Raw genomic sequence first — 53,121 nt, forward strand, 5'->3', positions numbered from 1 at the left:
CCTACCTCGTTCAGCCCCTACTGCTGCCCCAGTGCGAGACTTTCGGGCTTTGGCTGCCCTTCCCATGTTTACTGCCGAATTAGGGTGCGTGCCCTCACTGCGGGCCGCGGCGCGTTGACAGTTCCCCAACGTGCTGCTGCGGGGCGCAGCATGGACAAAACAGCCTAAGGGCAGTCTCCGACTGGGGCGGCCAGCGTTGGATAATCGACTTTTTCATAAGCCACCCCCTTTTGGTTGTGGTCAGGGTGTCCAGTCCGGTGGTGGTGACGTCGTGAGCAGCCGGGGTTTGTAGTCGTCTGCGCGTTCGAGGAATCGGTGTTCGCGCTGGCAGTTTTTGAAGGGGCCGTGCTGGGAGAACAGGACGCGTGCGTGGCTGTCCCAGTGCTGTGTCCACCAGGCTGAGAGCGCGTGGTCCGTCTCTGCCTCGCTGTAGGCCTCGTGGAGGGCGCTGAGCCGGCTGACAGCTTCGGGGTGCTGCCACCATTCACGGCACCAGTAGCGGTGGGTGCTTTCGTCGGGGACGGACTCAAGATCGTGGATCATTACCTCGACCCACATTACGAAAGCCTGTGTAGCTTCGGTCGCGGTGAGTTCGGGTTCCTGCAGGTCCGCGCTTTCGGTGTCCTGACTCATACCTGGATCCGCCTGACAATTTCGGCCGCTGCGGCTTTGTCCGTGCGTATCTGGTCAGCGTCGGGACGTTCCCACCACGGCATGAGCTTCACCCTGGCGGGTGCGACGTTGCTGTAGTGCATGAAGGCCTCCCCCACGGGCAGCTGCTGGATCTCATTGCCGCGGATCACCGGGCGCTCTTCCTCGCTGGTGGTCCGGGATGATCCACCCCGGCCCTGGGACGTGGAAACCCGTTCCTTCCGGGTGGTCCCCGCTGCGCGTGCAATCTTGTCGAGTTCATCGAGTTCTTCCAGGCCGGGCAGAAACAACCGAATCGAGGACGTTCCACGGATTGCGGTTGCTGCCTCAGATCCCCAGCGTTGCCGGTTCTGCGCGAACGACTGGCTGAAACCGATGATCCGGATTCCGCGGCCGCCGGAGTCGGACAGCGCCCCGGCCATGTCCGGGATGGCCGCGACGTTCGGTGCCTCATCCAGGACCATCGTCAATACCGGCCATAACCGGCCCCCGGGCATTCCCTGGGAAATGCGCTGGGCCTTACGGAACATGAAGTCAGCGAACATGGCCACCAGTGGGGCCACCGGTGAGCGTTCGCCGTCGGTCAGCAGGTAGATCGTGTTCGGTTTGGCCAGGAACGTCTCCATATCGAATCCCTCGCCCTTGGCCGGGCTGAGCGTGTGCATGGCCTTGGGAGAAGACAGCGGCTCCAGCAACCCGGCCAGGGTCTCCTGGATCGAGTCAACTGTTTCCCCGGCCCTGGACGTCGTCAAGGCGCTCAAACGGGCCGAGAACGCCGCAGGTGCGTTGTGATCTTCGAGAATGTCCAAGGGCTCCTTGTCGGAGAAGTTGTTCGTCCAGCGCACGACGTCTTCAATGCTTTTCCCGGCCAGGGCGGCGGCGTGCAGGAACCGGCCCAGAACGGCCGAGGCTTTGGAGTTGAAGAAGTCCCCGTTCTTGACGTTCCCCATCGGCTGGGCTCCGGCCCATGCCTTGGCTCGGGCCAGTGCCTCGTCGGGATCTTCGCACCCGTCGATGACGTTCCACCTGATTTTGTTCGGCCACCCGGAAATGTCTTGGAGGTCGAACACTGTCACATCCCCCTTTCGCTGCCGCGCAACGGCGGTCAGCATCGGCAGATCATTCTTCGTGGAGGTGGCAATCACCGCACCTGGTGCGTCCAGGATGATGCCTACGGCCAGAAACAGTGTCTTACCCGAGCGCTGCGGGGCGAACACCCACATCGAATCCTCATGCTGGACGTAGAGGGTCTGCCCGTCGAGCTTGCACAGTGCCACGATCATTTCCTCTTCCGTGGCATCGGCGGGGAGTTCCAGAGACTGCTTGGCCTTGGCCAGGGCAGCTTTCTTGCCCATCCGCTTCTCCAGGTCCTTGTAGCGGGGCAGACCATCGTCACGGTGCTTCTTGGACCCGAACAGGGCGCTGAGCATCCCGGCGCCCACAACGGCGATCACAGCTAACACAATCAGGATCCACGTCGAGGCTCCCGGCCACAGGACCCCGCCGGCCTTGACCTTGGCCCAGAGTGCTTCAAAGTCTGTCCACGGCATCCCCGTGGGAGTGATCATTTCTCCCAGGAACGCCGATACCCAGGCAAGGACCACCAAGACGACGATGATGACGGTCAGGCCGATTTTCATGATGGTATCTGTTGAGGTTTTGGCGCTCATGCTGCTTCCTCCAGTGCTGATTGTTCGGCGGAGTCCATGGTGCCGGTGGACTTCATGGCCTTGTCCGTGTCCGTGAGTTCGACTTCGAGGGGGCTGCGGACGTGGATGGCCACGAACGGATCCAGGCTGCCGATTTTGAACATGCAGGTGCCCTTGACGAGTGCGGAGATGCTGGACGCGGACCCGTAGGGCAGGTTGAACATTTCTTCACAGGCCAGGGCGTCGGCGGATTTTTGCTGCTTGTAGAGCAGGACCGTTCCGCATTCTTTGAGCATGGCGATGGCCGGGCTGTCTTCGGGAATGTCGGAGATGTGATGGAACGCGAACATGCATGAGAGCGACAGGGCGCGGGAAAGCTTGGTGTTCCGGCGTGTGACCTTTGCGACCGAGCCCTGCACGGTGTGCCAGGCTTCCTCGATCACCAGCACCGTCGGCACCGGCTCTGTTTGGCGGTAGAGCGTGTTCGCCAACCAGGTGTTGATGATCGTCATGACGATCGCCAACGCCGGCCCGTCTTCCGGGAGCAGTGAGACGTCAAAGACCGTCAGGCCGGCGTTCAGTGCGATTTCCTCACTCGTGGGTCCGTCGATCAACCCGGCAAGGTCATCTTCAATCATTCGTTCGAGCTCGAACGCCGGATCCTGGCCCCACTGCCGCAGTTCCTCCACTGTCAGTCCCGACGCCGTGGCTGCGTCCTTGTCCGGCGCGTAAAGAGCGGTCAGGACGTGACGGACATGAGCGACTTCGCCTGCTGTGGCGGCTGCTCGCAGCGCTTGCTTGTGGGCCATCCGCACGGCTTTGCCCTCCTTGGGCTGCAGGGGCCGGCCGAGGGCTTCTTCCACGACGGCGCGGACCAGCATCGACTGCCCTGCCGGGGTGGAGAGGGCGGTATCGTCGTGGTTGTCCTCGTGAAGACGGGCTGCGATCCGGGGATCCAGGATGTTGATCCTTGCCCCACCGCCGCCGACCATGAACTTCACCGGAGTGATGCCCAGTTCCTGGGCCAGGGAGGTGTATTCGCCGCCGTTCTGGTCCAGCTGGTACTTCTTATCGATCACCACCACACGCCGGCCGAGGATGAGCTGACGCAGCACCGCCCAGGTTTTCATGGCCGAGGACTTGCCCTGGCCGAGGTCTCCGATGAAGCAGACGTTCGGGGATTCGAGCTCGTTTCCGTATGAGGTGAACGGGTCATGGACGACCATCCACCCGGACCCGGCATCGATGCCGAACACCAGGCCCCGGTGCGAGGTCGGTGGGGAGGCGATCGCCATGTGTGAAAATTCCATTTGCCGTGTCGAGGACAACACACCAGGGGCGGCCGGATCGTAGTATCCGAGCAGGGAGGCCTGCTTGGACTTCCGGTCATGGTTCCAGCGCGTCGCTGACGCGGCCTGTGCCTCTGCCCGGGCGCGGAGCTTGTCACCCTTCCGTGCGGCCCGCTTCACCGCTGCCTTGGACTGGGGCCGCTTGGTGGCCACCGCATCAGCGGTGGCCGCAGCGGCAGTGTTCTCGGTGGCAAGTTTCGTGGACCGGGCTGCCGAACGGCGGGCACGGCGGGACTTTTCTGTCAGTGCCCACGGCATCCGCAGGCCTTTGATCACTTTCTGGGTGTTCATCGGATTCCTCTCGTAAACGGCATGGTGGTGATCAGGGCCAGGTCCTGGCGCTGATCCATCCAGTCAATAAACTCAATCCCGGCGTCCGCTGCCGCTGATTCAATCACGTCGGCGGTGGACAGGATCTCGTCCTCCGATTCGACGGAGAACGAAATGTAAAGCGCGTAGGAGGCTCCGTGGTGTCCGGAACCGGGTTTCAGGTCCAGGAGCCGCTGCGTGGAGGCCCCCATCAGGACATCCTCTGAACCGTCTGTGACGACACCGGATTTGGCTACCTGCTTCTCCTTGGCACGGTCCATGGCCGCGTCCGTGCGGGCCTTCCCACGCGCCTTACGCGCATCCTCAAGTTCCATCACCATGGACACCGAATGCACCACCGCCGGCTGAATGCCGCTGATCAGTGACTGCAGAGCCGAGACCGGAATAGCTTCGGGACTGAACGCCGAAGCCGGGACGTAGCCGGTGCGGGTGTGCCAGTGATCATTGATGATGACGGACATGGGAGCATCCCCGTTCAGGTGCTGCCAGCAGTCCATCAGGTCAGCACCCTCGTAGTCATCAATATCAAAATCGGGATCCTGCAGGTGCCGCAGCAGAGCCGCCATCGGTGCGGGACCCAGCGGGCGGAAGTCCCGGATGGAACCCATCATCGAGGCCTGGGCCATCGCGGAGCGGACTTCCTGGAAGATCGCCTGGCCTATGCCTTCGTCTCCCCCGCCGAGCTGCTCAGCACGGCGACGCAGCGTCTCGGACCGGGGAACACGGAACGTCTCATACGTGCGGTGCTGCTCAGAACGGGACTGCACCGCTTCCACCAGATCCCCGTAGGACTCCAACAACACGCGGGGTACATTCGCGGCACGGCGCTTCTTAATCCAGATCAGGTGATCGGCCGAGTCCATCGGCACCGCCCGCGACAAAGACTGCACATGCGAAACGAGGGACTGCCGGCGGGCCAGGCGGGCCAATAGCTGGCCGCGTGCCACATATCCGGAGTCCTCCCGGTTTTCCTCCCGGATCCCGGAGGACGAGCCCATAATTTCCAGGGTCACCGTGTAGTAGGCCTCTTTGATCTTGCCCTGGTGACGGAACACCGTCATCGGCCCCGCAGGGGTCTGTGTCGTGAACGACCGGACATTGCCCACCATCAACGGGACGTTGTTCCTGTGCCGGACAGGGACCTCGATCATGCCTTTCTCGTCGGCCCGGGCGCGGTCAGCTTTCCCGGCCTTGACCACGCGGGTCTGGTCCCGGAACTTCACCGGCACGAACGTAATCGTCTTATTCTTCCGGCGGGTGCGCTTATGCCGGGACTCGACATACAACGCACCCAGGGAACGGTGCCCGGTCATCTTGTTCGGCGTCGTCAGTGCAACGCCGGCCAACAGGACAACAGCTGCGACGATCATGCCGACCAGCCGGTTGGACCCGGAAGCCAACAACGCTATACCGGCGATCAGGACAGCGACCGCGAGGGCCACCCACTCCGGGCCGGTCCGGTTCCCACCGAACAGGCCACGGCGTGAGACCTCACCACCGACAACGACCATTCTTCCCATAACGACTACTCCCCTATTCCTGCACTACTTACCGGCCACTGATGTGGCCGGTATCGGGAGCCATTGCATCGACTCCCTGACGGCCGCGCAGCGCGGCCTGCCGTGCACCTTCACGGCCAGCAAGCAGGAACGCAGTAGCGCCACCAGCTGCGATCTTCGCGGAACCCCGCGCAGCGGCGCCTGAACCGCGGCCCATGGCAGCTGCACCGCCGCGCACGGCCTGTGCAGCCTTCCCCGAAGGTGTGGCAGCCCTGTCATCACGCTGCATCTCCCCCAAAGTGCGCGTATCCGGTCCAGACTCCCCACCAGAACCCTGACCGCCGGATCCCTGGCGGGCCATGGCCCGAGACATCGGCTGACCAGCGCTCGTCCCCTGGCTCCCCCCGCCGGGACCTACCCCGGACATTGCAGCGCCGCCAGCCTGGGCCGCACCCCTTGCCGCACCACCGGAGGCACCAGCGCTGGACTGGTTCTGACTGATCCGACGATTACGGATCATCGAACCCACCGCCGCACCTGTGCCGGCTACCATCGCGGCCCCGGCAACCGAGGGACGACCGGCACCGTAGCTTGTGGCCGAGGACGGCAGGAGCGGGACGAACTTGAACAACAGCGCCGGCGAGAACGCCAGCACAAGCATTGCCGCCGCTGCCAGGAACACCGAGGACGCGTTGATCAGCGCATCATCGGTTCCCACGCCCTGGAACGCCGGACGTGAGCTGATGAAACTGAACAGCGCACCCATCAACAAAAGGATCAGCGGCTTGGACAGGGCAATCCCGAGCCACAGCGTTCCGGTCTTACTCACGCGTTCGCGGTACTGCGGGTGGATCATGAAACCGATCATCAGCGCCAGACCAACACCCAGCAGATACAGGGCGAACGGCTGCAGCGCGAACAACCCCAGCAACGCCCACGCACCAACGAACAACAACCCGAACAGCAGCACCGCCGCCAACGGGCCAAACACCCCGTTGGACTCATAGCCCGCGAACCGGGAAATCGCTGTCGCGAAGTCCATGATCTGGTTCGAGGTCCACGGAGTAAACGACTCGGTAATCTGTGTCAGCCACCCATTGATCACATATCCGATCGCCGGGCCAAACAACACCAGGACCATCGATAGCGGTCCGTACCAGAACAGCGATTGTCGGGCCGTGTCCAGGTCTATCTCCTCGTTGGAGACATCCTTGAAGAGCTTGAAATACATCAAGGCCATAATCACGATCCCCACCCCGGCAAAGATCGCCCAAAGATCCCGGAACGAGTCATCGACCTGGAACGCGGAGACCTTCATCAGATTGTTCAGAACCTCATTGGTAGCCTTCACACCCTCGTCCTTGACCGAGTTAGCGAACTTCTCAAACCCGTCCTTCGCATTGGCAATGAACGCCACCGTATCCACCGTGCCCAACACAGCCTGCCCACCAGGTGTCACCGACAAGGCCGTGCGAAGTACAACCCCGGCTAACGGAGCAAACTTCCGAAAAGCGGCTCCCCCGGCGCACCAGGTCGTGGCCGTGGGAGGTGCGCCCACACTGGCTAGCCCCGCGCAGAACGGCACGGTGTTCTTATCGTCGCTGTAGCCCAGGGACTTCTCCGGTGTCGTCAGGAACGTACCGAACGCCTTGGCAGCGACGTTCTCACAATCACTGCCGCCCATGGCCGCAAAGAACCATCCATCGCTGCAGGCCGTCTTGCCGAGCTCGCCGTTCAGCCGGTCCCGGATCCCGTTCCGCTGGTCCTCCGGCAACCCGGCGAGACGCTTCATCTGATCAGCGTTCAGCTTCTCGGTGGTGTTCACGTCATCCGCCGCGTGGGCAGTCCCCGCGAACACCACGCCGAAACCAAGGAACACAGCCAGCAGAGCGGCAACCAGCCGCAGCCTTTTACTGGCGCTTAGCGTTTGCATACTCAACCCACCCATCCCTGCTCTTGTCCTCGAAGAATGCGTTGACCAGTTCATTTCGCAGGACAGGCGTGGCTTCCTCATTCATGTCCATGAGTGTGCCGATGCTCATCGGGCCGCCGTCCTTGACCCGGTCGCCGAAGTCTTCGCCTTTCTGCACTACCGCGGCGTCAGAGATCTTCCAGTCACTGTCCCAAGAGAGTTCAAGGGTGAGCGTCTGGAAAAAGCCGCTGGGGGCCTCGTTTACTCTGGCCTCCACCCCTCCGGTGAAGACCTGGACGACGGCACGCTTCTTCTCTTCACAGCTGGCAACCCGGTACATGCCGCCGGCAGCCACATCGGAGCGGCCATACCATCCACCATCAAAAGGGGGTGCCGGAAACTCCTTGGTGTTGGCCACGACGTCGCCTTTGTAGGTTGCCTTTTCGAACCAGGGGCCGGGCTGGGATACCCCGGTGAGGGTCTTCTTCTGATCCGCCCAAGTCTTCACGTTGACGTCCATGATGAGGGGTACGTAGTTGGCGGCGGCCTGAACAGCGGAGTCGCAGGTGCCGTTGTAACCGGTGATGGTCTTGCCGTCACTTGCTTTCTTGGTCCCGCCTTCCCCGATGCTGATCTTGGAGACGGGGAACCCGAACTTGCCAGCGACGATGCTGCTGTCAGCGCCCGGTTCCCGCTGTGCGGCCTGGCCGGCCGGGCGCATGTTGATGATCACCACGGCAACAGCCGCGATGATCACCACCGCGGCGATAGCCACCAAGGCTTTCCAGTTCTTTTTCATGAGTCACAATCCATTCATTGTCGGAAGTTCGGCGCGGTCAGGAACCGCAGTCTTCGGGCCTCCAGGATCGGGGCTAGGCCCCTGCTGCGCCGGTCAGGGCGAGGATGCCGCCGATGATGACGCTGGCCCCTGCGACGGCGGCGAAGGCGACGCCGCTGCGCTTGGCGCCGTCTGCGCCGTCGGAAATGTCGTCGGAATGGCCGCGCTGGCGGGCGACGCCCCACTTGCCCAGGTTCCACAGGAACGCTGCAGTGACGAGAATCAGAACCAGTGCCCAAATACCGCCCAGGATCAGCTGAATGGCGCCTTTGAACTTCACGCCGAACACGTCGATGTTGGGCGTGACCCCATCCAGCGGGTTGTCGGCTGCTGCGGGAATGATGACTTCATTGAGGATCGTGCTGAACATGGCGTGACTTCCTATCGGTTGGAGTTGGTGGTGGGCCGATTGTCTACTTCGAGCAGGCCGGCGGCGATTTCTGCCGTGGCGCGTTCGAAGGCGCGGCGGGCCGGGTCCCCGACGAGCTGCCAGTCGATGATCGATCCGGTGTCCAAGGCCGCGTCATAAGGAATGTCGATGATCGTCCGGACGGCGGAGCCAAGCTTTTCGCGCAGGTCCGCCTGCTCAGCGGTCGAGACTTTCGCCCCGCCACCTTGGGTGACGATGACAACGGCGTTATCGACCAGGTTCTTATAGTGGGCATTCCCGGTGCGCTCACTCATGGATTCAAGCTGCTCGATCATCCGCAGCGCCGAGACAACAGCATTGCGTTTGAGCGTCGTGGGAATCACGAGCTGGTCCGTGACCTCAATCGAGGCCAGCCAGTTCGCGGAGCGGGTGTTGTTCCCCGTATCGACAATGATCGTGTCGTAGAACCGGCTGACCACCGTGTGGATCCGGTTGAACTCCTCAGCCCCGATGGACTTCATCCGGTCCGGGTCCTCATCGGAGGCCAGAACGGAGAACTGGTTCTTGCCCTGGTGGCGGGTGTAATAGGTGAAGTCGCCCTTGCGGGCTGAGATGGTCTCGAACTTCTCCAACACGTTCAGCAGGTCCCACACCGTGCGGGTGGACTCATTCGCGTTGGTTCGCACGCCGAGGGTGCCCATCATCTCGTTGATATCCCACACGATGGCGTGTTGGCCCGAGTGGATCCCGAACGTGGACCCGATGCCGACGCTGCAGGTGGTTTTCCCGACCCCGCCCAGGGGCTGGGCGACCATGATCTGCATCGGACGTGAATACACGCGTTGGATCGCGGACAGGTCCGTGCGCCGTGCCAGCTCGGCTGCGCCGACTTTGGGCTTGACCAGGCCAAAGGTAATGGCCCGCATGAATGCCTGCCATCCGGTGGCAGGCGGCAACTGATCGTTGACGTTTTCCTTCCGCAGCACCGACGCGCTGCGACGGCCGCTGACAAGAGGCCCATGCTCGCCCTCGGCGGAGGCCGCTCGCGCGGACTGGGCGGGCTCTCTGGGCGGCTGAGCCGGCACAGTCGCCTCCTGATCCGGGACCGCGCTGATGACCGGTGCTGGGGCATCCTGCCCGTTTTCCCCGGTCGTGGTCTCGTCGGGATCTGTGAGGCTGATAGGGGCGCGGGACTTACGTTCCACGCCTGACCAGTTGGTGCTCATGCGCTCTTCCTTACATTGTTGGTGTGCTCACTTCGGGAAATCTGTAATGGCCGCAGGTCTCGTGCGTCCTGGAACAGAACAGCGCCAGGGCCCCCATCGGCGGGAGACGGCGTGCTCACCGTCACCGGGGCGTCGGCCAGCGGATCCGTGAACAACGGCGCGGTGCCGAATTCATCAAGGCTCATGCTCTGGTGTCCGTTCACTGGGAGGCCTTGGAACTGATGGACGTGACCAGCCAGGGAGCGTCCTGGCCGGTGCGGTGCAGCATCATGTCCCAAGGGCCGTCGTTGGTGTAAAAAGATGCCGTGACGGTCATGGGGTTCTGTGCCTCGCGGGTGATCGATGGGCCATCAGTGATCGTGGTGATCGGCACCCGGGCAGGGTCGATGTACTTGGCATCCTCGGCGTACTCGGGCGCAAGCAACGGCGCCAGGTCGGAAAACCACTTCTTCTCTTCGACGTCTGGGCGGCCGAACAGCTTCATGGCTTTCGCTGCGGTCTCTTTGACCTTTGCCTCGGCGTTGGCGTCCCAGGTGACGTTAGGGCCGTCGTAGTGCTCTGTAGCATCGTGGCCGTCGTCGGCCGAGTGCTCACCGCTGGCCTGACCAGCGTCGGCAGTGGCCGTCTCTGACGCGGCAGGGGCCGTGCTGGCAAGGTTGGATGCTGGTTCGCCAGCGCAGCTAGCCAGCAGGAGTGTTCCAGCGATCAGGGCCGGAACGAGCGCGAGTTTACGCATCACAGGATGCCTTTCTCTTTGAGGATCGGTGTCGGGTCGATGGTGGCGTTGATCGGGATCATCGGATTAGGGAGCGCCCCGGCGTAGAACTCCATGTGCAGGTGCCGGCCGGAAACGTTGCCCGTCGCGCCCTCGGTCCCCAAAGGGGTCCCGGCGGCAACGGTGTCGCCTTCCTTGACCTTCAAGGAGCCAGCTGCCATGTGATACATGCCGATGGTGAGCTTGCCGTCCACGGTCTGGCCCGTGACACCGGTGCCGAATTGGCCCTCCAGGTTCCGGATCTTGACGATCTTCATATCCGCGACCGCCACGATCGTTCCGGCCTGCCCCGGAGTGGAGAAGTCGATGCCGTAGTGAAAGTTGGCCAGCACTCCCCCGGCCGTGCCGGGAGGAGCTGGACGCGGGCCGTAACCGCTGGTCATCACGGCATCAGGGAGGGGTTTGACCCAGTTGCCGGCAAGGTCTCCAACCACTGCGTTGCCCTCAGCCGGGCAGACACCGGACGGATCAACCTGGGCAGCTGCTTCGCCGCCCAGGGACTCGACGATTTCCGTGGCCTGGGCCCGGAACCGCGTGTAGTGGTTCGGGTCCGCGTTGCGCTGGGTCCGGTGGATCGCAATGGTTGGCTCCAGCGACTCCCAGCCCTCCACACGCTGGAGCGCCTTGAAGAAGTTCGTTGAACTGATGTGAGGATCCATCCGGTCCTCATAGGACCCCCACCCGGCCGCACGCTGCTGGAACAGCCCACGGGAATCCGGACCGGCGCCATCCCCAAAATCGATGACCCGCAACGTGGACTCGCCAATGGCTGCCTGCACACCGATCAGCTGAGCCGCGACAGGCATCCCAAGATCTGCAGCAGCTTTCATAATCGCTGCCGCGTTCTTCATCTGCTCACCATCGAACCCAGCCACTGTGCTGCCAGAGACCGGTGACGTTGCGGATACCGCTGAGGTACCAGGCGCCACACAGGCGGAAGCGGCCTGTGCCGGAGTCCCTCCGTCATCGAGGACCACGACAACAAAACCGAGTGCCAGGGCAGTTGTAGCGGCAACAGGAACGATGACTTTTCGAAACGCCTTTCCTGCAACGGCTTTTGCTGCCCCAGCTGCAGCGATACCCACTAGGAAGTCCGCCTGATCCCGTTGGTTCGAAACCAGGAATCTTTGAGGTTTATGGGGGGCCGTGTTGCGTGCTTGAGGGGAACTCCATGGAGCAGTGGATCTTCGGTCACGGGCCAGTTCCTGGAAAAGAGCAGCGTCTCCATGTGAAATCCCCTCGTTTCGGCTGGTGGCTTCGGCCGCCGCTCAATGCGGATCACGTGACTCCCCCTTCGATGCTCACGCGTCGGCTAGCTCAATCAACGATACACGCCTGTAGTGAACATGTACAACGCCTGTAGTGGGCATGCATTGTTCATATATCAGGGCTGAGGGGACGTTACGATGATTTGGCTTCGTTCCTCGCCCTGGAACGCGGCGGGAGGGTGAGACCTAATGCTGACGACACGGCGGGGCCTGGCCGGCCTGGCGTTCCTTCTGCCGGCTGCCGGGCTATCGGGGTTCGCGGTTGTCATGGCCCGCAAGATCGTCAAACGGGGACCAAAGGACTACCGTCGAGCTCAACTGACAGATGATGGCCGCAGAGTCCGCATCGATTTGGACGACTACACCAAAGCCCCGGGCGACTTTGGCGTGTTCGACCCCGCGACACAGAAGTACACGAGAGTCGGCGAGGTCACGCTGATCAATGAGGATCAAAAGTACGTAGAACGGCGGATTGATCCTCTTGGGTCCGCGCCGGGACGTCTGGGGCCAATCGTCGATTGGACTCCGGACGTGTTTTTCGAGCCCTCTACTGTCGGCGGACGGTTCGAAGAGGTGCACGTCCCCACCGCGTACGGTGCGGCGCCTGCATGGCTATTTGAAGCTGAGAACACGGACGTATGGGTGATCCATATCCATGGCAGCTGGACAGACCGCTCGATCATGTTTCGGGACGTCCACGCATTCAGTTCTTTAGGATTCACCTCCTTGGTCCCCACATTTCGCAGCGACCTGGAGGTCAGCCCACCACAGGCCGAATCGAGCCACCTAGGGCAAACGGAGTGGCGTGACGTGGAAAGCGCTGTGTCCTACGCCGTCGCTCGTGGAGCCAGGCGGATCATCCTCTCGGGCTGGTCAATGGGTGGGACCATTGCGCTGCTGACAGCGGAGCGCAGCGCCCATCGGGACCGGATCGTCGGAGTCGTCCTGGTAGGGCCGGTCACGAGTTGGCGCAAGACCATCACGGCGGGGGCGGTGCGGGCTGGCGTGCCGGCGATTGGTGCCGGCCTTGTCATGTGCCTGTTGCAGGCTCCCCCGTTCGCGAGGATGCTCGGGTTGGAGGAACCGATCGATTTCGATGCACTTGAATGGGTCGATTTACCTAACCGGGTGGCAGTCCCGACGCTGGTCCTACACTCCTACACAGATCAAGAGGTTCCATGGGAGATCTCAGCGGCGTTCCAACGCGCGAATCCTGACACCGTCACCCTGATTCCCCTACCTGAGGCGCATCATACCCAGGAGTGGAATGCCTCGCCCCGTACCTTCTCCAACGAACTGACGGCTTGGGTCAGCAAAACGATCTTGGCTGAGCAGGGCTAGGGCTGTGCGTCTAGCTTGGCCTCAATTTTGCTGATTCTGCCCTGAACAGACTCCGGGAACATCGTCATGTTCCCCCGCTGGTAGTTGTGCAGAACGATGAGGCTTTTGTAGACCCCGTTTTCGAGCGTTTCATTGAAAAGGTCCCACGCCGGACTGACTCGGGATTGATCTGCATTTACCCGGATCCTCAACGCAGAAAGCCAGAGTGCATCGATCATCCAGAACCGCAATTTCGGGAGCTGCTTCGACAGGAAAAGAATCAGCCACCCCGCCGCCGTCACCGAGAGTCCTACATAGAAAAGGCGGTCAAACCAGGATCCGATCGCTTGGGCGAAGGCGTCCCAGGGCGAGAAATGGAACAGCACCACGTACGTAATGTGGCACGAACAAGCCGCCGCAACCACGAGCAGGCCCGCTGAGAATGTTGCATACGGGCCCCGCGCCTTGTGCCGAAGCATGTAGATGATCCTGAGCAAGGTGAACAACAACGCGAGCATGTACGTGCCGCTGTACGTGGCAGTTGCGAGCTGGTCCATGCGGGTATCAATGAAGTCCGCAGCTGTTGGAGCTTTGTCCTTAATCAGGGCGAAGCTGACAATCATGATGGGAATGCTCAGCAACGGGGCGTAGTAGGTCCATCTGACAATGGGTACGTTCGCTAAACGCCGCACGCTGTCGTTGAAGAAAAAGATCGCCAGTAGCGCGAAGATGGCTTGAAGCAGATTCGTCACGTTGATGCCACCGAGGTAGCTGTCGATGACCTCCAGCGGTGTAACCGTTCCCAGGACATAGAGCGCCGTCAGGCCGAACATCGAAGCCAGCCACGACGCCCGGGATTCCGCCACCTTCACCACCGAAGGGATCCGAAGAAGGCATAGGGCACTCAGCAGCGCAAAGAGCAACAGTTTCATAGTCTAGCTGAGGAAAGGATCAGGATCGGACGAGTTGCGTGCACGGGTCTTCTTCGACATCTCGAAAGCGAAATCCTCCACCCACCGTTCGACAGGATGATTCGGAACGGACCGGCAGGTAACGCTAATTGCGTCCGCGGTTTCCCTCAGCATCTCTTCAGAGAGATCCGGCAGAGCCAGGGGAATCCGAAAGCTCTCCAAGTAGATGTGTCCGAGCTCGTGATAGATGCAGTGAAGTTTGTATTGCCGCGACTTCTGCGGGGGGAAGTAGACGTTTATGCAATCTTCAAATTCGGCTTTGAAGGCCGTCAGCGCACCCCAGGACTCCTTGTACTCGATCAGATTGATCGGCTTCTCACAGATCAGGGTCAAGCGGTCGATAACTTCCTTCATCGACATCGTGCCGTCTCCGCATAACTCCCGGACCTTTTCCGGGACCGGCGGGAGAGCCATTCACTCGTCGCCTTTCATCGATGCATCGATGATCCTGGTGATCGTCCTCAGTGTTTCTGGCGAGGTGGCCCCCAGGTTTCTTGCGGCAAAGTTCTTCACCTTGAGCTTCCGCATCTGCACAAGGAATTCCATGCGCGCTTCTACCTCGGGAGGAGTCTCGCTGTTGAGATCACACAGATAACTGGCTGGTACGGCAAAAACGAACTCTGCTATGCCCTTCAGCAGTTCTTGATCCGTCACCAGGCTGCCAGTGCCATTGATCAAGTAGGACCACCGTGTCCGCGACAGGTGGATTCCGTGGGCGGAAAGTGCTTCTTCAACATGAGGGTAAGTGAGCGCAGTGTTGTTATCTGCCTCCCAGATATCCACCAGGATGCCCATGCGATCCGCTAGCCGCTCTTTCTTCTGTTGCTGCGTAAGAAACACGCTGCGGCCCCCATTTGCCATCTATCCAGCTCCTTAGCCAAGCTCAGCCACTTGTGTAGGCCGCCACACAGAGTAGGCGGGCAGCTGACACAAGAGATGTTACCCGATGCCTACCGCAGGGTACAGGCAGTGAGTTGTGCATGTGCGGAGCATGTATGTAGTCTGTCGCTTGCTTGGTCTTTTTAAAGAAGCAATGGGTTCCACCGCGACAGGACCTGTAGACCTACAGGTTCTCCCAAACCGAAGTGAGGGTGATGACATGGAGGAATACCGCCCACCCAAACTGATCGGTAAGAAGGCGCCAATGAACTGCCTTGTACTCCCAGATCAGCATTACACCGCCTGGACGGCGACGCAGCGGTACAACATGTCCTTCGGTGAGTATGTCGGCGCTTTGATAGACCGCGCGGCAGGGCGTCCCAACAAGCTTGATGGAATGCAACGGGGGGGATTGCCAATTGAAGAGTCTTAGGACACCAAAAAGCCACACATGCTGAAAAGAGCGACACGCCGCCACCGCGTGCAGGGTTTTGTTTATCAAACCGCCAGGACGCTGAAGTATCTGGAACAGGGACTGGGGGTCATTGCGGGCGACGTTCCATTAGGTGAACGCCGTGGCCGTGCACCCCGATACTCCCTCAACGAGAACAAGGTTCGTGAGGCAAATCGCTGCCCTGCAGGCGCGCCTCTTGGACTAGGTCGGCGGCGACACGCCGAGCGGCGGTACCGGTATCGGGGGGAAATTAAGTGAAGGATGAGGATATGAGCGCATACAGCCCGTACGCCACGCCGAAGCTAGACGGCAATCGAGTAGCCCTGCGGGGACGCATCTATCCCGATCAGCACAAGCGCGCCCATGAAGCCGCACAGCAGCATGGGCTTTCCCTGAGCGACTATCTGGGTGCGCTCATTGACCGTGACAACGGTCTGCCCAACAAACTTGACGACGCAAACCAGGAGGCTCTGCCTATCAGTCGCATGGCTTCTTAAACGAAAGACGGCCCGCTTTCGCGGGCCGTCGCAAGTTTCTCGTTCAGATCCAAATCTTGGCGGATACCGATCTGAACATTTCCAACACCCACCCAGTGGGTGGATCTTGTCGTACCCATCCAGTGGAGAGGAACTGGTCTCATCGTACCTGAACCCGATTCTGAGTCAATGCAGGCTATACCGAGTGTCGGCTGTCAAGTCACACCTGAGCAGTCGTGGATCCTCGCTCCGCTCATCGCCGGGCAGCCGTCATATCGGCTGGGCAGATGGATAGGTGACCGCTTCCAGTATCCCCGTCCCAAAACCGCACCCAGGATCACAACGACCGTACCTACGCGGCCGGCAGCTGTCATGGTCCACGGAGTGGATGGCAGCGTAGCCACGCTCTGCCTGGACCTTGACACCTCCAAAGCGCTCAAGGCTGTAGTAGACGACGATGCAACACGCCTGGGTAGCCTCCTGGACGAGTGCGGACTTCGGTGGATGGAAGACTTCTCCCCCAGTGGCGGCCGCCACCTCTATGTACCCCTGGCCGAGAGGATGGACGGCGCCGCTGCGCGTGAGCTTGTTGAAGCGTTAGGGCTCCGGACTCCCAGCCTTGACCCAAGCCCCCACCAGAACGTGACGGACGGTTGCATCCGTGTTCCGGGCAGTCGGCACAAGTCCGGTGGACACCAGGTCCTCATCACTCCCCTATCGTCGGCCTACGACACTATGCGCCGCCGCAATCCCGAGGTCGCCATGGGCCGCCTCCGCAAGATTCTCGCGCCCGAGCTGCGCCGGCTCCGGGAATTGAAAGCGCGTGCAGCAAAGACGACACGCGGAATCACTCAGGGGCCCGTTTCCCTGGTGCCGGTGTCGGCAGGCAGCGACGCTCCCCTGCGCCGGATCGCCCGCAACGGACTGTACGACGCCGCACAGTACAAAAGCCCCTCAGAAGCCCGCATGGCCGTCCTCAACCATTTTGCCGCTTGCCGCTGGACCCTGGACCAGGTTCGCGCCGGCATCACAGGGCAGTTCCCTGGCCTCGCGGCACTGTATGGCACAGAGGCAAAACGGGGCCGGCTACTCGAGGCCGAGTGGGCCAACGCCGTCGACTGGACCCAAAAAGGCGGCTCCGCACCGGCTGGGAGAAGGAATGCGTTTATTAACGACACAAGCCCGACTAAACCCACAGGGGGGGCAGCTGGCTCAGCCAGCAAAGCAGGCATCCACCAACTTGTGAATGATCTTGAAAATGTTCTGTACGGAGTTCTGGACCACCGCATGATGAAGCTCGGCAGGGAGTCCTTGGGTTTGCGATTCGTGTTCCGGTCTCTTCTGGGATACATGAGGACGAAGGAAACAGATCTACTGGACGTCGGCTGCCGCACTCTGGCCATAGCCTTGGGAAAACATCACGCCACAATTGCCAGACTCCTTCCTCGACTCGTTCAGATCTCCGACGGGATTATCACCAAGGTCGCAGATGCCCGGCGCCGCTCCGCAGATGTGTACCTGATCCAGCTGCCGGCCCACTACCAGCAGCTGGCCCGAGAACTGAGCTGGCGCAAAGGCAAGATCCACGGCATACGCCACGTCTTCCGAGCCCTGGGAGAACCCGCTGCCCTCGTCTACGAAGCCATCGAACGCGGCCGCTACTCCCCCACCACCGCCGACATCATCCGGGCAACCGGCATCAGCCGCTCAGCCGTGGAAAGCGCGCTGGCGGAAATGAGCGCTTTGAGGATGGTCCATCGCGACGCCCGGAGTTGGCGCCTGACCGCCACAACCAATCTCAGTCAACTGGCCGTGCGGCTGGGCGTCATGGACGACGTACAGGCCCAAATCAGCCTCTACAGACAACAGCGCGCCGCATGGCACGCCTACCTGGATCGTTTCCTGGACCAAGCGATCACAGAAATGTCTCTTCACGACACAGAACGCGAGGAACACTGGATCCCACCGGACGATGACATTGCAGGTTCTCTATGGGAAGCAGCCTGAGACTACTGCCCCTGAGCTGACCACTGGGTTCACCATCTTCACAGGCTTCACAAGTGAATACGTAAAGACAAGTAATTCCAGAAAAGCCAGCTTCACTGGGTTCACCATCTTCACAGGCTTCACAAGTGAATACGTAAAGACAAGTAATTCCAGAAAAGCCAGCTTCACTGGGTACACCATCTTCACAAGTTAAAAAAGAGAAGACACGGAACCCAGCTTAACAAGCAAAACCAGAGTTGCTGGCTACGCTGGAATCACTTTGGAAGGGGAACTTGATGAAACTCGATCTGGACCGCGGTGCCCTTAGTCGCGTTATCGCGGTAATCAACGGCAAAGGCGGGGTCTTCAAGACCAGCCTGGTGGCGAACGTAGGCGGACTCCTGGCCGAGGGCGGCTCGCGTGTGCTCCTCGTGGACCTTGACCCTCAGGGCAACCTCGCTGAGGACCTTGGCTACGCCGACCAAGGCGACGGCGGTAGGAGCCTGGCGGCCTCGCTATGCTTCGGAGGAGACCCAGACCTGCTGCTGGGCATCCGCCCCAACCTGGACGTCATTGCCGGAGGTCCCCACCTCGACGATGCCGCCGCATTCCTCGGAGCCAAGGCCCAGAAGGACCGCGACGCTGCACAGCTGGCCCTGGCTAAACTGCTTGCCAGCGTTGCGGGGGAGTACGACCTGGTTCTGCTCGACTGTCCGCCAGGGAATGAGCCACTGCAGGCGGCAGCGGTGGCAGCTGCCCGGTATGCAGTAGTGCCGCTGAAGACAGATATGTCTAGCCGTAAGGGCGTCGCCGCGGTCGCAGCACGCATGGATAGCGTTGTCGGACTCAACCCGTCGCTGGACCTCTTGGGCGTCGTCCTGGTAGGTACAGGCACGAATTCAAAGCAGGTCCACAAGGTCACCCGAGACCACCTCACAGCAGATTTTGGCACAGACGAGGTGCTGTTCCCGATGACCATTCGCCACGCGGAGGCAACCGCCCAGGCCTGCCGGGAGCGTGGACTACTGGCCCACGAGCTCGAGCGGGAGCTCAGCAAGGGGCCGAAATGGTGGGAGGTCCTACGCGGGGAAGCGAAAGCCGGCAATGCAGGGCCAAAGTCGGCCTCCAGTGTGGCCGAAGACCTCCACGCAGTAGCCATGGAAGTGACCCGACGCATCGCCGTCGCAGAATCTCAGGAGGTCAACGCGTGAGCGCAGAACCCACACCCAGCCGGCCCGCGCTCGGCCTGCCCCCGAAACGCACCGCTGCACCCGCCTCGGAGGCGCCCCTAGCACGAATGCTCCCCGGACACCGGCCGGAGATGCCAAAAAAGGTCGAAAGCAAAGACACCGAAATAGCGAACATGACCGTGAGCATCCCGGCCGCGCTCCGTAACCGGGCGCGGGCCGCGTACCGGGCGACCAGCTACGCCGAAGGGGATAACACCTGGAGCCATTTCGTGGCCAAGGCCATCGAAGCAGAGACGGCCCGTCGCGAAGCCGAGCACAACGAGGGCGGAATGTACCCGTCCTGGGGTGAGAACCTTCCCGGGGGCCGGCGGCTCAAGGACGGCTGACCAGACCGGTCGCCGGACCAGATCACAGACTCGCCGGCCACCTGGGAGGGACACGCCTCCATCACTAGGTTGCTGTACTGGACCGTCCACGCGTGTCAATAACGACCCTTACTGACTGGCTCCGACAGTGCCATCGCAGGCGGTAGCGGCTCGCTGGCAAAGGACCGGCAGCAAATGTCCCGTGGTGGCCTGTAGCTGGGCGTCGACACGCCGAAAATCGACCTACCAGCACATTCGAGTCGAAGTGGTCAGAACTCGAGTTCGATACCAAAGTTGGCCGAAAGCTATGGGGGAGCGTTTTTGACCGTCTGTTTGGGGTATACCCCAGGATGACGTCAGGATAGGAACGGACTTCCATGTCAGGCTGGGGTGGGTGCGTAATTTATTGACACCCGTGGCTGGGGGTCCTAGAGTTCAACCTGACACTCTTCGTTAGGAACGCATTATGGCCGGGCAGCGCATCGGATACATCAGGGTCAGCAGCCTGGACCAGAACACACAGCGCCAGCTCGAGGGTGTTCAGCTGGAGAGGATCTTCACGGACAAGGCCTCGGGTAAGGACACCAAACGCCCCCAGCTCGATGAGCTGCTGCGCTTTATCCGGGACGGCGACACCCTCGTGGTGCACAGCATGGACCGGCTCGCCCGGAACCTGGACGATCTCCGGTCCCTGGTGCAGAAGCTCACGAGGAAAGGTGTCCGGATTGAGTTCGTCAAGGAAAACCTGACCTTCACGGGCGAGGACTCACCCCTGGCGAACCTGATGCTCTCCGTCATGGGCGCCTTCGCCGAATTTGAACGGGCCCTGATCGGTGAACGCCAGCGCGAAGGGATCACCCTGGCCAAGGCGCGCGGAGCCTACCGTGGACGCAGGAAAGCACTCTCGCCCGAGAAGGCAGGGGAGTTACGGACGCGGGCCGGTGCGGGGGAGCAGAAGACCGGCCTCGCCCGCGAATTCGGTATCAGCCGCGAAACCCTCTACCAATACCTCAAGGCAGACAGCTGAAGACCCTCCTTGCAGGTGATCATGATGACCCATGGTCACCGACGACGCGCCGCCGCACCCGCGGGGCGCCGGCTGGGATCCGATGGACGGAAATTTTTCAAGCAATAGCGATCTAACTATTCAGGTTTAGCCTATAAAATCTAAATAGTGAGATAGTTATTCAGACTTCCGGAGGATCCATGACCGTTTGGCCCGCACACGGCAGCAAGACCATGCCGTGGAAGTCTTCCGGACGGCCGCCGCGGGAAGACCGAGAATTCACTGAGGTGGTCGTCTCGCTGCCACCCATGATCGCCGCGTGCTGGTTCGATCCGGGCCGGCAGACCATCCTCGCCCTCGAGGAGGCCGCCGTTGCCGTCGCGTCCCTGGACGTCACGGCCGGCACCCGGATGGCCGCCATCAGCGGGTTCCTCCTGCGCAGTGAGGCCGTCTCCTCCTCCAAAATCGAGCACGTCAACGCCAAACGCGACGACTACGCCCGGGCTATGATCGGTCTCAAGTCCAGCAATGACGCACGCTCCATGGTCGCTGCAGCCGATGCCGTACAAGGGATGATCGACGATGCCGGGCACGCCGGGGAGATCCGGCTGGAGGCTATGCTGGGCGCCCATCACACCCTGATGAAAGACGACCCGCTGGACGGTCCACACGCCGGCAGGCTCAGGGGCGTGCAGAACTGGATCGGCGGCAGCGATCATTCACCGCGTGGCGCCATCCACGTCCCGCCCCCGCCGGAGCTCGTGCCGGAGTTGATGGCGGACCTGATGGTCTTCTGCAACCGCCGCGACGTACCCATCATGGCGCAGGCGGCCATCGCGCACGCCCACTTCGAATCCATCCACCCGTTTACCGACGGCAACGGCCGTATCGGGCGGGCCCTGATCGGTGCGATCTCCCGGCGTCGCGGACTCACGAAGAACACGGTCACCCCGATCGCGTCTGCGATGGTCGCCGACGTCGACACGTATTTCAGCCTGGTCAACAACTACCGGTCCGGTGACGCCGACCCGTTCGTGCTCTACCTGGCCCGCTCCGCGGTACGCGCCTCGGATGCGGCCCGGGAATCCGTGGCCGCACTCGATGCCCTGCCGGCCATGTGGCTGGAGCTGGCCAGACCCCGCAAAGGATCCGCGGACGAGAAGATCATCCCGTGGCTGCTGGAGCGGCCCGTGTTCGAGGCCCACAGTGCAGCCCACATAGCCGGCGTCGCCGAAAGCTCCGTCTACCCCGCGCTGGAACGGCTCACCAACGCAGGAATCATCACCCCGATTACGCAGTCAAAGCGCAGCCGCGCCTGGGCGGCGACCGAAGTCCTCGACGAGGTCGACAGGCTCAACCACCGGCTGGCCACCACCGGGAAGACCGGCTGACTATGCGGAGCCCGGCCGGATTCGGGGTTCCATATGGCGCCGGATCCTGTTCCGTTGCTCGTGATGGGCCTTAACGGTGGTGGTCCGCCGGATCTGCAGGGTCCGGGTCTGTTTCGTGGAGGTTTTCCTTGTTCCGGGCTTCCAGTTGGTGGCGTTCGAGTTTTTGTTCGGCGTCCTTGCGCCGTTGCCCGAGTGCCTGCAGCTGTTCTGTGGTCAGGACTTCGTGATGGTGGCTGTGTCCGGTTGTGTTGGCGTAGCCGCGGCCTGGACCGTGGCCGCCCCTGGTGGAGTTGTTCTGATTCATGGGGGAATCGTCTCATGCCGGCCAATGCCGGGACAGCGTCAACTCTGGGCGCCGGAAGGTGCCATTACCGTTCAGATGGATCTTGGCCAACTGGCTCCCGGAACGGCGCCGTCGTCCGTCTGTGTGTGGTTGGTGGATTCGGAATGGGCCGGGCCGGGCGATGGCCTTGGGAAGTGGTGGGCTCAGTCCGGTATTTCCATCTGAAATCCGCAGGCACATTTCAGGACGCGGGTGCGGAGGTAGACGTCCAGAACGGGCTCGGCGGACTGTTCGGTGGTCATCGGGGCATAGATGTTGCGCGTTTCGGAACCGACGGTGTGCATTGGTTCACCGCAATGGATGTATGTTCCGCCGAACTGCAGAATTCCCGAGGTCCTCCCGGGGTCCGGCTTGTTGAGGATGGCGGCGACCTGGGCGACGGTGGCGGGGTGGGCGTAGAGGAAATCGCAGCCCAGACAGGTGTAGGAGACCTCAACCAGGACTTTTTCTGGCAAAAGGCGCGGCCCGCTGGGATCGATGGAATCGATGACCAGGTGCTGGCCGGTGCGGCATCTGGTGCACCAAAGCCGCTGCCCGGAGGGCCGCGAGGAATTGCCGGCCCTGTGGGCATGGGAGATGGTCGACATTGACGGGCTCCTTATCGTGGAGGGCTTCGGCCCGTCTGTTGAGGTGTGTATCCCAGACCCGGGCGAGAGCTGTGTTCCGGACTTCAGGCTAGCCGCGGGCGGAGAACCTGACAAGGAAACCTGTCCGTGCCCTTCATTGGCCGGTAGGCCTGTTGATGCCGCCTGCCGGGCCTGGCCTGGGCAACTCAAGGGGGGCGTTGGCGTCCGGTTCAGGGGAGGGCGGTACTCTTACTGCCGGTAACCTTCTACTTCGTTGGTAGGCCGTGCAAGCGCCTCCCCGGGGTCTGCCTCGGCGTTTTCTTTGGCCTTTCGCTGGCGTAGCAGGTCCCAGCACTGGTCAAGGTCCTGCTCCACGCGCCGCAACCTGACCCTGCGTTCCCTATAGGCCGCATCCGCGTCCTCTGATGCGGGTCCGGGTGCTGCGGATGCGCGGAGTTGGTGTTCCTCATCGACCAGGGCCTGAATACGGTCCAGGATGTCCTGATTATCCATCTCTGCCAGTCCTTGATTCTTTAGGAGGCAACCCTGTGAGGCCGCCTTCAGGGATTCCGGTGCCAGGTGTTTTCTGCCCCCGGACCCGGCGTTGGTTGTCGCCGTCCTGTCTGTGTGGTTCTAGGGCCTGCGGGTCGGATCGGTGGGCGGTGTCAGCGGTCCGGGATCGGGGACTGGGCCTGGATTCGGTTCCGGAGCAGGACTGGGAGGAATGGGGTTTGTGGGGTCGGGGGATTCCGGTGTCGGCCCGGGCTGGGGCGGAAACGGTGTGGGTTCGCGTTGTGGCGGTATGGTCATGGGGTGCTCCTTGGATTGGTCCCGACTACGGGCCGTCCGGATGGCAGATATGTGGGAGAAGGCAGGGAAACGGTGTCCGGATGAAACCGGATGCCTGGTTCCGTAGGAACGATCGGTGCCGGTCGGGGGCGGGCTGCTTTTTCCGGCGGCGGGGACCATCACATCGGGTGGATATTCTCCGCCTGCGGGCCTTTCGGTCCTGGGGTGATGTCGAACTGGACTTTCTGGTTCTCCTCCAGGGAGCGGTAGCCGCTGCTGGCGATTGCGGAGTAGTGGGCGAAAACATCTGCTGAGCCGTCATCGGGGGCGATGAAGCCGAATCCCTTCTCGGCGTTGAACCATTTGACTGTGCCTGTTGCCATCGGTGTGTCCTTCGGTGACTCTGCTTTTCCGCCGGCTCAAGGGCCGGCGCTGCGGAAGGTGTCTTTCGCTGCCCTCAAGCTACGGGCCAGGAACCTGGTCGCGCAAGGGCTAAGGCCGGGCGCACCTCTCACCCGAGCACCGTTCCCGCAGGCCATGGTGATGGCCTCGACCCCAGGTCAGCAAAGGCCCGGATGCGGCGTCAGGGGGCGCTTCGGGATGCCGGATGCTTGCCCCGGCAACGGCTGGGGGTCTAGCCTGAACCGGGAGCACGGTTCCAGCAGAAGGGCCAGAAGCTTCCCTTGCAAAGGAAACAGTCAATGTCGACGATCTCCGATCCGCATCTGTCCGATGGCGCCCGACGGCCGGGCGAAGTGCACCCGCAGTACCGCGGCGGCTCCACCACTGTCCCGTCTATCGCGGTCACCCTGAACCGGTCCGGGCCGCGGCAGAGCTCCGGCGTCCTGCGCTCCGGCGGCGATTACATCCACTGCGGTGAACCGATGCACGCCGCCGGTTCCGGGCTGCGCAGCGTCTACGCGCCGATGACCACAGAGCCGGCGCCGACAGGGCAGACATCCGCACGGGTCCTGGCGGTCTATCTGCGGGCCAGAGTCCTGCGCTGCGGCTGCGGCTTCCAAATGGAAATACCCGAATAACCGTCCGTCCCGAGCAGCGGAGGCAGCCGGCCGACCGGCCCTGTCACCGGCCTTGTCCCGGGAACATGCCGGCCCCGGTCCGCCGCTTTACAGGCGGCCCAAACCAACAGGAGGCAAGCACATGGAAACCGTTGAAGAAACTGTGGATGTGGCCGTTCCGGTCCGTACGGCCTATGACCAGTGGACCCAGTTTGAGTCTTTCCCGGAATTTATGTCCGGTGTTGAATCCGTGACGCAGCTGACCGACACCACCAATCACTGGGTTACCAAAATCGGTGGTGTGCAGCGCGAGTTCGATACCGAGATCATTGATCAGCAGCCCGATGAGCGGATCGCCTGGCGCAGTGTCGATGGTAAATCCCATGCCGGGCTCGTCTCCTTCACCGCGCTGGATCCCGGCAACACCCGGGTCACGGTCCGCTTTGAATGGGCCCCGGAAAACTTCACGGAAAGAGCCGGGGCCGCACTGAACCTTGACGATCTTCAGGTCAAAGCCGACCTGCGCAAATTCAAGAGCTTCATCGAGTCCCGAGGCACGGAAACCGGGGCGTGGCGCGGCGAAGTGGACGACAGTGGACCCACCGGCCAGATCTAGTAGACCAGACATTCTGGAAGCCCGCACTACCCTCTATCAAGGAGATTGCCATGACAACCGCCCGTGAGATCATGACCGGCGGCGCTGAATGCGTCGGTGAAAAGGAAACCCTGGAACAGGCCGCCCGGAAGATGAAAGACCTGGACGTCGGGTCCTTGCCTATCTGCGGCGAGGACAACCGGCTCAAGGGCATGCTGACGGACCGGGACATCGTCATTAAATGCCTGGCCGGGGGAGGGGATCCGCGCACCGCGACCGCGGGGGAGTTCGGTCAGGGCAAGCCGGTGACCATCGGCGCCGATGACTCGATTGAAGAGGCCATCAGAACCATGCAGGAACACCAGGTCCGCCGGCTCCCGGTGATCGACGGCCATGACCTGGTCGGGATGCTCAGCCAGGCCGACATCGCCCGGAGCTACCCCGAAGACCGTGTCGGGGAACTGGTCGAATTCATCTCCTACTGACACCGGACGGAGCCGGCAGTCCCTCCAGGACTCTCCCGGTAGCCGGTCCGGGACCGGACACCGGGAGCGTGGCCGCCCATCCAACCGAGTGCACTGTCCCCTTCCGGGTGCACAGTCCGGCGTTTCTCCAGCTCCGTTTCGAAAGGAACACATCATGGCAATCTGCGATACCTGCGGCAACGACTACGACAAGACGTTCACCATCACCAAAGCTGGCCAGTCCGGGACCTTCGACAGTTTTGAATGCGCCATCCATGCCATGGCACCTGCCTGCTCACACTGTGGCTGCCGGATTCTCGGACACGGAATCGAGGGCCCGGAAGGGATGTACTGCTGCGCCCACTGCGCCCGCCACTCCGGCCAGACAGAGGCAACTGACCGGACATAGAGACGGGGTCGTGGCCGGGGTAACGTCACGCAGGTGGGGATTGGGACAACCTTCCTGCCCCCGCCACGGGCTCCGGCCCGGTTTGTTCCTTTTTCGCGCCGGCAACCCCTATTCCGGTCGAGCTTGTCGGACGGACCGCGGGACTCGATAATTACATCACTGACACCTCATATGTAGGCGTTCCAGGCACAGCCGTCGGCGTCGCTCGCTGCGTGTTTCGGTATCGCCGAGGCGTACTACGACAAGATGCTCCGCAGCCATGGCAGCGACAGAGTCAACGAGCGCGGCGCGCCCTTTGTCACTGGCCTCCTCATGCTCTCATCAGCTCTCGGTGCCCTTCCTGGGAATCGAACGAGAGTACCGCGGCACAAAGAACGTAGGTTCCGGGATCGATATCCTGGCGCGGTTCGGACTCATCAACATAGGCCACGAAGGTCACGACTCCTCCTTCGCAGGCCAACGTCGGCGCCTTCACGGGCGAAGGCGATGGCCGTGGCAGCCCCGATGCCGGAATCCGCTCCCGTTACGATCGCCTTCCGGCCCTCCAGCCGGCCCGTTCCCCGGTATCTGTTCTCGCCCAGATCGGCTTTGGGCTGAGTGCATCCACTCAGCTGCCCGTCTGTTCGGGATTCTCCCGGGCTCGTTTCTCGTTCGGTGTTTCGGTGTCCGGTGGAACAAAATCGGGGTCAATCTTAGTGCCAGGCTCACCCGAGAAGGACTCTTTGGCTTCCTTTTCCACAGGCACAGTCTCGTCCTTGTCTGGAATCTCAGTCATAGGGCCAAGCTAGTGCCCGTGGCCCGCGCAGTCGAGGGTCCCTCCAAACTGTCCGGGCTGCGTCGCCGGCACGGCCCCGGAAACTGGCGGACAGGTGATGCCAGGTCGCTCGCTCACGGCAGCAGCGCTGCAATGCAGACACCATCACGACTGTCACCATACTGACTGCTTCGCGCACTCTTCCCTAGGTCTTTTGCCGGTTGACGAGTCCCGGATAGGCAATCCAACAATTCCGGTGGTGGTCGTGAATGTTCAAGACGCAGAATCAGCGCCCCTGATTTGGCTCGGTTGTATGGATTTCGTGATTCCCGGGCGATACCGTCAGAGATGGCTGCGGTGCCGGACGGGAGGCGATGGTGAATGGCTGGATCGAAGAATACCGGCAGGAGCTGCGGGGTGCTGTTTGACGTGGACGGGACGCTGATTGGTTCCAGCTACATTCACACCCTTTGCTGGTGGCAGGCGTTTCGGCAGGCCGGCTACGACGTGCCGATGGCTTCCATCCACCGGTCCGTGGGCATGGGAGGCGACCGGCTGATTTCGCATCTGCTCCCCGATGACCGGGACAGAGCCGGCGATGAGGCGATGAAGGCCGTGCACGGTGCCCTGTTCTCCGCACACTGGCCCGGATTGCGTCCCTTCGAAGCCGCCAGCGAACTTCTTGCCGCCGCATGTGAGGGCGATGGTGCCGATGTCCAGCTTCGCGGCAGGCCCGCCTTCCGCCGGCCGCCCCACGGTTCTCGACCGCCGAACATCCAGCACCAATTTGTAAGCCTGCTTAGCAATTTCTATCTTGGACAGGTGCGGTCCAGGAAACGCGGCAACCGCAAAGCCGCAGGGTACGGATCCTTGACGGATCTAGCAGTTGGAGCGCCGGATCCGGGGCAGCCTGAACGACGACACAACCAGCAAAGGACAGTGATATGAGTACGTACCATTCGGAAGATGATCCGGCGAATCCTGATCAGCCGAAGAGCGTGAACTCCCGCGGCGAGGTATCCGGAACCGCGGAACACCACGGAACTCAAGAGGGCAACCGTGCCGTTAAGGACTCGGCGAGCTCCGCGAATCCCGATCCATTGGAGGGAAACATCACTGGCCTGGAGCCGGGTGGTGGCGTGCCGCCCGGCGAGACTCCTCCGGCGGAAGACCAGATGAGCGGGGATCAGGGGCACAACGAATAGGTGCCGGGGGCGGAAGCCCGTACCGGCGTGCGGACCCAAAGCATGGGAGTGTCTGTTATGGCTGAGCGGCTGGTTGCCGATTTGATGGTGGAACGCCTCAGGTCGTGGGGTGTTGAGAGGGTTTTCGGCTACAGCGGAGATGGCATCAACGGATTCATGGGTGCGCTTCGCCGGGCCGGAGGCGACGTCGAGTTTGTGCAGGCCCGGCATGAAGAGGCTGCCGCGTTCATGGCCGTGGGCCACGCCAAATACACGGGCCGGGTGGGTGTTGTCACGTCAACGCAGGGTCCGGGCGCCGTGCATCTCCTCAACGGTCTCTACGATGCGAAGCTGGACAGCGTTCCCGTGGTGGCCATCATCGGGCAGCAGAGCCGCAGCGTGTTGGGGTCGGGCTACATGCAGGAGATCGAGCTGCTGACGCTGTTCAAGGACGTGGCTGCGCAGTTCGCTCAGATGGTCAGCACACCGGAGCAGCTTCCCATGGTGCTTGACCGGGCATTCCGTACCGCCCTGGAGACTCGCTCGCCGTGCGTTGTCATCGTCCCGCACGACATCCAGAAGGCGCCCGCGCCGGATCTTGAACAGGAGCACGGGATCATCATCACTTCTCCCCAGTGGCGCCCGGCGCGCGTGCTGCCCCAGGAGGAGGACCTGGCTGCGGCGGCGGATGTGCTGAACGCGGGCAGCAAGGCGGCGCTTCTGGTAGGCCAGGGGGCCAAGTCAGCCCAGGCCGAAGTGGTGGCCATCGCGGAGCAACTCGGCGCAGGCATCACCACGAGCCTGCTGGGCAAACCCTATGTTGATGAGACACTGCCCTTCGCCGTGGGAACCATGGGCCACTTGGGCTCCACGGCCAGTGCCCACCTGATGGGCAGCTGCGACACGTTGCTGATCGTCGGTTCAAACGATCCCTGGACGGAGTTTTATCCGCCTCCGGGCGCGGCCCGTGCGGTCCAGATCGACGTCGACGGGCGCAAGATCGGCAACCGGTACCCGGTGGAAGTGGGCCTGGTGGGCGACGCCGCGGAAACCCTCCGGGAGCTGATGTCCAGAATCGGCTCACGGTCGCCGGACCAGCCCCGGGACCGGTCCCGGGAACCATGGCGGGCAGAGATTGAACGCCAGGTGCGGGGCTGGCATGCGCTGGCTGAGAAGCGTTCGCGGGTGCCGGCACATCCGGTGAATCCTGAACTCGTGGTGCGTGAACTCAACGGCAGGCTCCCGGCCAACGCACAGCTGAGCATCGACGTCGGCAGTTGCGTTTATTGGTACGCCCGGCAGCTGATTCTTCCGCCGGGAGTCCCCGCCCATGTCTCCGGAACGCTGGCCAGCATGGGCTGCTCCATTCCGTACGGCATTGCCGCCAAACTGGCCAGGCCGGACCGTCCGATGGTGGTGCTGACCGGTGACGGTGCCATGCAGATGGCAGGCATTGCCGAACTCATCACGGTGGCGCACCGCTGGCGGCAGTGGGCCGATCCGCGCTTCGTGGTGTGCGTCCTGAACAACCGGGAACTGGCAGAAGTCACCTGGGAACAGCGGGAGACCGAGTCGGAGCCGCGCTTCCCGGACAGCCAGGAACTCCCCGACTTTCCCTATGCCGGCTACGCCGAACTCCTGGGCCTGGCGGGCATCCGTGTGGACGACCCGCACCAGCTGGCCGATGCCTGGGACCGCGCTTTCGCAGCTGACCGTCCCGTGGTGCTGGAAGTCCTGACTGACCCTGACGTCCCGCTGCTGCCGCCGTTCCCGGCCGGGGCCGAGAAACTCGACGGCATGAGGACCGCGCTGGCAGAGGAAGGCGGTGCCGGGGCAGGAGCCGCCGGGCTCCTCGACACCTACGCAGCCCAGGAGGAACCCGGCGGAGACTGAACGCAGTCGGCGGGTGGTCGGGGCAAGCGCCTTTCCGCGCCTTGCGTAGTCTCGTCGCCCCTGAGGCGTGTCCCGCCACGGACTGTGCTGTCCCCGCTCCGCGTTGCCGCAGCAGAAGATCACTGGGGCCCGGACAGGGCATGGTTTAGTTGGAGCGCCACGAACTCCGGGGAAGTAGTCATCGTCGCCAGGGCCGGACGGACGGTCCACCTGTCTGGCGCTCGGCAAGGAAGCACTGGGGGGTGACCGGGGAGAGCCGTTCACTCCGCGGCCTGATGTGGTGTTCGCAGAGATCAGGTCCGTGACCGATGAGTTATTCTTCCCAGTCCTGCAGTCAGTCGCCGTGCCTGGAGGCCCGCGGCAGCAGCTGGATGGTTTCCGGCCTCGATTCCTGCCTGCTGGAGTTGCCGTCTTTCGGCTAAGTACTCCGTGATGTGGTGTCGTCGGTGGGCCGTAAGGATCGTGGAAATCGTCCGGAGCCGGGCGATCTCTGTAGGTCAAGCCGCGCCCTGCCCGTCCGCTCTATACGGCGAGGCGGTGTGAAGATCGGCAGGACGTCTGATCTGCCCACGATCCCTTCCAACGTTTCCTGATCGGTAGAGCCACAGTACAAAGCTGCGTCCGCGGATTAACCCATGCCCTCAGCCTCTGAGCCGGCACTGCCCTCGGCGCCGTGTCGGTGTCGGCGCCGTGTCGGTGTCGCGGACGATTGGACGATTGGACGCTGTCGGGGCGCACCGTTCCCGGATTCCTGTTCGTCGGCGATGTCTCCCTTGATCCAGGTCGCCACCACGCTGACTGAGCCATCCGCCTCCCGATCGGTCACGATTTCAATCTCTTCAGCCGCGGCCCCCATATCCAGCAGCTCATTCCGGTATGAAGCCACGGTCGCCGAAAGGCTCTCGTCCGTCCACTCCCCAGGACGGATTCTGGTTGATATCTCCACCGGGTCGGGCTGATAAAGCGTCATGTCCTGCCTCCTGCGAAGTGTCCCGCCGCGTGTTCCACCGTTACGGCCATTTCGGTCGTTCCTTCCGGCGCCTCAGGCACCACGCTAGAACGTACCGGCGCGTCAGGCAAGGACGAGACCGGACATGGCAATTCGCAGGCCGCGGCGGCGGGCAGGGGCCTGCAGGCAGGAACGGGCAGCTCAATGGCCGGTGATATGACCTTCGACAGCGAATCGCTTCCGGTATGGGCGCTGGCCAGGACCGGCAAAGCTTCTGAGGATATCAGCGAGGAATAATGTTCGAATTCGCTGTCCCTTCCGTTTGGACCGTGAGGAGCGGGTCAGAGCCACGGCCGGTTGCACGCGCGCTCTCGGCCGAACCCGCCTGAGCCTGCCGCCACTGCCGCTGCCAGCACTGCCGCGAAGACCCTGCGGTGGCCGCGGCAAGGACGGCAAGCAGCCCGTTCGGGCCTACCTTTGCCAGGAATGCCACCACTGGCACCTGACGTCCAAGAAGCTCACCAGCAAAGTTCCTGTCTGGGAGCGGCGGCTTTCGTTGACGGGCAGGGCTGATCCCGCCGGACAGGCAGGCCCGCAGATAGGATGGGTCGGTGTCCGACGAACCCAAGAATCGCCGCTTCCTGACCATTGACCAGGCCGCCGAAGAACTGAACGTCTCAGTGGCCCAGATCCGGTCCCTGCTGAAGACCGGTGAGCTGCGCGGGATCCAGGTCGGCGGTCGCGGCCTTTGGCGCATTGGGGTCAACGACGTCGAAGACTTCATCACCGAGGCGTACCGCCGCACCGCCGAACGCATCGCCGCGGGCGAGCTCACAGACGACGGGGAACCGGACGGGGAGTAAGTGCGAAGGGTCCGGGCCGGCCGCGCGCAGCCTTGTACCCGGTCCGGAACCCGGGTTCCGGACCGGACGTCCGCCATGTCGTCAAAGGCAAGGTAGTCGCCGTGGGCCGGCTGCCGCGCTGCGTCAGCCGGTGACTAGGAGCATCTCAGCAAAGGATCCCTTGCTGAGACGAAGGGCGGCCGCTCTGGGCCAGCTTCGAACGTGATCGCCTGTGATTCTCAGCGATAAGTGGCGGTATTATCGCAGCGATAAGTGACGCTCCCTGCTGGGTCGTGACTGCCTCGAGTGCTCCAACCCATGGGTTGTGGGAACAACACTTTGGTCACCCGGCCATTTGTCGTTGCGATATCCCGGGCCAGAGAGCGCTGCGATCACACCTACGATGTCTGCTGGCCGCCAGTCGAGGGAAATTCATGGAGCGTGGCGGCGACGTCTCTGACGGCGGCCGGGTCGTCCGCCCAGGAACGGCCCGACCGGGTCAAAGCGTAGAAGTCCGTCACCTTGGAGGCTTTGGCCGCCTCGGTGAGCTCGGCCCAGGCAGCCTGAAGGTCCTCCAAGAGTTCCGGTGATAAGGAATCGTCAAGGACAACGGCAGCCGCAGAAAATCAACCGCGGGTGCCGCTTTTCGCTGAAAGAGACCCCCTGAAGCCCATTCCTGTGGTCCAATCTGACGGCAGGGTGTCAATGAACCAGAGATTCAATGCCCTGTCCCAGTGCTGACCGTTCGCAGAACCGGGCCCCACCTGGCCTTGGTGACGGCTCTTTCGTCATTCACGGGCACGGATAGGCGCCGTTTTTACGAAGGCACAAAGCCCTTCCTCACCGGCTAACTGGGGAAGCCTGTTCAATTGAGGACCATGACCACAGGGGATGGTTCTTACCAGGACATAGGCGAATTCCTAGGGGAACAGGAGCCGCTCCGAATTCGTTACACACGGGACGACACTACGGATCGGGGAACGGGTCATGGCTACTGATTATGATGAACTACGCACTGATGTTAAGGAATCACAGGATAAATCTCTGGAGGCCTTGCAGTCAGCGAACGCCCCGGACGCGCTCAGCGTTGTGCGTGAATTGGACACACCCGATGACGCTGATGGCCTAGGCGTTCCGGGTGGAGAAATTGTTGCTGAGGAACTGATCGTCCAAGTTGTCCCCCAGGCAGCGGACGAGTTTATCTGCCACTCCTGCTTCCTGGTCAGGCATCGCTCGCAAATGGTTCGGGAACGGGATGGCCAGGGATATTGCCTGGAATGTGAAGGTTAATGTCCGCAGGGCCTCCCAACCATAAAAGAAGCCCTTTAGAAATATGAGGTCTACCAGAGCCCGCCGGGTGACTACGCGGCTCAGGGCTGGAAGCCGCGGCGCGGGCACTGACTGAGATCCACGGTGGCGGACCGGGTGCCGTTTTCGGGGCATTTCAGGAAGGTGTGCTGCACTTCCTATGCTCGGGCCAGCCCAGCACTTGCACTGTCCAGGGCCATGGCTCGGCTCGGATCCAGGGTGCGTTGACGTCTTCGGCGTCGTTGTTTGGATAGCCAGGCGCCCAGGCGGCGTTCTTCTTCGGCGTCTGCGTTCCGGTGTCGGGGCCAGTCGGGGCCAGTCGTGGCCGGCCGCGCGGTGGGCTGCGAGCTCGGTCAGGAAGTGCTGCCATTGGGCTTCGTCAGTCGATACGTCTTGTGCCCCGCCAGCGGGGGATGGTGTTGTCGAGTCCTTCACGGATCTCCGTGTGGATGGTGCCGTCGGTGTCTTCCCGTCGGCGCCGGTGGAGCCATTGGGCGAGGCTGCGCCCTTTGTGGTCCGGTTTTTGTGGACGGGTAAGCACCTGTTTCATGGATCCTGGTGATGAGTTCCTGCATGATCTTCAGGGAGTGCGGCGACGGGCGAGGGCTGGGGTTGGCCTTGGCCTGGTGTGTTGCCAGTAGGTGGGGGTCGGCGGTTTTGGCCGTCTTTGGTGATGGTGAACGTCTTGTCGTAGTCGTTGCCGCAGGTATCGCAGATTGCCATGATGTCGTTCCTTTCGAAACGGAGCTGGCGAAACGCCGGACAGTGAGCATTGAAGGGGTCGGCGGGCACCTATCTGTGTGAAACGTCGCCAGGGATTGCCGGCACTGAGGCATACCCCGTGGCGGCACGGACTCCGTGCAGCGCGCGGCCGTGTGCCCGGGGCTGGAGCTGACAGCTTCCTTGTGTCCGGTGACGGGACGGCCGCTCGGTCCGGTGTTAGTACGAGATGAATTCGACCAGTTCCCCGACCCGATCCTCGGGATAGTTCCGGGCGATATCGGCCTGGCTGAGCATTCCGACCAGGTCATGGCCGTCAATGACCGGGAGCCGGCGGACCTGGTGCTCCTGCATCGTTTTGATGGCTTCGTCGGTCGAATCATCGGCACCGATGGTCACAGGTTTGCCTTGGCCGAATTCCCCCGCCGTAGCGGTGCGGGGTCCCCGCCTTCGGCGAGGCATTTGATGACGATGTCCCGGTCGGTCAGCATGCCCTTGAGCCGGTTGTCCTCCCCGCAGATGGGCAGGGACCCGACGTCCAGGTCCTTCATGCAGCCCGGTCGTCTCTTGCCAGGCTTGGATGCGGGCGGCCGCCGATTGCGGATTCCAGGGCCGGTTGCCCGTGCGGGGGGCAAGGCAGCGGGCCGTGGGCATGACCGCCTGGACCGTGGACCTTTGCTGGTTGATCGCGGCGGCGAGTTCGCAGCAAGGGGCGACGCGCCGGGCCGCCCTAGCCACGGAGTGGCCGTGGGCTTAGATTACAGGGAAGCGCATCCGGATCATTGCCCGGAAGCAGCGGTGAATTCTCGTCCCGGAGGAGATCATGGTTCCCACACCGAAACAGCCCTTGACCGATGACAGCATCAAGGTACGTCAGGTAAGTCATTATCAGTTCAGTTGGGTGGCCGGAGAACCAGGTCAATCCGGCACATGGACGCTCCAACTGGTCCTGGACCAAGGGGCCTGGGAAGAGGTGCTCACCCTAGAGGCGCAGGACGTGGAAAGCCTTCAGGATTTGCTGTCAGCGTCTGAAAGCGTCTTTTACGACGTTCCCAGAAAGACTCTGATGTTCGGAACGACCAGTATCGGAACGACCAGTACAGGGCCCCGCTGACCGTTCTTTGGGCACAGCAGCGATCCGCGACGCTATCAGGCTGACCTCGCGGGGCGAGGGTTTTGAGTTGGCGGACGCTCGGCTGTCGGGCCTGTTCGGGGCTTGAGGACCAATGCTCGGGAAAGTCACGCTAAGCCGGTGGGGCCAGGTAACAGGGGTTCTGGTCGGCACCGCTGTTACGCCGAGTCACGGCGTTGGGGTGGGGCGTCGTCCGATGCTTGTTTTGTTGAGGTGGCCGTAGATCGTGGAGCGCGGGACCTGAAGCAGATCGGCGATGCGCTGAACGGTGTGGTCCCCGGCGTCGTAGAGCTGTTGGGCGTGGTGGGCCTGGTCGGGGGTGAGCTTGGGGCGTCTTCCTCCGGTTCGTCCGCGGGCGCGGGCGGCCGTGAGGCCGTCGCGGGTGTTGGCGATGATGAGTTCTCGTTGGAGTTCGGCGAGGACGGAGAGCATCCCGAACATTGCCCGCCCTTCCGCGGTCGTGGTGTCAATGCCTTGCTCGAGGACACGCAATCCCACACCACGTTCCCGGAGATCTGCGCCGAGGGTGACGAGGTGGAGTACCGATCGGCCGAGTCTGTCGAGGCGGGTGATGACGAGCTGGTCACCGGCCCGGTTGGCGGAGGCGAGGGCCTTGTCGAGCTCGGGCCTGCTGGCTTTGGCACCGCTGGCGTGGTCGAGGTAAATGTTTGCCGGGTCGACGCCGGCGCGGGCGAGGGCGTCCGTTTGGTGGTCGGGGTTTTGGTCGGCGGTGGAGACGCGCGCATATCCGATCAACATGTGTCGATAATACCCGCACCGCATGGTTTGCCGACGTTGATTTCCGGCGCGGGTTTTCGACATGGATTTCGCGGCGTGTCGCCGGCAGGGTCGGGGTGTCGGTAGATGATCGTTTTCCGACACCCCTTAATGCCCGGTTTCGTTCCGTTGCCTCTCAGGCTCTTCTTACTCCTCGATTGCTGTCGCGGTGGTCGGGATCGCGCAGAGTGCGCCGGCCGCCGGCGAGGTCCGGAAGTTGGAAGGAGTAGTGACCGGGGACGTTGATGTGCCGCCGCGCGTACGCCGACAGGCGGACGACATCGGCGTCGAGTACCGGGTAGCCCTGTTCCCGCAGCGCGGTCAGGGCGTGGTCAAGGTAGACCGTGTTCCACAACGTCACACAATTCAAGACAAGGCCCAGGGCGCCGAGTTGGTCTTCCTGCCCGTCACGGTACGCCTGGTGGAGCGTGCCCTCGCGGCCGTGGAAGTTGTGCCTGGCCAGGGCGTGGCGGCCCTCCTGGAGGTTGCGCATCGCTTTCATCTCCCGGCGGTAGGCCGGGTCATCGACGAAGGTGAGGACGTACACACGCAGCCCGTCTCGGTGAGGAATTTCAGGAACAACCAACGGTTCTTCAGGCCCGGGAGGCGCCTCGGGGACGGCCGGTATGTATTAGGTGCCGGAGGGAAGCGCATCGGCGAGGCTGCGGCGATCGCGCAGCTAACTGCGTCCTGAACTCTACGAGATTGCAGTCCGTGACGAGGATCCTTCGACGTTCTTTCTGTCCCTGCATGGTTGCTCTTCTGATTAGGGATGGGCAGGATAGGAAGATATGTAGCACAACTACGAATTTTTGCCATTTTTGCGATCGATACCATCATTTTCTTGACTATGGCTTGAATTTTTGTAGTAATATTACTAACACCATAGCGTGACGTAAGCGACATCCACGCGCCAGACCGGGTGTTCAGTCGTCACACATTTCTCAGAGGAGAGAACATGCGTTGGGTCAACGGGCCGGTACCTATCAGCGTCAAAACGAAGCTGCGCGCAGCGCGCGGGATACGAGGTGTTCAGTGAACACCCCTGCAGACTCCGTACGGAAGGAAGCGGCCTTCGACGTTCGGGACGTCTCGCGCACCTACCCGGGAGTAAAGGCACTCGACGGGGTATCCCTGACAGGATACCGAGGTGAAGTCCTGGCGATCTGCGGAGCCAACGGAGCGGGAAAGTCGACCCTGGCCAGGCTCATTTCCGGGCAGGAAGCGCCGAACAGCGGACACATCAAGATCGCTGGCTACGAAGGTGAAGTGGCAACCCCCGCCGACGCCGACGATGCCGGCATCCTCTTCATGCACCAGGAACCCGTGATTGTCGATGAGTTCACCGTCGAGGAGAATCTGTGGCTGAAGCAGTTAAGTTCCGCCGGCAAGACAAAAGGCTGGAGGACAATTCCACGTCGCGGCCGTGACACTTCCATGCAGGCTCTGCGGGCCGTGGGCATGCACGAGGTCACTCTGGGTCAACTGGGCAGCACCCTCACACCGGGCCTGCGCCAGATGCTGGCGTTGGGGCGGACGCAGGTCAATGGTCACCAGATCCTGATACTGGACGAAACTACAGCCTCGACGACCGAAGAGCATTTCAAAGACGTTGAGGCTCTGGTTGAGCGGGAACGGGCCGCCGGCGTGTGCGTCGTCTTCGTGTCCCACCGCATGCCGGAAGTGTTCGCGATGGCCGACCGCATCGCCGTTCTGCGCAACGGCAAGCTTGTTGACGTGCTCAATGCCAAGGAGACGAACCGGGAAGAAGTAATCACCCTGATGGTCGGTGAAGCGGTCCACGCCCTGGAACCGGCCCCCTTGCCATCCTTCGCGGGGATCGATCCCGTGCTGGAAGTTGAGCATCTCAGCTCCGGGTCTGCCACCGATATCAGCTTCTCGGTCCACCCCGGGGAAGTTGTGGGCATTTACGGGCTTGTCGGCAGCGGCCGCAGCTCGATCGCCAGATCAATCTCCGGGCACCAGTCAAGAACCGGCGGGACGATCAAAGTCCGAGGACGCCGACTTGGTCTCGGTTCTCCCCGGGCCGCGCTCAAGGGAGGCGTCGCCTACCTGTCCGAAGACCGCCGCAGCGAGGGATTCGTCAAAGACTTCAGCAACGGCGACAACATGACGCTGGCCACACTTGACCAGTACTCCACCTTCGGAATCCTGAACCTGAAGCGTGAACGGGCAAGCGTTGAGGGGCTCATCAAGCGATACCAGGTCAAGGGCGGCCGCACCACACTCACCAGAACCCTGTCCGGCGGAAACCAGCAAAAGGTCTGCCTTGCCAAATGGATTGAAGCCAAACCCGAGGTCGTCGTGTTGGACGAACCGACCAAAGGCATCGACATCGCATCCAGAATGAACATCTACCAGATCGTCAAGAACCTGGCAGAGCAGGACAAAGGTGTCGTCGTGGTCTCCAGCGAGGCGGAGGAACTGCTGATGCTAAGCCATCGCATCCTCGTCATACGCGATGGCCAACTCGTCCAAGAATTCCGATCCACAGACAGCAATACCGACGACCTAATGCGGGCAGCATTGGGAGGGGAAATCGAATGAGCACCACGTCAACGAGGATGACTGCCGGGCAGGAACCGTTGCAGAAAACCAACAGCAGATTCACCAGGGACGGCCTGATGCACTGGGCGAAGGAGCAGTACCCGCTCTATATCCTGATTGTGCTGCTGATCGTCGCAGGACTTTCCACGGATGCCTTCTTCACACCCAGGAACCTGACGAACCTCATCCTGCAGGTCTCCGTTATCGGCATCGTGGCGTTGGCCCAGTTCCTGATTGTCCTGACCGGCGGCATCGACATCAGTGTCGGTTCGGTCGTTGGTCTTGCCGGCGTCGTCTGTACGCTGGCTTTCGGAGGCGTCAGCGTTCCCTTAGCGATTCTCATCGCTGTTGTGCTGGGTATGCTCGTCGGGTTGCTGAATGGTTACTTTGTGGCATTCCGCAAGCTGGAACCCTTCATCGTCACTCTCGGCATGCTGTCACTGGCACGAGGCGTCGTTTATGCCTTGACGGAAGGTGTTCCGATCCAGCCGCAAGCCGAAGACTTCAGGAAGATTGCCACTACGACCATTCTGGGCTTCCCCCTGATTGGAGTCATCTGGCTGGTCTTGGCTCTTGCCGTCTGGTTCGTGGCACGGCGGACAGTCTTCGGCCGCCGCGTCTTTGCCCTCGGCAGCAACCCTGACGCTGCCTTCGCTTCGGGTATTCCCGTGAAGCCGACGCTGCTCGCGGTTTACGTGATCGCCGGGGCCATGGTGGGCTTCGCTGGGTTCCTGCTCGCTTCCCGCATCGGCGTGGGCACGCCCACCGCAGGAACGCTCTACGAGCTCGACTCCATCGCCGCAGTTGTCATTGGCGGTGCCAGCCTGCGCGGCGGCAAGGGACGTGTGCTCGGAGTCGTGTTCGGCACGCTGATCTTCGGCATCATCACCAACCTGCTCGTGCTGCTGAATGTTTCCACGTTCCTCCAGGACGCATTCCGCGGTGGCTTGATCCTGCTCGCCGTGGTCATGACGACCATCCACTTCAAGTCCCGTCGCAAGCAGTCGATAAATCCGTAACTTCCCTGTTCTACCAAACCCAACGAAATAACATAGGAGTTATTCAAATGAAATCCAGGCGTATCTGGCTGGCGGCAACGACTGCCGTAGCCGTGTCATCCCTCCTGCTTACCGGCTGCGGGTCCACTGAGGGCAGTTCCGGCGGGACGTCCGCGGCTGCCGTCAAGAAGGACGTCAAGAATCTGAAGATCGGCTTCCTGCAGCGGCAGGTCGACGCACCCTATTACAAGGCCATGGAGGTCGCGGCCCAGAAGGTGAGCAAGGAACAGGGCTTTGAATTGCTGTTCCAGAATGCCAACGGTGACCCGGTCACGCAGCTCAACCAGGCACAGACCATGGTCTCCCAAGGGGTCGATGCGTTGATCGTGAACGCGATCAGCCCGAACACGCAGAAGCAGCAATTGAAGCAGATTGCCGGGGACATCCCCGTGATCTTCGTCGACACCGGAATCCCGGATGTTGGGGTAACGGCCGTCACCAGCGACAACTACGAGATCGGCAAGCTCTCGGGCGCTTTGACGGCCAAGCGGTTCACGAAGGGTGAGGCTGTTGACGTAGCCATCCTGAACGGCGGCGCGAACGACGAAAGCGTCGGTCCAAAGCGGCAGCAGGGCTTCCTGGACGGTCTGAAAGAAGGCGGCGTCACGTACAAGGTTGTGGCAGAAGCATCAGCGGTCTACGCCCAGGACAAGGCGGTACCCGCAGCTGAATCGATGCTCTCTGCGCATCCCGAGGTCGACCTGATCCTCGGGCTCAACGACGCCATGGCTTTGGGTGCGCTGACTGTTCTCCAAGACCAAAAGAACACGACAACGCTTGTGGCTGCTTCAGCCGACGGGCAGAAGGAAGCACTGGCCGAGATCAAGCGTGGAGGCTGCCAGGGCCAGTATGTATCGACCGGGCTCAATTCTCCCAGCCTTGCAACGGGACGCGGTTTCGAGATTGCCATTGCTTTGGCCAGTGGGCAGAAGGCCGCCGGCGATTTCAAGAAGGAAGAATTCACCAAGGCTGCCGGCATCGACTGCAATAACGTCGACGAGTACTACAACCCGGAGAACGTGTTCTGATTCGTTGATGCCCCGTCAGGGCGTCCGCTGGACAAGACCTCGTCTCTGACGCATCCCCAGATGCAAGAAATGCCCGGCTGGAATGATCCAGCCGGGCATTTTGTCGTCCTGACGCGGATGGTTTGCGGCACGGTCAATTGCCCTATGCCGGCCTCGGGCGGTGATTGGGGGGTACGGCCCAGACGTGGTTTTGCGGGGACGATGCGGCCGTTGGGGCACCGCCGTAGTGAATGTGCAGGGAAGGCGTCAGGGGGTTGCCGTGGCAGAAACCGGGCTTGGCATGGCACTGAACGATGCATGCCCGGCGGCGAGGGGGCACCCCTAAACCTGTGTGCGGTCCGCAGGTGGGGCCGCTGCCAAGGAGTGGATTCAGTTCCCGGCCAGTATTTTGGCTGCCTGCGGTCCGAAAAATGCCTCCATGGTCTCCGCGTTGCCACCGAGTGGTTGCCGTGCGTCAGTGGCGGCTGAAGGCCCACGGGGCGAGAGCGTCCGTGTCAGTTGTGGCGTGTCTCAGTGCTCTGCCGGGTATCCAGAAAGCGGGTGATATCGATCTCGTCCAGCGAGCTGATTTTGGTCCGCAGTGGCCCCGTCGGAACTGGAACCGGGCCTGGGACAACCAAGACCCGGAGTCCTGCGTTCTCGGCACTTTGAACGCCCGGGATGGAGTCTTCCACAGCGATGGCACGCTCGGGTGACGTACCGAGCAGCGTGAGCGCACGGAGGTAAGGCTCTGGATGGGGTTTGCCTTGGACGCAGTCTGATCCGGTAACCGTAGCCTCAAATTGCGTCGGCGGGAGCGCGTTGATGACTACCGACGCCATGGCCCTGGGGCTCATGGTGACCAGCGCGCAGGCAAGCTCGCTTTCCTTGAGTTCCTGCAGGAATTGCCGGGCCCCCGGTTTCCAGGGAATATGTTGATTCAGCCGTGAAACGACGTGAGCCAGCCGAAACTCAAGGACCTCGCCGTGGCTCAGGTCCACGCCCCTGGATATCAGCTTCCCGGCCGCATAAGTCATGGAGTGGCCGATAAGGGCCAGCTCGTCCTCAAGTGTCCATTCGACAGAGAATTGCTCCGTCAGAAGGCGTTGGGACTCCACCCAGTACGGCTCTGTGTCAACGAGGGTTCCATCAAGATCTAGAAGTACTGCGTCCATGTTGTCCGTTCCGCTCCACGGTGCCAGCCGGTTCCCGGCGTCGTCGCAAGGCATAAAGGAGCTATCGGCCGGATAACTTGCGGAAGTCCGTCAGGCCACGTTTCATGGCCGCCAGCTTGGCCAGGTGCGAGCTGCCGCGCCGGATGCTGACTACGGTGGCGAGGATGTCAATGACGACAAGGTGTGCCAGCCGGCTGACTGTCGGGGTGTACTGGTCCGTGTCTTCGAAGGTGCGGACAATCAGCGGAATGTCGCATTCCGCGGTGACCGGGCTTTCTTCACGGGATATCGCGATGACTGTGGCACCGCTGGTGTGTGCCGCCTTGGCGACGTCGGTCACCGACTTCGTCCGGCCCACATTCGAGATCACGACCACGACAGTGTCCGGCGTCGCCACGGATGCCTCCATGAACTGCTGGTGCACATCCTCCGGCGCGGAACAGGGAACGCCGAAGAGAACGGCCTTCTGCTGCGCGTCGTGGGCGACGATGCCGGAGGCGCCCAGACCAACGAAAAGGATACTGCGGGCACCGATGATCGCGTCGGCAGCCTTGGTGATTTGTTCCACGTCCAGGGAGCGTCGGGTGCGGTCCAGCGAGGAGATGGTCTGGTCAAAGATCTTTTGAGCGATGTCCTCATCGGAGTCCCCCACACTGACGAACGAGAGCGTAGCGGGCAGCCCGAGCGCCAGGGTACGGGCCAGTTGGATTTTGAACTGCTGGAATCCGCTGAACCCCAGAGACGTTGTGAACCGCATGACCGTGGGTTCACTGACGCCCGCCGCGTCCGCAACCGTAGCCATGGTCGAATCCACGACATAGTTTGGATTCTCCAGGACCAGGCTGGCCACCTTGCGTTCCGACTTGCGCATGCTTTCGGAGACGTTGGCAATGTGCTCCAGCAGCGGAACCTTCGCATCATATGAGACCGCGTTCAGCATCTTGCGGGATCCGTTCTGTCCGGCCCTAATCATGATCGTTTTGTAAGAATCCTACAAGGTTTTCCACAGCGTATTCGACGGCACGATTCACGCTGCTGGCGGTGTACGCACCGATGTGGGGGGTGAGGATCGTTCGTTCGTGGCGCAGCAGTTCGTTGAGCATGGGGGGTTCGGATTCGAACGCGTCAATGGCGTAGGTCTCCAGCTGTCCGCTGTTGAGGGCAGCCAGCGCGTCGGCAGTGTCGACCAGCGTTTCCCGGGCCGTGTTGATCAGTATCGCTCCGGCGGGGAGCAGGCCCAGAAGGCTTCGTGTCACGAGCGGCTTGCCGTCCGCCGGCGGGGGCGCGTGAAGCGAAACAACGTCGGATGCGGCGAAGAGGTCTTCCAGTGTGTCGGCCTTGGCGATGCCAGCCGTGGCGCCTGCCGGAGCGAACGGGTCAAAGAACGTGACCCTGGCGCCCATGAGCCCGGCAAGTTCGGCCAGCGTCCGGCCGATGGCACCGTAGCCGACTACTCCGAGCCGCACCTCGGACATTTCCTTGCCCAGGGTTCGGCTCCAGCCACCGCTGTGCAGGGTTGCGTTGGCGGCGGGCACGTTCCTGAGTGCCGCAAGGATGAGTGTCAGGGCAAGTTCGGCAACGCCCCGGGCGTTTGCACCCGCCGCTCTCAGAACTGTGACTCCCCGGGCCTTGGCGGCTGCAGCGTCGATGGAATCAGTGCCGGCCCCATTGCGGGCGATGACCCGCAGCCTGGCCGCCGACTCAAGTACCTCAGCATCGATCTTCTCAACGCCGGCCAGCCATCCCACGACGTCCCGGGCCAGGACAAGGAGGTCCTTCTTCTCGGGCAGCTGCCCGGCGGGAGCCGGTACGAGCTCATATCCCAGGTCCCGCAGCCGCCCGAGTTCCGGAACGTTCTCCAGTCCCTGGGCAGTGAGGGAACGGGGCGTGACGAGTATCTTGCCGGGCATGTTGTTCCTATCGGGTGGAAGCGGCGATTTCGCTGAGGCGGTCGAACTCGGGCCCCTTGGCGGGAATTGCTACGTGGAACACTTCGGCGATGACCTGTGTCCAGCCATGGAGGAAATAGACCCAGCCGTCTTCGATCTGCAGGTTCCGCGTGTCCTGTTGGGCTCGCGCCTGGTCGAGGAACACAAGGTCGCCCCGGTAGTTCAGGTCCCAGACAATTGCGCCCTTGGGGAAGACAACGTTGTCACTGAAAGGTGACCCCGGAGCATCCTTACCCAGGCCGGTGGCGTTGATGACCACCGAGTGGTCGCTGATCCCTGCGACAGCCGCGTCGTTATCTTCCGGCGTCGGGGCAATGATGGTTTCCAAGGAAATATCGGTTTTCCCGGCCCCGTGGATGGCAGCCATGGTTCCCAGCCTCTGGGGGCTGCGGTTGGTGACGATCACGCGGCGGGGCCGATCGTTTCCACGCCCCGGACGGTTCAGGTACCAGTCGATGGCTATCGCCGAACCACCGGCGCCGAGGATAAAGAGATCAGCATTGGTTTTGTTCCAATAGCCTTCCGGGATGAAGGCATCCAAGGCAAGACCTGCCGAGTAGGGATCCTTGGCGTGGGCCACCAACTTGCCGTCCTTTTTGGACAGGCAGCTGACTTCGTCCATCAGCGAAGCCAGCGGATCGATTTCATCAAAAAGGTCGCGGGCGGCGTTGTACAGGTCTATCTTGTGCGTGGTCACCAAGGCGCCCAGGCTCAGAGGATCGGACTTCAGGAACTCCACTACCTGCCGGTAGTGCTCCTTCGGGGCGTGGATCTGCAGGTCGATTCCAACCATTTCGACATCGCCGAGTCCGAGTTCTTCCGCCCACACCGGGAAAACCTTCCGGATGGAAGAACTTCCGGTGGTGACACCGATGAAGTAGAACGTCGGTTTGGTGGCAGGCTGCAAAGTGTCCTGCGTCAGAGTCTTGGGCATTGCACAGTCCTTGTCGTTGTCTAGTGTTTCGCGGAGACCAGGGCAGCGGCTTCCCGGGCCGTCTGGGCGATGTAGTCGAACTCGCCGTCCTCGATTTGCTGCCGGGTGGCAATCCAGGATCCCCCCACCGCGAGTACTTCAGGGATGCTGAGGTAGTCCTTGATATTGCCGGGGTTCACTCCACCGGTGGGCATGATCTTGATCCCTGCAGTCGCGAAGGGAGCGACGAGCGCTCTGATGGTCTTCACTCCGCCGAATGCTTCCGCCGGGAAGAACTTCAAATGTTTTTGGCCCGATTCCAGGGCGGAGATGAATTCCGATGCCGTGACGGCGCCCGGGACGAAAGGCAGCCCGGCTTCGTTGGCCGAGTCAATCAGAAGGCGGGAGTGGCCAGGTGAGACCCCGAATTTCGCACCCCGAAGGGCCGCCTCCTTAACCTGGTCCGGCGTCAACAACGAACCCGCGCCCACCAGGAAGTCGGGAAGGGCCTCGGCGATGGCGCTGATGGCGTCCAGTCCTGCCTCTGTCCTCAGGGTGATCTCCATAATCGGTAGTCCGCCTTCGGTCAGAGCTTCGGCCAGCCGAACGGCTTGGTCGGCACGATCAATCTCAATGACCGGGACGATGCGTATCTGGCCAATTCGCGCAAAAATACTCATGATCACTGGGCTCCCGCCCCGTAGCCACGGTGGCGCGGGTTTGGAACCGCTTTCCAGCCGCCCTGACCGTCGTGGACAATCATGGTCTTCATGCCGTTGGCTTCAGCAATGATGTCGTAGTTCTGGCCTGCGTCCGAGGCGTAGCAGAAGAGAGTGACGAAGGGTTCAGTGCCGACGTTGACGCTGCGGTGGATCCAGCGCCCCGGAACGTTGATGGCCTTTCCCGGCGTCAGTTCCGCGACGAAGAACTCCCCGCTGCGGGTTTCCAGCAGCATGAGCCCGTGCCCGCTGAGACAGTGGTAGAGCTCGGCGCGGTTCTCCTGGGCGTGGATGTGTCCACGGGTGACCGCGTATTCTTCGCCGACCTTTCCGGGAAGAAGGGTGCTCGTTCCAACAATCAGCGACCCGGGCCCGTCCTGATATTTCTGCTCATGAACATAGTAGATGAGCTCGTCGGGCCCTTTCTCGGTGACCCGGAGCTGGTACGCATCCTCATCGAGGTAGATCCCCGACATGTCTCCCAGATGCTTTCTATAGACCCTCGATGCCCCGTCCATGTCTCCATTTGACTGGACTTCGATGATCTGGGGCTGGTCCAGGGCGTGGGTTGTTGCTGGTGTCATGACGCACCTCCGTTAGTGCCGAAACTTTGGTAGTCATACTACACATATTCGGGAGTAAAACTACAAAATTTCAAAAAATCAGCTCAATCTTCCCACTGCTGAGGTAATCTGCGTCACTTATGTGTAGTATTACTAGCGTCGGCTACGGGTGGGCTCTCTGCCCTCCTCGTGGCGCTGAATTCGTCGAGCACTATGGACGTGCCGTGTGAAAGGAGAGGGCGGTGAGGGCGGTTGTCTATCGAAAGGGCACCCCGGCTTCACCACGAGTCCCGGCTGAATCGTTCGGCAGGGCCCTCTTGAGGGCCTCCACGATGCAGAACCCATCAAACCGTTGTAACCCTGTCCTGAGCACGACAGGACACTTCCCCAGGAGGAGAGCACATGATCATCGCCCACGACTTGGGTACAACCGGCAATAAGGCTTCATTGGTCGATAGTGATGGCCAACTCCTGGCGTCCGTGACCGTCGCGTACCCGGCGGACTTTGGCCTTGGGGGCAAGGCGGAGCAAAACCCGGAAGACTGGTGGCAGGCGCTGACTAAGGCGACCAGGAAACTCCTGGAGAAGTCCTCCGTCAAAAACACCGACATCGCCGCAGTTTCCTTCTCGGGCCAGATGATGGGGGCAGTCTTCCTTGACGCGGCCGGCCGCACGGTCCGCCCGGCAATGATCTGGGCAGACACGCGCTCCACCAGCCAGTGCCAGCAGCTCATCGATGCTGTCGGCATGGAAGAGGGCTACCGGATCACCGGGCACCGGCTCAATCCCACGTACTCCCTAAGCAAAATGATGTATATCCGGGACACGGAACCGGAGACATTCGCACGCGTCCGCAGGATCGTCCTCGCCAAGGACTACCTCGCCTTCCGTCTCAGCGGCGTCCTGGCAACGGACCCCTCCGACGCGTCCAGCACCAACGCCTACGACCAATCCACAGGAAAATGGTCGGATGAACTAATCAGCGCCTCCGGGCTGGACCGGACACTGTTCCCTGAAATCGTCGACTCCACGACCGTGATCGGTAACGTCACCAAGGACGCTGCGGCTGCCACCGGTCTGGCGCAAGGAACCCCGGTCGTGATGGGCGGCGGTGACGGTCCCACAGCGGCGTTGGGCGCAGGAATCATCGATGAGAACTCAGGTGCCTATACCTATCTCGGCTCCTCCTCTTGGGTGTCGGTGAGCTCCCCAGAGCCCTTGCACGACCCCCGCATGAGGTCGATGACCTTCAACCACGTCATTCCCGGATACTTCGTCCCCACTGCCACAATGCAGGCCGGCGGCGCCTCACTGCAGTGGATCGCCAACATACTGTCCCCTGACGCCGAAGACCGCTACACCGACCTTCTCGCGAAAGCCGAAAGCGTCGAAGCGGCCCGCGAAGGCCTGTACTTCCTCCCCCATCTTCTGGGCGAACGCAGCCCCTACTGGAACCCCCGTGCCCGTGCCGCCTTCGTCGGCCTGGCCATGCACCACCACCGGGGACACATGACTAGAGCGGTCCTGGAGGGCATCGCCTTCAATCTCTTCACAGGCCTGAAAGCATTCACAGAGAACGGACGCCCGGTGGAGTCCATCGACGCGATCGGCGGAGCCGCCAACTCCTCGGCCCTCCTGCAGATCTTCGCCGACGTCTGGGGAATCCCTGTCAACCGCCGCAACATCGTGGAAGAAGCCAATGCCATGGGAGCTGCCGTCGTCGGCGGCGTGGGCGTGGGCATGTTTTCTGACTTCTCCATCGCACAGGGCATGTCGGTCCGGACTCCCGGGAACCAGGTGCAAGCCGAGCGATCCCACAAGTACCAGCAGGAGTACGCAACGTTCATGGACGCTTACCAACGCCTCGAACCCTGGTTCGAAACCCTGCCGAGGAGCTGAGAATCCATGAGCGTCAAAACAGGAAAGATACGCACCGTCCTTGGTGATATCGAGCCGGGCGAGCTCGGAAAAGTCGATTATCACGAACACCTCTTCCAGGTGTCCCCGCTCCTGCCCGGAGACGAGCTTGACTCGGAAGAGAAGAGCAGGGATGAGGCCAGCCTCCTTTTCGCCGCGGGCATCGGAGCAATGATCGAAGCCACACCCACAGGCCTGGGGCAGCGACCCGCGGCGGTCGCGCGCATCAGCCAGTCAACCGGCCTGAAGGTTGTACACACAACCGGCGCACACCACCAAGGCCACTATCCCGACGGCCATGAACTGCGGGAACGCACCATCGACCAACTGGCAGAACGCTTTATCAGTGATGTGCAGGACGGGTTCAAAAGCCGCCACAATGAAACCGAGAATACCCCGGACGGCCGCCCCGTCCGGGCCGGCATCGTCAAGGCCGGTATCCGTTACTGGACAATCGGGCCGTTTGAAACCCGGGTCCTGGCAGCGGTGGCGGAAACCCACTTGGCGACCAACGTCGCTGTCATGATCCACCTGGACTACGGCAGCGCCGCCCACGAAGTTCTGGACAGACTCGAAGGCATGGGCGTCGCTCCCGGCCGCGTGGTGCTTGCCCACATCGACCGGAACCTTGACCCTGACCTGCACGCCGATCTGGCCGCCCGCGGGGCATATCTGGGCTACGACGGACCTGCCCGCCACCGGGAAGCTCCCGACAGCGAGATCATCAAGACCATCGCCAGCGTGGCAGAGGCAGGCCACGCCGACAGGATCGTTCTTGGCGGAGATGTCGCCAGGGCAAGCCGCTACCTTGCCTATGGTGGTCTCCCAGGCCTGGAGTACCTGCCGTTGAGGTTCCTCCCTCGCCTGGAAAAGGCGCTCGGAGGGGACTTCCTGCACCAAGCGCTGACCAGCAATCCATCCAAACTGCTGACGTTCTAAAAACACCCACAATCTCACCGAAAGGATCACTAACAATGAACAGCTCTGAAAGGCCACTCAGCGGGCGCAGGATCGCCGTAACCGGCGCCGCAGGAGGCATCGGCTTGTCCATCGTCCAACGCCTTCAGGCCGACGGCGCCGAGGTCTATGGCCTCGACTTCAAGGGACTGGAAAACCTACCCGACGGGGTACAGGGAATCACCGTCGATGTCACCTCGCCGCAGAGCATCCGCGCGGCCGTGGAAGAGATCTACGCGCTCGGTGACGGCGCGGTCGACCTGGTCAACAGCGCCGGCATCGTAGAGGACGACGTCGCGGCCGTGGACATGCCAATCGAACAGTTTGACAAGGTGTTCGCGGTCAACATCCGGGGGGTCTTCCTGACATGCCAGGCCTTCGGCAGGGAACTGCTGGCCCGCAACGGCGGAGCGATTGTGAACATCGCTTCCATGAGCGGAAACCATGTCGTCAACTTCCCCCAGAAGCAATCGGCATACAACTCGTCCAAAGCCGCTGTAACCGCGCTCACCAAGTCACTGGCAGTGGAATGGGGCCCGCGTGGAGTGCGCGTGAACGCACTTTCTCCGGGCTATGTCGACACGCCACTCAACCTGCTGAAGCAGCACATGCACGAAACGTGGAAGAAAGACACAGTCAACGGACGCTTCGCCACTCCCGACGAAGTTTCGGCGGCTGTTGCCTTCCTTCTCAGCGACGAGGCGGCCTACTTCCTCGGGAGCGAACTCCTCATGGATGGCGGATTCAGCCTCCGATAGGCGAACCATTCTGCCAGACATGCCGCAGGGTCGCCTTACCCCGTCCCCCGACTCCGCATGCGGCGGCGGTTCACCCGCCTGAGGCCCGGCCCGAGCAAGCTGTTCCCGTGCAAAGTGCTGCCCGGGCCGCCTTGTGACAGACAAGCGGGCCAGATCAGGCCTACGCGGCCACGCCGGGTCAGCTTGGTCAAGTCGGCAGGACCGACAACGGTCCTCGCGACGGCATTCCAGGACTCCGGCTCGCCCCGCTTCCCGACCCGGGGACGTCAAGGGTGCCGGAATCAGCCAGTGTCGCCGAATGGGACGACCGCTGGCGAATCGCCTGGGCCAGGGCCTGGGACCGGTACAAGATTGCGGACCCTGACCGGGAGAAGCACTCTACACAGGAGATCATGCAACAGGTTATACGGCCCGGGACAGGACCTTCATCCGGCTTATCCCCCCGTTCTGGACAACGGAATACGGCTGGGACGGACTGGATAGCGATGCCTTCAACAACTGGGACACAGTGCTGAGCCCGCGGATTCCATCTGACGCGGAATGTCAGAACCTGCCCGACCTGGTCCCGGCGTGGGAGAGCGGCCTCGACACCGTTATTGTGCTGCCCTACGCGGGATATTTTGCGCAGCGCATGACGCCTCGCTACCTCGCGGTATCGGCCGCAACCCGAAACGACCTGGACACCTACAGCCGGGCGCTGAAGACCAGGATCTGACTACAGGCCGGCCCGTCCCCTACGCATCTCCGGGGCCAGCTCTGGAGTCACGTGGCTTCAGCTGGCGCGGACGTGCCAGCCGGCTGCGTCGTGGATGGCCTCGAAGGTGGTCAGCTCGGTGGAAGGGTTCCGGCGGAGCCGGGCCGGCAGCTGCCACACTTCCACGTCGATCCTTGCTGTCGGGTCCCGCCGGCTCATCGCCCTCATTGGATTCTCTACTGTTCCCCAAAGCCATTCCATTCGGTCGCCGTCGTACTTGATGAAATAGGGGTGGAAGACGCCCCAAGCTCACCCCCGACCAGGCCCACCACGCCCAACAGCTCTACGACGCCGGGGACCACACCGTTCAGCGCATCGCCGATCTGCTTCAGGTCCCGCGCTCCACGATCTACGGCCACCTCAACAAAACAAGCATCGGACGACGCCCCACCCCAACGCCGTGACTCGGCGTAACAGCGGTGCCGACCAGAACCCCTGTTACCTGGCCCCACCGGCTTAGCGTGACTTTCCCGAGCATTGGTCCTCAAGCCCCTGTTCCGGATCGCGCGGGAGGTAGCACTCGTTACAAGGGGCCGGTGTAGACCTCACCGTTAGTGAACATGTTCATGATGCGGTGAAATCCACGCATTGCTCCCTGCAGTCGAGCCGGCACCTGAACTGCCGCCCTGTCCCGCCACCGGGTCACCGGTCAGCGGTGGTCGGAACGATCCAAGGTCATCAAGTGCATCAGCAAAGCCCGTTGGGGCTGGCCTGGGTGGTGAGCGACATGCCACCTCAGTGAACTGCGTGCCTCCGCTTCCTCGGGCGCTGTGCCCCTGAGGATTTCCTCGATGATTTCCAAGGCCTGCAGTTGCAGGTCCAGGTGCGCGGCTTCCTCGCGAATGCTAGGAAAATACTCCTGATCGCTGCTCATGAGCCCGCCTTTGCTCGCTGTAGGAGCCTTCCCAAGGAGGCGGAATTACCGCGCCCAAGCCCCCGGGTGAATAAGCAAAGCATACTTACGAATAAGGGGCGGGCAAGGAATCATTTTTGATAGACGATGGCGTCTCCCCATTGCCGAGCGGACCATCAGGCGGGGAGGGCGAATGGAACATCATCTTGGAGAGCAGACCTGGCTGTATGTCTCGAAAATCAAAAGCTTTACGAGACACCGCACGGCTTGCCGGCACGAGCGATCGATGCCGCGGAAATCCGCCGAAGCCATCCGCCGACGAGCGTCTCGCAAAGTCGTCTCACTGCTCGTCGTGTCTTGCGGCCTGTTTTTGGGTATTTCTAAGACAGGATGGCGTGATGAGGCATCTCGGGTACACCAGAATCAGCACCGCCAGCCAGGACGCCCAACTCCAGCTCGATGCGCTCCTTGCTGCCGGCGTACAAAAGCGCGATGTGTTCGCGGACGTCACGTCCGGCAGCAGGAAGGCGATCGAGCGCCCGGGGATGGGGAAGTTACTCGAGTATGCCGAAACTGGCGACACCCTGGTGGTCTGGCGTGTCGACCGCCTGGGACGCTCCTTGGTCGATGTGCTCAACACCGTCACGATCCTGCGCGACCGTGGTATCCACGTGCGGTCCCTCTCAGACGGTATTGACCCGGCGACGTCAACCGGTCGCCTCATGCTGAACATGCTCGCCACCCTCGCGGAGTATGAGCGCGAGCTGATCGTCGAACGCGTAAACGCCGGGATCGCTGCGGCCCGCAACTCCGGCACCCGCTTCGGCCGTCCGCCAAGCAACCCGGAGGTCATCGCGGAAAAGCTCGAAATCGTCGCCGACGCGCGCAAACGCGGACGCACCGCGACCGATGCTGCCGCCCTCGTCGGATGGAGCCGCGCGACGCTCTACCGCCATCTGGCCGTCCTCAAGGCGGCAGAAGGTCAGGTCATATAGCGCTGCAATTCGACTGTCACTTTCAGAAGTCTTCTGCACCAGTCCATGCGGAAGGGCGCGCGGGGCATCATCTGGAGGGCGCAGACCGGCCCGAATTGTGCCTGGGCTGCGCCCCGTTCAGCGCGGAACGATAAGGGCCGGCGACGGCTGGGGGTGTGAACGCTCGGTCTCAGAACGTTCACTCGCCGCCGGCCCAGCTGCAACCCGTGCCCATCTGGACACGGAACCTGAGTCGCCATGGTCTGAGGACAGTACACAGTACGGCTGCGTCCATACGCACGAGTAGTGGGTACTCGATTCTCAGGAGCCAGCCACCTGGCTCCGCCACCTTTCGAGGCCGTCTGACTTCCTTGGTTCCGGGCCCCCGTCTTCGAGATAGGAAAGGCACGGTTCAGGGCAATTGGGAAGAACAGCCTGGTCTGTTCTTCCCATGAACACAGAAGTAGTCTGAAGTCACCATCCGGAGCAGCCATAAGCTGAGGGGAAACATCATGACCATTCCGCCGCAACGCGAGCCCGCGCCGTTCCCGCCAGACACTGTTCCTGCTCCAGGATCCCCTGATCCGACCTCGCCCCCGGCCCCCGGCCCAGTTCCTGACCCTAATCCAGGTTTTCCTGACCCAACGTCCCCCGTGCCCCCCGGCCCAGGACTCGTTCCGGAGCCCGGACCTCCAACCGAGGACCCCACGCACAGATCTTGATTCCCGAACGCAACCATACCTACTCCATGGCAGTCCCGTTTCCTGGCCGGGTCTGAGAACAAATCCCTAGTACGGGTCCTGCTTTTCTGGAAGCGTCTTCGTGCGGACTCGCACAGGGTGATTGGGCCCCCGTCAGCAGTCCAGCGTCTAGGCGATAGCTATTCGGCGCCTGGTTCACGGGCGCTTCTGGATTTCGATGCCTTCTCGAAATCCATCGTTTCCAAGAAATCGAAAGTACCCCACTGGTAGAACCTCGCTTCAACACCTACCAGGGCAGCTGCCGAACCTGGCACCGGCAAGTAGATTGAGAACGGCAGTTATAGACGCTTGCGGGCGGAATCAGTGGAACCGACCATGGTCGACGGCGGCAAAGGCACGGTGGCGCTGCTGGATGATGGGATTATTCACCTTCTCTGGAAACCCCGCGTCAGAATCGAGGCCGCCGACGCCCAAGCGGCAATGGCGGCCGTAAACGCCATTGCGAACGGTCAGAATATCCGATGTTGGTCGACATGACGACTACGGAATCCCTGAGGCGACAGGCCCGCTCCGTTTTCACCATCCGATGCGCTGCCTCGCGCATCG

At 62.1% G+C, this 53,121-nt stretch carries 58 protein-coding genes and 4 pseudogenes (1 of these 62 cut by a window edge); 28 read left to right on the plus strand and 34 right to left on the minus strand.

Annotated features, from left to right (window positions below; all coding sequences use genetic code 11):
* Nucleotides 1-240: 240 nt before the first annotated feature.
* From ACVWY0_RS12365 to ACVWY0_RS12410, 10 genes are all read right to left on the minus strand, one after another.
* Nucleotides 241-633, minus strand: coding sequence for a DUF4913 domain-containing protein (locus ACVWY0_RS12365; protein WP_485836956.1), 393 nt, complete (start codon nt 631-633; stop codon nt 241-243).
* Nucleotides 630-2,321 (minus strand): type IV secretory system conjugative DNA transfer family protein, encoded by a 1,692-nt coding sequence (locus ACVWY0_RS12370; protein ID WP_485836957.1) that lies wholly within the window; start codon nt 2,319-2,321, stop codon nt 630-632. Before ACVWY0_RS12370 ends, ACVWY0_RS12365 begins: the two co-directional genes overlap by 4 nt.
* On the minus strand, nt 2,318-3,940 hold the full coding sequence (locus ACVWY0_RS12375; protein WP_485836958.1) for an ATP/GTP-binding protein: 1,623 nt from the start codon (nt 3,938-3,940) through the stop codon (nt 2,318-2,320). The genes ACVWY0_RS12370 and ACVWY0_RS12375 overlap by 4 nt, the downstream gene beginning before the upstream one ends.
* A complete protein-coding gene (locus ACVWY0_RS12380) occupies nt 3,937-5,499 on the minus strand; it encodes a hypothetical protein (RefSeq protein WP_485836959.1) in 1,563 nt (520 codons plus the stop codon). Before ACVWY0_RS12380 ends, ACVWY0_RS12375 begins: the two co-directional genes overlap by 4 nt.
* A 28-nt stretch (nt 5,500-5,527) precedes the next feature.
* The gene (locus tag ACVWY0_RS12385) at nt 5,528-7,303 is read right to left on the minus strand and encodes a hypothetical protein (protein WP_485836960.1); all 1,776 of its coding nucleotides are present in this window, start codon (nt 7,301-7,303) and stop codon (nt 5,528-5,530) included.
* An 85-nt stretch (nt 7,304-7,388) separates the two neighbouring features.
* On the minus strand, nt 7,389-8,189 hold the full coding sequence (locus ACVWY0_RS12390) for a hypothetical protein (protein ID WP_485836961.1): 801 nt from the start codon (nt 8,187-8,189) through the stop codon (nt 7,389-7,391).
* A gap of 73 nt (nt 8,190-8,262) precedes the next feature.
* Nucleotides 8,263-8,598 (minus strand): hypothetical protein, encoded by a 336-nt coding sequence (locus ACVWY0_RS12395; protein WP_485836962.1) that lies wholly within the window; start codon nt 8,596-8,598, stop codon nt 8,263-8,265.
* Nucleotides 8,599-8,609: 11 nt separating this feature from the next.
* Entirely contained in the window at nt 8,610-9,824 is a 1,215-nt protein-coding gene (locus ACVWY0_RS12400) for a MinD/ParA family ATP-binding protein (protein WP_485836963.1), read from the minus strand.
* Between the two features lie 199 nt (nt 9,825-10,023).
* On the minus strand, nt 10,024-10,560 hold the full coding sequence (locus ACVWY0_RS12405) for a hypothetical protein (protein ID WP_485836964.1): 537 nt from the start codon (nt 10,558-10,560) through the stop codon (nt 10,024-10,026).
* The gene (locus tag ACVWY0_RS12410; RefSeq protein WP_485836965.1) at nt 10,560-11,450 is read right to left on the minus strand and encodes a M23 family metallopeptidase; all 891 of its coding nucleotides are present in this window, start codon (nt 11,448-11,450) and stop codon (nt 10,560-10,562) included. Before ACVWY0_RS12410 ends, ACVWY0_RS12405 begins: the two co-directional genes overlap by 1 nt.
* A 606-nt stretch (nt 11,451-12,056) precedes the next feature.
* Between ACVWY0_RS12410 and ACVWY0_RS12415 the strand changes: the two genes are divergently transcribed.
* Nucleotides 12,057-13,208, plus strand: coding sequence for an alpha/beta hydrolase family protein (locus ACVWY0_RS12415; protein ID WP_485836966.1), 1,152 nt, complete (start codon nt 12,057-12,059; stop codon nt 13,206-13,208).
* Here the strand turns inward: ACVWY0_RS12415 and ACVWY0_RS12420 are convergent.
* From ACVWY0_RS12420 to ACVWY0_RS12430, 3 genes are read right to left on the minus strand one after another with little or no spacing between them, the layout of a single operon-like run.
* The gene (locus ACVWY0_RS12420; protein WP_485836967.1) at nt 13,205-14,119 is read right to left on the minus strand and encodes a hypothetical protein; all 915 of its coding nucleotides are present in this window, start codon (nt 14,117-14,119) and stop codon (nt 13,205-13,207) included. The genes ACVWY0_RS12415 and ACVWY0_RS12420 overlap by 4 nt on opposite strands.
* 3 nt (nt 14,120-14,122) lie before the next feature.
* Entirely contained in the window at nt 14,123-14,572 is a 450-nt protein-coding gene (locus ACVWY0_RS12425; protein WP_485836968.1) for a hypothetical protein, read from the minus strand.
* On the minus strand, nt 14,573-15,019 hold the full coding sequence (locus tag ACVWY0_RS12430) for a hypothetical protein (protein ID WP_485836969.1): 447 nt from the start codon (nt 15,017-15,019) through the stop codon (nt 14,573-14,575).
* 238 nt (nt 15,020-15,257) lie between these two features.
* Between ACVWY0_RS12430 and ACVWY0_RS12435 the strand changes: the two genes are divergently transcribed.
* From ACVWY0_RS12435 to ACVWY0_RS12465, 7 genes are all read left to right on the plus strand, one after another.
* On the plus strand, nt 15,258-15,470 hold the full coding sequence (locus ACVWY0_RS12435) for a hypothetical protein (protein ID WP_485836970.1): 213 nt from the start codon (nt 15,258-15,260) through the stop codon (nt 15,468-15,470).
* 290 nt (nt 15,471-15,760) lie between these two features.
* Nucleotides 15,761-15,988, plus strand: coding sequence for a hypothetical protein (locus ACVWY0_RS12440; RefSeq protein ID WP_282331177.1), 228 nt, complete (start codon nt 15,761-15,763; stop codon nt 15,986-15,988).
* 714 nt (nt 15,989-16,702) lie between these two features.
* Nucleotides 16,703-17,974, plus strand: a complete 1,272-nt coding sequence (locus tag ACVWY0_RS12445) for a LexA family transcriptional regulator (RefSeq protein ID WP_485836971.1) — start codon at nt 16,703-16,705, stop codon at nt 17,972-17,974.
* A 275-nt stretch (nt 17,975-18,249) separates the two neighbouring features.
* Nucleotides 18,250-19,164, plus strand: coding sequence for a ParA family protein (locus ACVWY0_RS12450; protein ID WP_485836972.1), 915 nt, complete (start codon nt 18,250-18,252; stop codon nt 19,162-19,164).
* Nucleotides 19,161-19,529, plus strand: a complete 369-nt coding sequence (locus ACVWY0_RS12455; protein ID WP_485836973.1) for a hypothetical protein — start codon at nt 19,161-19,163, stop codon at nt 19,527-19,529. Before ACVWY0_RS12450 ends, ACVWY0_RS12455 begins: the two co-directional genes overlap by 4 nt.
* 445 nt (nt 19,530-19,974) lie before the next feature.
* Nucleotides 19,975-20,535 (plus strand): recombinase family protein, encoded by a 561-nt coding sequence (locus ACVWY0_RS12460; RefSeq protein ID WP_485836974.1) that lies wholly within the window; start codon nt 19,975-19,977, stop codon nt 20,533-20,535.
* A 179-nt stretch (nt 20,536-20,714) separates the two neighbouring features.
* Nucleotides 20,715-21,905 (plus strand): Fic family protein, encoded by a 1,191-nt coding sequence (locus ACVWY0_RS12465; RefSeq protein WP_485836975.1) that lies wholly within the window; start codon nt 20,715-20,717, stop codon nt 21,903-21,905.
* A gap of 70 nt (nt 21,906-21,975) precedes the next feature.
* Here ACVWY0_RS12465 and ACVWY0_RS12470 read toward each other — a convergent pair whose 3' ends face one another.
* From ACVWY0_RS12470 to ACVWY0_RS12485, 4 genes are all read right to left on the minus strand, one after another.
* Entirely contained in the window at nt 21,976-22,209 is a 234-nt protein-coding gene (locus tag ACVWY0_RS12470) for a hypothetical protein (RefSeq protein WP_485836976.1), read from the minus strand.
* 182 nt (nt 22,210-22,391) lie between these two features.
* Nucleotides 22,392-22,835: a hypothetical protein gene (locus ACVWY0_RS12475; protein WP_485836977.1), complete on the minus strand. Its 444-nt coding sequence runs from the start codon at nt 22,833-22,835 to the stop codon at nt 22,392-22,394.
* A gap of 228 nt (nt 22,836-23,063) precedes the next feature.
* On the minus strand, nt 23,064-23,327 hold the full coding sequence (locus ACVWY0_RS12480) for a DUF2630 family protein (RefSeq protein ID WP_485836978.1): 264 nt from the start codon (nt 23,325-23,327) through the stop codon (nt 23,064-23,066).
* Nucleotides 23,328-23,782: 455 nt separating this feature from the next.
* Nucleotides 23,783-23,986 carry a cold-shock protein gene (locus tag ACVWY0_RS12485; RefSeq protein ID WP_326968500.1) on the minus strand — a complete coding sequence of 68 codons (204 nt, stop codon included), beginning with the start codon at nt 23,984-23,986 and terminating at the stop codon, nt 23,783-23,785.
* A gap of 318 nt (nt 23,987-24,304) precedes the next feature.
* Here ACVWY0_RS12485 and ACVWY0_RS12490 point away from each other — a divergent pair, with 318 nt between their 5' ends.
* From ACVWY0_RS12490 to ACVWY0_RS12505, 4 genes are all read left to right on the plus strand, one after another.
* A complete protein-coding gene (locus tag ACVWY0_RS12490; protein ID WP_485836979.1) occupies nt 24,305-24,643 on the plus strand; it encodes a hypothetical protein in 339 nt (112 codons plus the stop codon).
* A gap of 121 nt (nt 24,644-24,764) precedes the next feature.
* Nucleotides 24,765-25,238, plus strand: coding sequence for an SRPBCC family protein (locus ACVWY0_RS12495; RefSeq protein ID WP_485836980.1), 474 nt, complete (start codon nt 24,765-24,767; stop codon nt 25,236-25,238).
* Between the two features lie 50 nt (nt 25,239-25,288).
* Entirely contained in the window at nt 25,289-25,702 is a 414-nt protein-coding gene (locus tag ACVWY0_RS12500; RefSeq protein WP_485836981.1) for a CBS domain-containing protein, read from the plus strand.
* Nucleotides 25,703-25,856: 154 nt separating this feature from the next.
* Entirely contained in the window at nt 25,857-26,090 is a 234-nt protein-coding gene (locus ACVWY0_RS12505; protein ID WP_485836982.1) for a hypothetical protein, read from the plus strand.
* Between the two features lie 452 nt (nt 26,091-26,542).
* Here the strand turns inward: ACVWY0_RS12505 and ACVWY0_RS12510 are convergent.
* Nucleotides 26,543-26,686 (minus strand): annotated as a pseudogene (locus ACVWY0_RS12510) (NAD(P)-dependent dehydrogenase); the annotation flags it as partial.
* Nucleotides 26,687-26,697: 11 nt separating this feature from the next.
* Nucleotides 26,698-26,865 carry a hypothetical protein gene (locus ACVWY0_RS12515; RefSeq protein WP_485836983.1) on the minus strand — a complete coding sequence of 56 codons (168 nt, stop codon included), beginning with the start codon at nt 26,863-26,865 and terminating at the stop codon, nt 26,698-26,700.
* A 396-nt stretch (nt 26,866-27,261) separates the two neighbouring features.
* Between ACVWY0_RS12515 and ACVWY0_RS12520 the strand changes: the two genes are divergently transcribed.
* The 3 genes from ACVWY0_RS12520 to ACVWY0_RS12530 are packed head-to-tail and all read left to right on the plus strand — an operon-like array spanning nt 27,262 to nt 29,921.
* On the plus strand, nt 27,262-27,792 hold the full coding sequence (locus tag ACVWY0_RS12520) for an HAD family hydrolase (RefSeq protein WP_485836984.1): 531 nt from the start codon (nt 27,262-27,264) through the stop codon (nt 27,790-27,792).
* Nucleotides 27,789-28,049: a DUF6480 family protein gene (locus ACVWY0_RS12525; RefSeq protein ID WP_485836985.1), complete on the plus strand. Its 261-nt coding sequence runs from the start codon at nt 27,789-27,791 to the stop codon at nt 28,047-28,049. The genes ACVWY0_RS12520 and ACVWY0_RS12525 overlap by 4 nt, the downstream gene beginning before the upstream one ends.
* Before the next feature lie 57 nt (nt 28,050-28,106).
* The gene (locus tag ACVWY0_RS12530; RefSeq protein WP_485836986.1) at nt 28,107-29,921 is read left to right on the plus strand and encodes a thiamine pyrophosphate-requiring protein; all 1,815 of its coding nucleotides are present in this window, start codon (nt 28,107-28,109) and stop codon (nt 29,919-29,921) included.
* Nucleotides 29,922-30,549: 628 nt separating this feature from the next.
* On the opposite strand, the gene ACVWY0_RS12535 is transcribed toward ACVWY0_RS12530, so the two are convergent.
* On the minus strand, nt 30,550-30,891 hold the full coding sequence (locus ACVWY0_RS12535) for a hypothetical protein (RefSeq protein ID WP_485836987.1): 342 nt from the start codon (nt 30,889-30,891) through the stop codon (nt 30,550-30,552).
* Between the two features lie 590 nt (nt 30,892-31,481).
* On the opposite strand from ACVWY0_RS12535, the gene ACVWY0_RS12540 reads away from it, so the two are divergent.
* Entirely contained in the window at nt 31,482-31,733 is a 252-nt protein-coding gene (locus ACVWY0_RS12540; protein WP_485836988.1) for a helix-turn-helix domain-containing protein, read from the plus strand.
* Between the two features lie 377 nt (nt 31,734-32,110).
* Here the strand turns inward: ACVWY0_RS12540 and ACVWY0_RS12545 are convergent, their stop codons facing one another.
* A complete protein-coding gene (locus ACVWY0_RS12545) occupies nt 32,111-32,290 on the minus strand; it encodes a hypothetical protein (RefSeq protein ID WP_485836989.1) in 180 nt (59 codons plus the stop codon).
* A gap of 409 nt (nt 32,291-32,699) precedes the next feature.
* Here ACVWY0_RS12545 and ACVWY0_RS12550 point away from each other — a divergent pair, with 409 nt between their 5' ends.
* A complete protein-coding gene (locus ACVWY0_RS12550) occupies nt 32,700-33,002 on the plus strand; it encodes a DUF4193 domain-containing protein (protein ID WP_485836990.1) in 303 nt (100 codons plus the stop codon).
* A 176-nt stretch (nt 33,003-33,178) separates the two neighbouring features.
* Here ACVWY0_RS12550 and ACVWY0_RS12555 read toward each other — a convergent pair.
* The 3 genes and pseudogenes from ACVWY0_RS12555 to ACVWY0_RS12565 all read right to left on the minus strand — a co-directional run.
* Nucleotides 33,179-33,298, minus strand: a pseudogene (locus ACVWY0_RS12555) (hypothetical protein); the annotation flags it as partial.
* 101 nt (nt 33,299-33,399) lie between these two features.
* Nucleotides 33,400-33,570 (minus strand): hypothetical protein, encoded by a 171-nt coding sequence (locus tag ACVWY0_RS12560; RefSeq protein WP_485836991.1) that lies wholly within the window; start codon nt 33,568-33,570, stop codon nt 33,400-33,402.
* 389 nt (nt 33,571-33,959) lie between these two features.
* Nucleotides 33,960-34,291: pseudogene (locus tag ACVWY0_RS12565) on the minus strand (CBS domain-containing protein); the annotation flags it as partial.
* A gap of 272 nt (nt 34,292-34,563) precedes the next feature.
* Here ACVWY0_RS12565 and ACVWY0_RS12570 point away from each other — a divergent pair.
* Nucleotides 34,564-34,854 (plus strand): hypothetical protein, encoded by a 291-nt coding sequence (locus ACVWY0_RS12570; RefSeq protein ID WP_485836992.1) that lies wholly within the window; start codon nt 34,564-34,566, stop codon nt 34,852-34,854.
* 186 nt (nt 34,855-35,040) lie between these two features.
* On the opposite strand, the gene ACVWY0_RS12575 is transcribed toward ACVWY0_RS12570, so the two are convergent.
* Both ACVWY0_RS12575 and ACVWY0_RS12580 read right to left on the minus strand, forming a co-directional pair.
* On the minus strand, nt 35,041-35,631 hold the full coding sequence (locus ACVWY0_RS12575; RefSeq protein ID WP_485836993.1) for a recombinase family protein: 591 nt from the start codon (nt 35,629-35,631) through the stop codon (nt 35,041-35,043).
* 154 nt (nt 35,632-35,785) lie between these two features.
* Nucleotides 35,786-36,196 carry a Tn3 family transposase gene (locus ACVWY0_RS12580; RefSeq protein ID WP_485836994.1) on the minus strand — a complete coding sequence of 137 codons (411 nt, stop codon included), beginning with the start codon at nt 36,194-36,196 and terminating at the stop codon, nt 35,786-35,788.
* Between the two features lie 416 nt (nt 36,197-36,612).
* On the opposite strand from ACVWY0_RS12580, the gene ACVWY0_RS12585 reads away from it, so the two are divergent.
* Genes ACVWY0_RS12585 through ACVWY0_RS12595 form a run of 3 tightly spaced genes read left to right on the plus strand, consistent with a single transcriptional unit; the run spans nt 36,613 to nt 40,303 of the window.
* Complete coding sequence (locus tag ACVWY0_RS12585) at nt 36,613-38,217, plus strand: sugar ABC transporter ATP-binding protein (RefSeq protein ID WP_485836995.1); 1,605 nt, start codon at nt 36,613-36,615, stop codon at nt 38,215-38,217.
* Nucleotides 38,214-39,236 carry an ABC transporter permease gene (locus ACVWY0_RS12590; RefSeq protein ID WP_456506436.1) on the plus strand — a complete coding sequence of 341 codons (1,023 nt, stop codon included), beginning with the start codon at nt 38,214-38,216 and terminating at the stop codon, nt 39,234-39,236. The genes ACVWY0_RS12585 and ACVWY0_RS12590 overlap by 4 nt, the downstream gene beginning before the upstream one ends.
* Nucleotides 39,237-39,283: 47 nt before the next feature.
* Nucleotides 39,284-40,303, plus strand: coding sequence for a sugar ABC transporter substrate-binding protein (locus tag ACVWY0_RS12595; protein ID WP_485836996.1), 1,020 nt, complete (start codon nt 39,284-39,286; stop codon nt 40,301-40,303).
* Nucleotides 40,304-40,797: 494 nt separating this feature from the next.
* Here ACVWY0_RS12595 and ACVWY0_RS12600 read toward each other — a convergent pair whose 3' ends face one another.
* From ACVWY0_RS12600 to ACVWY0_RS12625, 6 genes are read right to left on the minus strand one after another with little or no spacing between them, the layout of a single operon-like run.
* Nucleotides 40,798-41,511: an HAD family hydrolase gene (locus ACVWY0_RS12600; protein ID WP_485836997.1), complete on the minus strand. Its 714-nt coding sequence runs from the start codon at nt 41,509-41,511 to the stop codon at nt 40,798-40,800.
* Nucleotides 41,512-41,518: 7 nt separating this feature from the next.
* Entirely contained in the window at nt 41,519-42,430 is a 912-nt protein-coding gene (locus tag ACVWY0_RS12605) for an SIS domain-containing protein (protein WP_456506439.1), read from the minus strand.
* Nucleotides 42,423-43,367 (minus strand): NAD(P)-dependent oxidoreductase, encoded by a 945-nt coding sequence (locus tag ACVWY0_RS12610; RefSeq protein ID WP_456506440.1) that lies wholly within the window; start codon nt 43,365-43,367, stop codon nt 42,423-42,425. Before ACVWY0_RS12610 ends, ACVWY0_RS12605 begins: the two co-directional genes overlap by 8 nt.
* 7 nt (nt 43,368-43,374) lie before the next feature.
* Complete coding sequence (locus tag ACVWY0_RS12615; protein WP_485836998.1) at nt 43,375-44,340, minus strand: shikimate dehydrogenase family protein; 966 nt, start codon at nt 44,338-44,340, stop codon at nt 43,375-43,377.
* Nucleotides 44,341-44,360: 20 nt separating this feature from the next.
* Nucleotides 44,361-44,999 carry a bifunctional 4-hydroxy-2-oxoglutarate aldolase/2-dehydro-3-deoxy-phosphogluconate aldolase gene (gene eda, locus ACVWY0_RS12620; RefSeq protein WP_485836999.1) on the minus strand — a complete coding sequence of 213 codons (639 nt, stop codon included), beginning with the start codon at nt 44,997-44,999 and terminating at the stop codon, nt 44,361-44,363.
* A gap of 2 nt (nt 45,000-45,001) precedes the next feature.
* Entirely contained in the window at nt 45,002-45,622 is a 621-nt protein-coding gene (locus ACVWY0_RS12625; protein ID WP_485837000.1) for a glucose-6-phosphate isomerase family protein, read from the minus strand.
* A 381-nt stretch (nt 45,623-46,003) separates the two neighbouring features.
* Between ACVWY0_RS12625 and xylB the strand changes: the two genes are divergently transcribed.
* The 3 genes from xylB to ACVWY0_RS12640 are packed head-to-tail and all read left to right on the plus strand — an operon-like array spanning nt 46,004 to nt 49,233.
* Entirely contained in the window at nt 46,004-47,500 is a 1,497-nt protein-coding gene (xylB, locus tag ACVWY0_RS12630) for a xylulokinase (protein WP_485837001.1), read from the plus strand.
* A gap of 6 nt (nt 47,501-47,506) precedes the next feature.
* On the plus strand, nt 47,507-48,457 hold the full coding sequence (locus tag ACVWY0_RS12635; protein ID WP_485837002.1) for a phosphotriesterase family protein: 951 nt from the start codon (nt 47,507-47,509) through the stop codon (nt 48,455-48,457).
* Between the two features lie 35 nt (nt 48,458-48,492).
* Complete coding sequence (locus ACVWY0_RS12640; protein ID WP_485837003.1) at nt 48,493-49,233, plus strand: SDR family NAD(P)-dependent oxidoreductase; 741 nt, start codon at nt 48,493-48,495, stop codon at nt 49,231-49,233.
* 772 nt (nt 49,234-50,005) lie between these two features.
* Here the strand turns inward: ACVWY0_RS12640 and ACVWY0_RS12645 are convergent.
* Entirely contained in the window at nt 50,006-50,155 is a 150-nt protein-coding gene (locus ACVWY0_RS12645; RefSeq protein WP_485837004.1) for a hypothetical protein, read from the minus strand.
* A 125-nt stretch (nt 50,156-50,280) separates the two neighbouring features.
* On the opposite strand from ACVWY0_RS12645, the pseudogene ACVWY0_RS12650 reads away from it, so the two are divergent.
* Nucleotides 50,281-50,391: pseudogene (locus ACVWY0_RS12650) on the plus strand (hypothetical protein); the annotation flags it as partial.
* Nucleotides 50,392-50,636: 245 nt separating this feature from the next.
* Here the strand turns inward: ACVWY0_RS12650 and ACVWY0_RS12655 are convergent.
* The gene (locus tag ACVWY0_RS12655) at nt 50,637-50,861 is read right to left on the minus strand and encodes a hypothetical protein (protein WP_485837005.1); all 225 of its coding nucleotides are present in this window, start codon (nt 50,859-50,861) and stop codon (nt 50,637-50,639) included.
* A 377-nt stretch (nt 50,862-51,238) separates the two neighbouring features.
* On the opposite strand from ACVWY0_RS12655, the gene ACVWY0_RS12660 reads away from it, so the two are divergent.
* The 3 genes from ACVWY0_RS12660 to ACVWY0_RS12670 all read left to right on the plus strand — a co-directional run.
* The gene (locus tag ACVWY0_RS12660) at nt 51,239-51,835 is read left to right on the plus strand and encodes a recombinase family protein (RefSeq protein WP_485837006.1); all 597 of its coding nucleotides are present in this window, start codon (nt 51,239-51,241) and stop codon (nt 51,833-51,835) included.
* A 1,055-nt stretch (nt 51,836-52,890) separates the two neighbouring features.
* Complete coding sequence (locus ACVWY0_RS12665; RefSeq protein WP_485837007.1) at nt 52,891-53,052, plus strand: hypothetical protein; 162 nt, start codon at nt 52,891-52,893, stop codon at nt 53,050-53,052.
* Nucleotides 53,049-53,121, plus strand: partial view of a hypothetical protein gene (locus ACVWY0_RS12670; protein ID WP_485837016.1) — the 5' end (the start) only. 233 nt of this gene lie beyond the right edge of the window; the window shows 73 of its 306 coding nt (coding positions 1-73); the start codon lies at nt 53,049-53,051; its stop codon lies off the right edge, out of view. Before ACVWY0_RS12665 ends, ACVWY0_RS12670 begins: the two co-directional genes overlap by 4 nt.

This window comes from Arthrobacter sp. UYNi723 (assembly GCF_054057635.1).

Excerpts from the sequence above, each read along its gene's own strand:
- ACVWY0_RS12365 (WP_485836956.1), bottom strand. The coding sequence starts at position 633 with ATGAGTCAGGACACCGAAAGCGCGGACCTGCAGGAACCCGAACTCACC.
- ACVWY0_RS12370 (WP_485836957.1), bottom strand. The coding sequence starts at position 2,321 with ATGAGCGCCAAAACCTCAACAGATACCATCATGAAAATCGGCCTGACC.
- ACVWY0_RS12375 (WP_485836958.1), bottom strand. The coding sequence starts at position 3,940 with ATGAACACCCAGAAAGTGATCAAAGGCCTGCGGATGCCGTGGGCACTG.
- ACVWY0_RS12380 (WP_485836959.1), bottom strand. The coding sequence starts at position 5,499 with ATGGGAAGAATGGTCGTTGTCGGTGGTGAGGTCTCACGCCGTGGCCTG.
- ACVWY0_RS12390 (WP_485836961.1), bottom strand. The coding sequence starts at position 8,189 with ATGAAAAAGAACTGGAAAGCCTTGGTGGCTATCGCCGCGGTGGTGATC.
- ACVWY0_RS12395 (WP_485836962.1), bottom strand. The coding sequence starts at position 8,598 with ATGTTCAGCACGATCCTCAATGAAGTCATCATTCCCGCAGCAGCCGAC.
- ACVWY0_RS12400 (WP_485836963.1), bottom strand. The coding sequence starts at position 9,824 with ATGAGCACCAACTGGTCAGGCGTGGAACGTAAGTCCCGCGCCCCTATC.
- ACVWY0_RS12405 (WP_485836964.1), bottom strand. The coding sequence starts at position 10,560 with ATGCGTAAACTCGCGCTCGTTCCGGCCCTGATCGCTGGAACACTCCTG.
- ACVWY0_RS12410 (WP_485836965.1), bottom strand. The coding sequence starts at position 11,450 with ATGAAGAACGCGGCAGCGATTATGAAAGCTGCTGCAGATCTTGGGATG.
- ACVWY0_RS12415 (WP_485836966.1), top strand. The coding sequence starts at position 12,057 with ATGCTGACGACACGGCGGGGCCTGGCCGGCCTGGCGTTCCTTCTGCCG.
- ACVWY0_RS12420 (WP_485836967.1), bottom strand. The coding sequence starts at position 14,119 with ATGAAACTGTTGCTCTTTGCGCTGCTGAGTGCCCTATGCCTTCTTCGG.
- ACVWY0_RS12425 (WP_485836968.1), bottom strand. The coding sequence starts at position 14,572 with ATGGCTCTCCCGCCGGTCCCGGAAAAGGTCCGGGAGTTATGCGGAGAC.
- ACVWY0_RS12430 (WP_485836969.1), bottom strand. The coding sequence starts at position 15,019 with ATGGCAAATGGGGGCCGCAGCGTGTTTCTTACGCAGCAACAGAAGAAA.
- ACVWY0_RS12435 (WP_485836970.1), top strand. The coding sequence starts at position 15,258 with ATGGAGGAATACCGCCCACCCAAACTGATCGGTAAGAAGGCGCCAATG.
- ACVWY0_RS12440 (WP_282331177.1), top strand. The coding sequence starts at position 15,761 with ATGAGCGCATACAGCCCGTACGCCACGCCGAAGCTAGACGGCAATCGA.
- ACVWY0_RS12445 (WP_485836971.1), top strand. The coding sequence starts at position 16,703 with ATGCGCCGCCGCAATCCCGAGGTCGCCATGGGCCGCCTCCGCAAGATT.
- ACVWY0_RS12450 (WP_485836972.1), top strand. The coding sequence starts at position 18,250 with ATGAAACTCGATCTGGACCGCGGTGCCCTTAGTCGCGTTATCGCGGTA.
- ACVWY0_RS12460 (WP_485836974.1), top strand. The coding sequence starts at position 19,975 with ATGGCCGGGCAGCGCATCGGATACATCAGGGTCAGCAGCCTGGACCAG.
- ACVWY0_RS12465 (WP_485836975.1), top strand. The coding sequence starts at position 20,715 with ATGACCGTTTGGCCCGCACACGGCAGCAAGACCATGCCGTGGAAGTCT.
- ACVWY0_RS12470 (WP_485836976.1), bottom strand. The coding sequence starts at position 22,209 with ATGAATCAGAACAACTCCACCAGGGGCGGCCACGGTCCAGGCCGCGGC.
- ACVWY0_RS12475 (WP_485836977.1), bottom strand. The coding sequence starts at position 22,835 with ATGTCGACCATCTCCCATGCCCACAGGGCCGGCAATTCCTCGCGGCCC.
- ACVWY0_RS12480 (WP_485836978.1), bottom strand. The coding sequence starts at position 23,327 with ATGGATAATCAGGACATCCTGGACCGTATTCAGGCCCTGGTCGATGAG.
- ACVWY0_RS12485 (WP_326968500.1), bottom strand. The coding sequence starts at position 23,986 with ATGGCAACAGGCACAGTCAAATGGTTCAACGCCGAGAAGGGATTCGGC.
- ACVWY0_RS12490 (WP_485836979.1), top strand. The coding sequence starts at position 24,305 with ATGTCGACGATCTCCGATCCGCATCTGTCCGATGGCGCCCGACGGCCG.
- ACVWY0_RS12495 (WP_485836980.1), top strand. The coding sequence starts at position 24,765 with ATGGAAACCGTTGAAGAAACTGTGGATGTGGCCGTTCCGGTCCGTACG.
- ACVWY0_RS12500 (WP_485836981.1), top strand. The coding sequence starts at position 25,289 with ATGACAACCGCCCGTGAGATCATGACCGGCGGCGCTGAATGCGTCGGT.
- ACVWY0_RS12505 (WP_485836982.1), top strand. The coding sequence starts at position 25,857 with ATGGCAATCTGCGATACCTGCGGCAACGACTACGACAAGACGTTCACC.
- ACVWY0_RS12515 (WP_485836983.1), bottom strand. The coding sequence starts at position 26,865 with ATGACTGAGATTCCAGACAAGGACGAGACTGTGCCTGTGGAAAAGGAA.
- ACVWY0_RS12525 (WP_485836985.1), top strand. The coding sequence starts at position 27,789 with ATGAGTACGTACCATTCGGAAGATGATCCGGCGAATCCTGATCAGCCG.
- ACVWY0_RS12530 (WP_485836986.1), top strand. The coding sequence starts at position 28,107 with ATGGCTGAGCGGCTGGTTGCCGATTTGATGGTGGAACGCCTCAGGTCG.
- ACVWY0_RS12535 (WP_485836987.1), bottom strand. The coding sequence starts at position 30,891 with ATGACGCTTTATCAGCCCGACCCGGTGGAGATATCAACCAGAATCCGT.
- ACVWY0_RS12550 (WP_485836990.1), top strand. The coding sequence starts at position 32,700 with ATGGCTACTGATTATGATGAACTACGCACTGATGTTAAGGAATCACAG.
- ACVWY0_RS12560 (WP_485836991.1), bottom strand. The coding sequence starts at position 33,570 with ATGAAACAGGTGCTTACCCGTCCACAAAAACCGGACCACAAAGGGCGC.
- ACVWY0_RS12570 (WP_485836992.1), top strand. The coding sequence starts at position 34,564 with ATGGTTCCCACACCGAAACAGCCCTTGACCGATGACAGCATCAAGGTA.
- ACVWY0_RS12575 (WP_485836993.1), bottom strand. The coding sequence starts at position 35,631 with ATGTTGATCGGATATGCGCGCGTCTCCACCGCCGACCAAAACCCCGAC.
- ACVWY0_RS12590 (WP_456506436.1), top strand. The coding sequence starts at position 38,214 with ATGAGCACCACGTCAACGAGGATGACTGCCGGGCAGGAACCGTTGCAG.
- ACVWY0_RS12595 (WP_485836996.1), top strand. The coding sequence starts at position 39,284 with ATGAAATCCAGGCGTATCTGGCTGGCGGCAACGACTGCCGTAGCCGTG.
- ACVWY0_RS12600 (WP_485836997.1), bottom strand. The coding sequence starts at position 41,511 with ATGCCTTGCGACGACGCCGGGAACCGGCTGGCACCGTGGAGCGGAACG.
- ACVWY0_RS12605 (WP_456506439.1), bottom strand. The coding sequence starts at position 42,430 with ATGATTAGGGCCGGACAGAACGGATCCCGCAAGATGCTGAACGCGGTC.
- ACVWY0_RS12610 (WP_456506440.1), bottom strand. The coding sequence starts at position 43,367 with ATGCCCGGCAAGATACTCGTCACGCCCCGTTCCCTCACTGCCCAGGGA.
- ACVWY0_RS12615 (WP_485836998.1), bottom strand. The coding sequence starts at position 44,340 with ATGCCCAAGACTCTGACGCAGGACACTTTGCAGCCTGCCACCAAACCG.
- eda (WP_485836999.1), bottom strand. The coding sequence starts at position 44,999 with ATGAGTATTTTTGCGCGAATTGGCCAGATACGCATCGTCCCGGTCATT.
- ACVWY0_RS12625 (WP_485837000.1), bottom strand. The coding sequence starts at position 45,622 with ATGACACCAGCAACAACCCACGCCCTGGACCAGCCCCAGATCATCGAA.
- xylB (WP_485837001.1), top strand. The coding sequence starts at position 46,004 with ATGATCATCGCCCACGACTTGGGTACAACCGGCAATAAGGCTTCATTG.
- ACVWY0_RS12635 (WP_485837002.1), top strand. The coding sequence starts at position 47,507 with ATGAGCGTCAAAACAGGAAAGATACGCACCGTCCTTGGTGATATCGAG.
- ACVWY0_RS12640 (WP_485837003.1), top strand. The coding sequence starts at position 48,493 with ATGAACAGCTCTGAAAGGCCACTCAGCGGGCGCAGGATCGCCGTAACC.
- ACVWY0_RS12645 (WP_485837004.1), bottom strand. The coding sequence starts at position 50,155 with ATGAGGGCGATGAGCCGGCGGGACCCGACAGCAAGGATCGACGTGGAA.
- ACVWY0_RS12655 (WP_485837005.1), bottom strand. The coding sequence starts at position 50,861 with ATGAGCAGCGATCAGGAGTATTTTCCTAGCATTCGCGAGGAAGCCGCG.
- ACVWY0_RS12660 (WP_485837006.1), top strand. The coding sequence starts at position 51,239 with ATGAGGCATCTCGGGTACACCAGAATCAGCACCGCCAGCCAGGACGCC.
- ACVWY0_RS12665 (WP_485837007.1), top strand. The coding sequence starts at position 52,891 with ATGGTCGACGGCGGCAAAGGCACGGTGGCGCTGCTGGATGATGGGATT.